General features: G+C 30.8%; 57 protein-coding genes and 2 pseudogenes. 24 read left to right on the top strand and 35 right to left on the bottom strand.

The genetic code is table 11. The features are described from left to right. Positions 1–42: 42 nt before the first annotated feature. The 6 genes from HMPREF2881_RS04390 to HMPREF2881_RS04365 form a co-directional block, all read right to left on the bottom strand. Entirely contained in the window at positions 43–345 is a 303-nt protein-coding gene (locus HMPREF2881_RS04390) for a YerC/YecD family TrpR-related protein (RefSeq protein WP_002488068.1), read from the bottom strand. A gap of 103 nt (positions 346–448) precedes the next feature. After that, positions 449–1,744: an adenylosuccinate lyase gene (gene purB, locus HMPREF2881_RS04385; protein WP_002488049.1), complete on the bottom strand. Its 1,296-nt coding sequence runs from the start codon at positions 1,742–1,744 to the stop codon at positions 449–451. 222 nt (positions 1,745–1,966) lie between these two features. Then, positions 1,967–2,149 (bottom strand): NETI motif-containing protein, encoded by a 183-nt coding sequence (locus tag HMPREF2881_RS04380; protein ID WP_002455112.1) that lies wholly within the window; start codon positions 2,147–2,149, stop codon positions 1,967–1,969. After that, positions 2,130–2,735 carry a DUF2179 domain-containing protein gene (locus tag HMPREF2881_RS04375; RefSeq protein ID WP_037555679.1) on the bottom strand — a complete coding sequence of 202 codons (606 nt, stop codon included), beginning with the start codon at positions 2,733–2,735 and terminating at the stop codon, positions 2,130–2,132. The genes HMPREF2881_RS04380 and HMPREF2881_RS04375 overlap by 20 nt, the downstream gene beginning before the upstream one ends. A 110-nt stretch (positions 2,736–2,845) precedes the next feature. Then, positions 2,846–3,682 carry an ammonia-dependent NAD(+) synthetase gene (gene nadE / locus HMPREF2881_RS04370; protein ID WP_002455110.1) on the bottom strand — a complete coding sequence of 279 codons (837 nt, stop codon included), beginning with the start codon at positions 3,680–3,682 and terminating at the stop codon, positions 2,846–2,848. Beyond that, a complete protein-coding gene (locus HMPREF2881_RS04365) occupies positions 3,675–5,144 on the bottom strand; it encodes a nicotinate phosphoribosyltransferase (RefSeq protein WP_002450035.1) in 1,470 nt (489 codons plus the stop codon). The genes nadE and HMPREF2881_RS04365 overlap by 8 nt, the downstream gene beginning before the upstream one ends. 178 nt (positions 5,145–5,322) lie before the next feature. Between HMPREF2881_RS04365 and HMPREF2881_RS04360 the strand changes: the two genes are divergently transcribed. Together HMPREF2881_RS04360 and HMPREF2881_RS04355 are read left to right on the top strand one after the other, a co-directional pair. Next, the gene (locus tag HMPREF2881_RS04360) at positions 5,323–6,390 is read left to right on the top strand and encodes a nitric oxide synthase oxygenase (protein WP_002488071.1); all 1,068 of its coding nucleotides are present in this window, start codon (positions 5,323–5,325) and stop codon (positions 6,388–6,390) included. Positions 6,391–6,420: 30 nt separating this feature from the next. Beyond that, positions 6,421–7,221, top strand: a complete 801-nt coding sequence (locus tag HMPREF2881_RS04355; RefSeq protein WP_002450078.1) for a prephenate dehydratase — start codon at positions 6,421–6,423, stop codon at positions 7,219–7,221. A gap of 180 nt (positions 7,222–7,401) precedes the next feature. Here the strand turns inward: HMPREF2881_RS04355 and HMPREF2881_RS04350 are convergent, their stop codons facing one another. Both HMPREF2881_RS04350 and HMPREF2881_RS04345 read right to left on the bottom strand, forming a co-directional pair. Next, entirely contained in the window at positions 7,402–8,961 is a 1,560-nt protein-coding gene (locus HMPREF2881_RS04350) for an SLC13 family permease (RefSeq protein WP_002450079.1), read from the bottom strand. A gap of 240 nt (positions 8,962–9,201) precedes the next feature. Further along, complete coding sequence (locus tag HMPREF2881_RS04345; protein WP_039984319.1) at positions 9,202–10,284, bottom strand: glycosyl hydrolase family 28-related protein; 1,083 nt, start codon at positions 10,282–10,284, stop codon at positions 9,202–9,204. Positions 10,285–10,417: 133 nt separating this feature from the next. On the opposite strand from HMPREF2881_RS04345, the gene HMPREF2881_RS04340 reads away from it, so the two are divergent. The 3 genes from HMPREF2881_RS04340 (at position 10,418) to HMPREF2881_RS04330 (ending at position 13,517) form a co-directional block, all read left to right on the top strand. Next, complete coding sequence (locus tag HMPREF2881_RS04340) at positions 10,418–10,978, top strand: cysteine hydrolase family protein (RefSeq protein ID WP_002488077.1); 561 nt, start codon at positions 10,418–10,420, stop codon at positions 10,976–10,978. 48 nt (positions 10,979–11,026) lie between these two features. Further along, positions 11,027–11,956, top strand: coding sequence for a manganese-dependent inorganic pyrophosphatase (locus tag HMPREF2881_RS04335; RefSeq protein WP_002450056.1), 930 nt, complete (start codon positions 11,027–11,029; stop codon positions 11,954–11,956). Between the two features lie 178 nt (positions 11,957–12,134). Then, on the top strand, positions 12,135–13,517 hold the full coding sequence (locus HMPREF2881_RS04330; protein WP_002450045.1) for an aldehyde dehydrogenase: 1,383 nt from the start codon (positions 12,135–12,137) through the stop codon (positions 13,515–13,517). Between the two features lie 57 nt (positions 13,518–13,574). On the opposite strand, the gene HMPREF2881_RS04325 is transcribed toward HMPREF2881_RS04330, so the two are convergent. Then, positions 13,575–14,621 carry a 6-phosphogluconolactonase gene (locus tag HMPREF2881_RS04325; protein ID WP_002450080.1) on the bottom strand — a complete coding sequence of 349 codons (1,047 nt, stop codon included), beginning with the start codon at positions 14,619–14,621 and terminating at the stop codon, positions 13,575–13,577. A gap of 122 nt (positions 14,622–14,743) precedes the next feature. Further along, positions 14,744–14,917, bottom strand: a complete 174-nt coding sequence (locus HMPREF2881_RS11640; RefSeq protein WP_002450085.1) for a hypothetical protein — start codon at positions 14,915–14,917, stop codon at positions 14,744–14,746. A 279-nt stretch (positions 14,918–15,196) separates the two neighbouring features. Here HMPREF2881_RS11640 and HMPREF2881_RS04320 point away from each other — a divergent pair. Continuing rightward, positions 15,197–16,155 (top strand): annotated as a pseudogene (locus HMPREF2881_RS04320) (C45 family autoproteolytic acyltransferase/hydolase). Between the two features lie 65 nt (positions 16,156–16,220). On the opposite strand, the gene HMPREF2881_RS04315 reads toward HMPREF2881_RS04320, so the two are convergent. From HMPREF2881_RS04315 to HMPREF2881_RS04275, 9 genes are all read right to left on the bottom strand, one after another. Continuing rightward, complete coding sequence (locus HMPREF2881_RS04315) at positions 16,221–17,063, bottom strand: DUF4097 family beta strand repeat-containing protein (RefSeq protein ID WP_002450032.1); 843 nt, start codon at positions 17,061–17,063, stop codon at positions 16,221–16,223. Beyond that, positions 17,063–17,617 (bottom strand): HAAS signaling domain-containing protein, encoded by a 555-nt coding sequence (locus HMPREF2881_RS04310; RefSeq protein ID WP_002488051.1) that lies wholly within the window; start codon positions 17,615–17,617, stop codon positions 17,063–17,065. Before HMPREF2881_RS04310 ends, HMPREF2881_RS04315 begins: the two co-directional genes overlap by 1 nt. Positions 17,618–17,664: 47 nt before the next feature. Beyond that, on the bottom strand, positions 17,665–18,150 hold the full coding sequence (locus HMPREF2881_RS04305) for a hypothetical protein (protein ID WP_002450066.1): 486 nt from the start codon (positions 18,148–18,150) through the stop codon (positions 17,665–17,667). 145 nt (positions 18,151–18,295) lie between these two features. Then, positions 18,296–19,024, bottom strand: a complete 729-nt coding sequence (locus HMPREF2881_RS04300) for a phenol-soluble modulin export ABC transporter permease subunit PmtD (RefSeq protein WP_002450058.1) — start codon at positions 19,022–19,024, stop codon at positions 18,296–18,298. Continuing rightward, positions 19,025–19,897, bottom strand: a complete 873-nt coding sequence (locus tag HMPREF2881_RS04295) for a phenol-soluble modulin export ABC transporter ATP-binding protein PmtC (RefSeq protein WP_002450019.1) — start codon at positions 19,895–19,897, stop codon at positions 19,025–19,027. Between the two features lie 17 nt (positions 19,898–19,914). Continuing rightward, positions 19,915–20,577 (bottom strand): phenol-soluble modulin export ABC transporter permease subunit PmtB, encoded by a 663-nt coding sequence (locus HMPREF2881_RS04290; RefSeq protein ID WP_002450044.1) that lies wholly within the window; start codon positions 20,575–20,577, stop codon positions 19,915–19,917. After that, the gene (locus HMPREF2881_RS04285; RefSeq protein WP_002450028.1) at positions 20,574–21,473 is read right to left on the bottom strand and encodes a phenol-soluble modulin export ABC transporter ATP-binding protein PmtA; all 900 of its coding nucleotides are present in this window, start codon (positions 21,471–21,473) and stop codon (positions 20,574–20,576) included. Before HMPREF2881_RS04285 ends, HMPREF2881_RS04290 begins: the two co-directional genes overlap by 4 nt. Beyond that, positions 21,470–21,850, bottom strand: a complete 381-nt coding sequence (locus HMPREF2881_RS04280; RefSeq protein WP_002450053.1) for a PSM export ABC transporter transcriptional regulator PmtR — start codon at positions 21,848–21,850, stop codon at positions 21,470–21,472. Before HMPREF2881_RS04280 ends, HMPREF2881_RS04285 begins: the two co-directional genes overlap by 4 nt. Before the next feature lie 186 nt (positions 21,851–22,036). Beyond that, complete coding sequence (locus HMPREF2881_RS04275) at positions 22,037–22,213, bottom strand: SE1626 family protein (RefSeq protein ID WP_002455099.1); 177 nt, start codon at positions 22,211–22,213, stop codon at positions 22,037–22,039. A 468-nt stretch (positions 22,214–22,681) separates the two neighbouring features. Between HMPREF2881_RS04275 and HMPREF2881_RS04270 the strand changes: the two genes are divergently transcribed. Then, positions 22,682–23,968 (top strand): aminotransferase class I/II-fold pyridoxal phosphate-dependent enzyme, encoded by a 1,287-nt coding sequence (locus HMPREF2881_RS04270; protein WP_037555680.1) that lies wholly within the window; start codon positions 22,682–22,684, stop codon positions 23,966–23,968. Positions 23,969–24,018: 50 nt separating this feature from the next. Here HMPREF2881_RS04270 and HMPREF2881_RS04265 read toward each other — a convergent pair whose 3' ends face one another. The 4 genes from HMPREF2881_RS04265 to groES all read right to left on the bottom strand — a co-directional run bounded on the left by HMPREF2881_RS04265 (position 24,019) and on the right by groES (position 27,553). Then, complete coding sequence (locus HMPREF2881_RS04265; RefSeq protein ID WP_002450060.1) at positions 24,019–24,690, bottom strand: type 1 glutamine amidotransferase; 672 nt, start codon at positions 24,688–24,690, stop codon at positions 24,019–24,021. Positions 24,691–24,872: 182 nt separating this feature from the next. Beyond that, positions 24,873–25,022, bottom strand: coding sequence for a hypothetical protein (locus HMPREF2881_RS04260; RefSeq protein ID WP_002450040.1), 150 nt, complete (start codon positions 25,020–25,022; stop codon positions 24,873–24,875). A 567-nt stretch (positions 25,023–25,589) separates the two neighbouring features. After that, a complete protein-coding gene (groL, locus tag HMPREF2881_RS04255; RefSeq protein ID WP_002488073.1) occupies positions 25,590–27,209 on the bottom strand; it encodes a chaperonin GroEL in 1,620 nt (539 codons plus the stop codon). Positions 27,210–27,265: 56 nt separating this feature from the next. After that, positions 27,266–27,553 (bottom strand): co-chaperone GroES, encoded by a 288-nt coding sequence (gene groES, locus HMPREF2881_RS04250; protein ID WP_002450026.1) that lies wholly within the window; start codon positions 27,551–27,553, stop codon positions 27,266–27,268. Positions 27,554–27,728: 175 nt separating this feature from the next. Here groES and mroQ point away from each other — a divergent pair, with 175 nt between their 5' ends. After that, positions 27,729–28,469, top strand: a complete 741-nt coding sequence (mroQ, locus tag HMPREF2881_RS04245; RefSeq protein ID WP_002450067.1) for an intramembrane glutamic endopeptidase MroQ — start codon at positions 27,729–27,731, stop codon at positions 28,467–28,469. Positions 28,470–28,524: 55 nt separating this feature from the next. On the opposite strand, the gene HMPREF2881_RS04240 is transcribed toward mroQ, so the two are convergent. Beyond that, entirely contained in the window at positions 28,525–29,922 is a 1,398-nt protein-coding gene (locus tag HMPREF2881_RS04240) for an SdrH family protein (RefSeq protein ID WP_070653666.1), read from the bottom strand. A 177-nt stretch (positions 29,923–30,099) separates the two neighbouring features. Between HMPREF2881_RS04240 and HMPREF2881_RS04235 the strand changes: the two genes are divergently transcribed. The 6 genes from HMPREF2881_RS04235 to agrA all read left to right on the top strand — a co-directional run bounded on the left by HMPREF2881_RS04235 (position 30,100) and on the right by agrA (position 35,088). Then, a complete protein-coding gene (locus tag HMPREF2881_RS04235) occupies positions 30,100–30,723 on the top strand; it encodes a nitroreductase family protein (RefSeq protein WP_002488064.1) in 624 nt (207 codons plus the stop codon). Positions 30,724–30,853: 130 nt separating this feature from the next. Then, a complete protein-coding gene (locus tag HMPREF2881_RS04230) occupies positions 30,854–31,639 on the top strand; it encodes a carbon-nitrogen family hydrolase (RefSeq protein WP_070653665.1) in 786 nt (261 codons plus the stop codon). Positions 31,640–32,338: 699 nt separating this feature from the next. Beyond that, the gene (locus HMPREF2881_RS04225) at positions 32,339–32,905 is read left to right on the top strand and encodes an accessory gene regulator AgrB (RefSeq protein ID WP_002488058.1); all 567 of its coding nucleotides are present in this window, start codon (positions 32,339–32,341) and stop codon (positions 32,903–32,905) included. A 2-nt stretch (positions 32,906–32,907) separates the two neighbouring features. Then, the gene (gene agrD, locus HMPREF2881_RS04220) at positions 32,908–33,048 is read left to right on the top strand and encodes a cyclic lactone autoinducer peptide AgrD (protein WP_002488089.1); all 141 of its coding nucleotides are present in this window, start codon (positions 32,908–32,910) and stop codon (positions 33,046–33,048) included. A 21-nt stretch (positions 33,049–33,069) separates the two neighbouring features. Then, entirely contained in the window at positions 33,070–34,359 is a 1,290-nt protein-coding gene (gene agrC / locus HMPREF2881_RS04215) for a quorum-sensing sensor histidine kinase AgrC (protein WP_002488053.1), read from the top strand. A gap of 12 nt (positions 34,360–34,371) precedes the next feature. Beyond that, positions 34,372–35,088, top strand: a complete 717-nt coding sequence (agrA, locus tag HMPREF2881_RS04210) for a quorum-sensing response regulator AgrA (RefSeq protein ID WP_002455088.1) — start codon at positions 34,372–34,374, stop codon at positions 35,086–35,088. A gap of 50 nt (positions 35,089–35,138) precedes the next feature. Here the strand turns inward: agrA and HMPREF2881_RS04205 are convergent, their stop codons facing one another. From HMPREF2881_RS04205 to HMPREF2881_RS04180, 7 genes and pseudogenes are all read right to left on the bottom strand, one after another. Then, positions 35,139–36,098: a carbohydrate kinase family protein gene (locus HMPREF2881_RS04205; protein ID WP_002488065.1), complete on the bottom strand. Its 960-nt coding sequence runs from the start codon at positions 36,096–36,098 to the stop codon at positions 35,139–35,141. Further along, complete coding sequence (locus tag HMPREF2881_RS04200; protein WP_002455086.1) at positions 36,099–37,586, bottom strand: sucrose-6-phosphate hydrolase; 1,488 nt, start codon at positions 37,584–37,586, stop codon at positions 36,099–36,101. Positions 37,587–37,667: 81 nt separating this feature from the next. Beyond that, a pseudogene (locus HMPREF2881_RS12160) lies at positions 37,668–37,735 on the bottom strand (LacI family DNA-binding transcriptional regulator); the annotation flags it as partial. 105 nt (positions 37,736–37,840) lie between these two features. Continuing rightward, the gene (locus tag HMPREF2881_RS04195) at positions 37,841–39,085 is read right to left on the bottom strand and encodes an ammonium transporter (RefSeq protein WP_002488052.1); all 1,245 of its coding nucleotides are present in this window, start codon (positions 39,083–39,085) and stop codon (positions 37,841–37,843) included. A 110-nt stretch (positions 39,086–39,195) separates the two neighbouring features. Next, positions 39,196–39,420: a sulfurtransferase TusA family protein gene (locus tag HMPREF2881_RS04190; protein WP_002448268.1), complete on the bottom strand. Its 225-nt coding sequence runs from the start codon at positions 39,418–39,420 to the stop codon at positions 39,196–39,198. A gap of 17 nt (positions 39,421–39,437) precedes the next feature. Further along, complete coding sequence (locus HMPREF2881_RS04185; protein WP_172848042.1) at positions 39,438–40,526, bottom strand: YeeE/YedE family protein; 1,089 nt, start codon at positions 40,524–40,526, stop codon at positions 39,438–39,440. Positions 40,527–40,669: 143 nt separating this feature from the next. Then, positions 40,670–41,308 carry a redox-sensing transcriptional repressor Rex gene (locus HMPREF2881_RS04180; RefSeq protein WP_002455084.1) on the bottom strand — a complete coding sequence of 213 codons (639 nt, stop codon included), beginning with the start codon at positions 41,306–41,308 and terminating at the stop codon, positions 40,670–40,672. A gap of 246 nt (positions 41,309–41,554) precedes the next feature. On the opposite strand from HMPREF2881_RS04180, the gene HMPREF2881_RS04175 reads away from it, so the two are divergent. Further along, positions 41,555–43,492, top strand: coding sequence for an ABC-F family ATP-binding cassette domain-containing protein (locus tag HMPREF2881_RS04175; RefSeq protein ID WP_002448285.1), 1,938 nt, complete (start codon positions 41,555–41,557; stop codon positions 43,490–43,492). Positions 43,493–43,827: 335 nt separating this feature from the next. On the opposite strand, the gene tsaD is transcribed toward HMPREF2881_RS04175, so the two are convergent. The 4 genes from tsaD to tsaE are packed head-to-tail and all read right to left on the bottom strand — an operon-like array spanning position 43,828 to position 46,390. Beyond that, the gene (tsaD, locus tag HMPREF2881_RS04170; RefSeq protein WP_002448271.1) at positions 43,828–44,853 is read right to left on the bottom strand and encodes a tRNA (adenosine(37)-N6)-threonylcarbamoyltransferase complex transferase subunit TsaD; all 1,026 of its coding nucleotides are present in this window, start codon (positions 44,851–44,853) and stop codon (positions 43,828–43,830) included. Continuing rightward, positions 44,846–45,271, bottom strand: coding sequence for a ribosomal protein S18-alanine N-acetyltransferase (rimI, locus tag HMPREF2881_RS04165; RefSeq protein ID WP_369963310.1), 426 nt, complete (start codon positions 45,269–45,271; stop codon positions 44,846–44,848). Before rimI ends, tsaD begins: the two co-directional genes overlap by 8 nt. Positions 45,272–45,282: 11 nt before the next feature. Continuing rightward, the gene (gene tsaB, locus HMPREF2881_RS04160; protein WP_002448261.1) at positions 45,283–45,948 is read right to left on the bottom strand and encodes a tRNA (adenosine(37)-N6)-threonylcarbamoyltransferase complex dimerization subunit type 1 TsaB; all 666 of its coding nucleotides are present in this window, start codon (positions 45,946–45,948) and stop codon (positions 45,283–45,285) included. Beyond that, entirely contained in the window at positions 45,929–46,390 is a 462-nt protein-coding gene (gene tsaE, locus HMPREF2881_RS04155; protein ID WP_002448263.1) for a tRNA (adenosine(37)-N6)-threonylcarbamoyltransferase complex ATPase subunit type 1 TsaE, read from the bottom strand. The genes tsaB and tsaE overlap by 20 nt, the downstream gene beginning before the upstream one ends. A gap of 442 nt (positions 46,391–46,832) precedes the next feature. Here tsaE and ilvD point away from each other — a divergent pair, with 442 nt between their 5' ends. The 9 genes from ilvD to ilvA all read left to right on the top strand — a co-directional run bounded on the left by ilvD (position 46,833) and on the right by ilvA (position 57,462). Continuing rightward, positions 46,833–48,521, top strand: a complete 1,689-nt coding sequence (ilvD, locus tag HMPREF2881_RS04150; protein WP_002448260.1) for a dihydroxy-acid dehydratase — start codon at positions 46,833–46,835, stop codon at positions 48,519–48,521. Between the two features lie 18 nt (positions 48,522–48,539). Next, the gene (ilvB, locus tag HMPREF2881_RS04145) at positions 48,540–50,258 is read left to right on the top strand and encodes a biosynthetic-type acetolactate synthase large subunit (protein WP_002488061.1); all 1,719 of its coding nucleotides are present in this window, start codon (positions 48,540–48,542) and stop codon (positions 50,256–50,258) included. Beyond that, complete coding sequence (locus tag HMPREF2881_RS04140) at positions 50,255–50,494, top strand: ACT domain-containing protein (protein ID WP_002448278.1); 240 nt, start codon at positions 50,255–50,257, stop codon at positions 50,492–50,494. Before ilvB ends, HMPREF2881_RS04140 begins: the two co-directional genes overlap by 4 nt. Before the next feature lie 125 nt (positions 50,495–50,619). Beyond that, positions 50,620–51,624 carry a ketol-acid reductoisomerase gene (gene ilvC, locus HMPREF2881_RS04135; protein ID WP_002448272.1) on the top strand — a complete coding sequence of 335 codons (1,005 nt, stop codon included), beginning with the start codon at positions 50,620–50,622 and terminating at the stop codon, positions 51,622–51,624. 20 nt (positions 51,625–51,644) lie between these two features. After that, positions 51,645–53,177 (top strand): 2-isopropylmalate synthase, encoded by a 1,533-nt coding sequence (locus HMPREF2881_RS04130; protein ID WP_002455078.1) that lies wholly within the window; start codon positions 51,645–51,647, stop codon positions 53,175–53,177. After that, positions 53,177–54,220, top strand: a complete 1,044-nt coding sequence (leuB, locus tag HMPREF2881_RS04125) for a 3-isopropylmalate dehydrogenase (protein ID WP_002448270.1) — start codon at positions 53,177–53,179, stop codon at positions 54,218–54,220. The genes HMPREF2881_RS04130 and leuB overlap by 1 nt, the downstream gene beginning before the upstream one ends. Positions 54,221–54,237: 17 nt before the next feature. After that, complete coding sequence (gene leuC, locus HMPREF2881_RS04120) at positions 54,238–55,608, top strand: 3-isopropylmalate dehydratase large subunit (RefSeq protein WP_002448264.1); 1,371 nt, start codon at positions 54,238–54,240, stop codon at positions 55,606–55,608. Between the two features lie 3 nt (positions 55,609–55,611). Further along, a complete protein-coding gene (leuD, locus tag HMPREF2881_RS04115) occupies positions 55,612–56,181 on the top strand; it encodes a 3-isopropylmalate dehydratase small subunit (protein ID WP_002448274.1) in 570 nt (189 codons plus the stop codon). Positions 56,182–56,193: 12 nt separating this feature from the next. Beyond that, the gene (gene ilvA / locus HMPREF2881_RS04110) at positions 56,194–57,462 is read left to right on the top strand and encodes a threonine ammonia-lyase IlvA (RefSeq protein ID WP_002448279.1); all 1,269 of its coding nucleotides are present in this window, start codon (positions 56,194–56,196) and stop codon (positions 57,460–57,462) included. The last annotated feature ends 209 nt before the right edge of the window (positions 57,463–57,671 follow it).

The following is a 57,671-nucleotide window of genomic DNA, read 5'->3' as shown; positions in this document are numbered from 1 at the left end:
GAGACAATTGCTATTTTTAGCTAAGCAATTGTCTCTCTTTATTTATTCTTTTGTTTCAACATTTAATCTCTCTAAAATCATTGTATACGCATCATTACCCCATTGCAGTGAGCGTTTAACTCTAGATATCGTAGCTGTTGATGCACCAGATTTCTGTTCTATAGTTGCATAAGTAAAACCTTGCTTTATCATTTTAGCAACTTGAAGTCTTTGAGATAAAGATTGAATTTCATTGACTGTACATAAATCATCAAAGAATTGATAACATTCTTCTCTATCTTTAAGTGTTAAGATGGCATCAAATAATTCATCCAATGCTTCTCCTCTTAATTTTTCAATTTGCATCTCAAGCAACCCCTATTTTCAAATTAAATATAACTATATTTTAACGCATTAATTAATTAAAGTGTAGTTATTTCAATTGAACATGCTAAAACTATATTAGTAACTATTCTAAATTAGCACGTTTGAAAATGGTATCGACTTGGTTCAAATGATGTTTTGGATCAAAACACTCGTCTAATTCTTCTTTAGATAAAACATTTGTAATGGTTGAATCTTGTTCTATAAGTTCACGGAAAGGTGTTTTAGTTTCCCAAGATTTCATCGCTTTAGGTTGTACTTTATCGTATGCTTCTTCACGAACCATACCTTTATTAATTAATGCAAGTAAAACGCGTTGTGAAAAAATAAGACCAAATGTTTTATTAATATTATTTCTCATATTATCTTCAAATACTGTTAAACGGTCGATAATATTAGTAAATCTATTTAAAGCATAATCTAATGCAATTGTTACATCTGGTAACATAATTCGCTCTGCAGAAGAATGAGAAATGTCTCGTTCATGCCATAATGGGACATTTTCATAGGCAGTTGTAATATAACCACGAATCACTCTTGAAATACCTGTAATATTTTCTGAACCGATTGGATTACGTTTATGCGGCATTGCTGATGATCCTTTTTGACCTTTTGCAAATGCTTCTTCAACTTCTCTCGTTTCAGTTTTTTGTAAATTACGAACTTCTACAGCAAATTTTTCTAATGATGTCGCAATTAACGCTAAAGTTGCAATGTAATAAGCGTGACGATCACGTTGAAGTGTTTGAGTTGATACAGGGGCTGTGTCAATTCCAAGATGTTTACAAACGTAATTTTCAATTTCAGGAGGAATATTGGCAAATGTTCCTACTGCGCCACTCATTTTCCCAACTTCAATTTCTTTACGTACCTCTTTAAAACGTTTTAAATTACGTTTCATTTCTGTATACCATAATGCCATTTTTACGCCAAAAGTGGTTGGCTCAGCATGAACACCGTGTGTACGACCCATCATTAATGTATATTTATATTTTTTAGCTTTTTCTTCAAGTACTTTAATAAAGCGTTCAATATCTTTTTCAATAATTTCATTCGCTTGTTTAATTACATAACTTAATGCAGTATCCACAACATCTGTAGAAGTTAATCCATAATGAACCCATTTACGTTCTTCTCCAAGTGTTTCAGATACTTGTCTTGTAAATGCTACTACATCATGACGTGTTTCTTGTTCAATTTCTTTTGCACGATTGACATCCACTTTAGCATTTTCACGAATTTTTTTTACGTCGTCCTTAGGAATATATCCTAATTCACTCCAGGCTTCACAAGCAAGAATCTCCACTTCTAACCATGCTTCATATCTATTTTGGTCTGTCCAAATACTAGACATTTCTTCTCTTGAATAACGTTCAATCATTATTAAACTCCTATCTTATGTAATTATTTTTATAAAAAGCTGTACATTAAATCATTTTTAAGTAAAATAGTTCGTATTTAACTCTATATTTATAGTTTAACAGATTCTATACTAAAAGTATAAAGATTTTTTATTCTAATTGAATATAGGTTTACGAACTTTATAAAAATATTAAAAGGTCTCTGACTTCTAAATTGTCAAAGACCCATATATGAGCAGTTATTAAATGTCATTTTCTATTTTCTTACCAACAAATTGAATATCTTGTCGTAATATCTTTATATTTCCTTGTTTATCTTCAAAGTAAACAGGTTTTTCAATACGTCTGACTGGCATGTATCCTTCTTTTCTCATACGTGCAATACAATCTGAAATAGTTTCATTTTCATTTACCTTGAACTTCACTATGTTCCACAACACTTTCTATTTCTTCTACTTCATATGCTTTTACTTTCTTAGTTCGAACACCTTTAGTCCAGAATCCACCGTGAATAGCTCTAGGTTCATACGCAATGATAAATGCTTTTTCATCTAAACTACGAACAGTTTCCATTAATTTTCGTTCATAACGTCTAGGTGTTAAAATTTGCATTACCATTCGACTTCCATCTCTACCATGTGCTTCATAGTGAGTAACACCATAACCTAAATTTCGTAACTCTTTAGGTAAATCAAGGTCGTATTCTGCAGATGTTACGTTTACAACTGTATAGCCTAATGCAAGCTTTTCTTCAATTTTCATTCCAACAATGATACCTATTGAGAATCCAAAGGCATATGCAATAATATTTTGAATTTGATCTAAACTAGACATCACTAGCCCTAATCCAACAACATATATTAAAACTTCAAGAAAACTCACTACTGCTGCCATGTAACGATATCCTTTTAACGTTAAAATTGTGCGCATTGTAAGAAATGTAACGTAAAAAACGTTAATGATGAATATCGCTAATATCATTATCCATGGATTTGACGTTATTACTGACATATTATTCCTCATTTCATTTAACTAAAATTCGAAATAATTTTATCAGTCACAAATAATTTTGTCACTAAAAACTAATAGTAATTAAATCATTTAATTATTAAAGTATTCATTTATTCTTTTGTATGTGAATGTTTAGGCCAAGTATAGCGAGTATATGCTAATTCTCTTTTATGTGCATTTTTAACATAATGATTCTCTATCGTTGTTTTTGCATCACTTGGTACTTCTTTGCCTTCTAAGTAGTCATCAATTTGATTATAAGTTACCCCTAATGCTTCCTCATCAGGTAATTGAGGTTTATCATCTTCTAAATCAGCAGTAGGCACTTTTTCATATAAATGTGTTGGCGCTTCTAAATATTCTAAAAGCTGTCTACCTTGGCGTTTATCTAGTCCAAAGATAGGTGCAATGTCAGCAGCACCATCACCATATTTAGTATAAAAACCTGTGATATTTTCAGCTGAATGGTCCGTTCCTATAACAATACCACTACGATTTGAAGCAATAGAAAATTGTACTTTCATGCGCTCTCTTGCTTTTTCATTTCCTCTTTGGAAATCTGTAAGTTCAATACCCGCTTCTTTCAATGATGCTACACTTTGATCTACTGCTGGTTTAATATTAACTGTAATCACTTCATCAGGTTGAATAAAATGAAGTGCATCTTCTACTTCATCAGCATCCTTTTGTTTACCATAGGGAAGTTTAACTGCTATAAATTGGCATTCTCTTCCTTCTTTACGGAGTTCTTCAACTGCTAATTGCGCTAATTTACCAGTAAGTGTAGAATCTTGACCACCAGATATGCCAAGTACTAATGACTCAATAAATGTATGTGATTGAACATAGTTTTTAATGAATTGGATAATCTCACGAATTTCTTGTTGACTATCAATATGTTTCTTTACTTTCATTTCTTTTACTACGATATCTTGTAAATTAGTCATTGTCTTCCTCCATTTCCTTAACATGTTCTGTCACTTCAAGAATGCGCTTTTGTTTATTATTCCAACAACTTGTGCTTAAATCTACTGGATATTCTTGTGGATTTAAATAACGTTTATTTTCTTCCCACAATTGTGATAATGATTGTTTTAAATAATCTTGAGTTTCTTTTTCACTTGGTAAGTCATAAACTAATTTACCATTTTCGAAAATTGAATGATGTAAATCAATTGCTTCAAAATGCTTAACATGTTTCATTTTATAAGTATGAACTGGATGGAACATCTTTAATGGTTTTTCTTTATTAGGATTTTCATGTTCAAGCGTGATATAGTCACCTTCAGCCTTGCCAGTTTTAGTATTAATAATACGATATACTTTTTTCTTACCAGGCGTAGTAACTTTTTCCGCATTATTTGATAGCTTGATACGATCTACATATTCACCTTCATTATTTTCAACAGCGACAAGTTTATAAACTGCTCCTAAGGCTGGTTGATCATAACCCGTGATCAATTTAGTCCCTATACCCCAAGAATCTACTTTTGCACCCTGTGCCTTTAAACTGGTAATTGTTTGCTCATCTAAATCATTTGAAGCAATGATTTTTGCGTCTTTAAAGCCTGCATCATCAAGCATACGACGAGCTTTTTTCGATAAATATGCAATGTCACCAGAATCTAATCTTATACCTATAAAATTAATGGAATCTCCTAATTCTTTTGCAACTTTAATTGCAGTTGGTACCCCTGATTTTAAAGTGTGGAACGTATCTACTAAAAACACACAATTTTTATGTCGTTCTGCATAAATCTTAAATGCTTTATACTCATCACCATATGTTTGAACTAGTGCATGAGCATGAGTTCCGGAAACTGGAATACCAAATAATTTGCCTGCTCGGACATTACTTGTTGAATCAAACCCACCAATATATGCTGCACGTGCTCCCCAAACTGCGGCGTCAATTTCTTGTGCACGTCGTGTACCAAATTCCATTAACGTATCTTGTGGTGCAACTTGACGAATTCTACTAGCTTTCGTTGTAATAAGCGTATGAAAATTTACAATATTAAGTAAAATCGTTTCAATAAGTTGAGCTTGAATTAATGGCGCTTCTACTCGTAATAATGGTTCATTCCCAAAACACAATTCCCCTTCTTGCATCGCGCGAATATTCCCTGTAAATTTCAAATTTTTAAGATATTTTAAAAAATCATTTTTATATCCTATTGATTGTAAATATTCGATATCAGAATCACTAAAATGGAAGTTTTCTATAAATTGAATCATCCTTTTTAACCCATTAAAAACAGCATATCCACTTCCAAATGGCATATTTCTGAAATACAAATCAAACACTGCATTTCTTTCATGAATACCGTCATTCCAGTAACTTTCTGCCATATTTATTTGATATAAGTCATTATGTAACATTAAACTATCATCTTCGTAACGATACATCCTCATCTCTCCTAACAACCTTTTTGTATATTTTATCACAATTCAGTAATAGTGAGTATTTTCGATAATAGTCTTTAATTTAAAAATTAAATTTTTTTAATTCGACAAATTCATGACACAAGTATTTATTGTATGTGTTATATCAGTTTCTCGCTTATAATACTATTGAGGTGATTATATGCTATTAGAAGAAGCTACAAATTTTATCCAAACTATGTATGGTGAATTAAATTACTCAAATCATACTATTTCTAAACGTATCACTGAGATAGAGAAAGAAATCAATCGGACAGGTACCTATACACATACTTATGAAGAACTAAATTATGGCGCTAAAATGGCATGGCGTAATTCCAATCGATGTGTCGGGCGCTTATTTTGGGAATCATTAAATATTGTGGATGCACGAGATAGTTATACAGAACAACATTTCTTAGATGCGCTTCATAATCATTTAAACAAAGCAACAAATGGCGGTAAAATCAAACCATATATCACTATATTTTCTTCAACTGATGCACCTAAAATATATAACAATCAATTAATACGTTACGCAGGATATGAAGATAAAGGTGATCCATCAGAACGCGAGATAACACAATTAGCTAATCATTTGGGATGGAAAGGCAAAGGTTCAGACTTTGACGTGCTTCCTCTTATTTATCAATTACCAAATTCACCTATAAAATATCATGAATTTCCTGCTTCATTGATTAAAGAAGTAGATATAGAACATGATCAATTTCCAAAGCTGAAAGATTTACATTTAAAATGGTATGGTGTTCCTATTATTTCTAATATGGATTTGAAAATAGGTGGAATTACATATCCAACTGCTCCTTTTAATGGTTGGTACATGGTTACTGAAATTGCAGTTCGTAATTTTACTGATACTTACCGCTATAATTTGCTTGAAAAAGTTGCAGAAACATTTGAATTTGGTACACTTAAAAATAATTCATTTAATAAAGATCGTACATTAGTAGAATTAAATTATGCAGTTTATCACTCTTTTAAATCACAGGGTGTTTCTATTGTTGACCACTTAACTGCTGCTAAACAATTTGAATTATTTGAAGAAAAAGAGGAACAGCATCATCGTGATGTTACTGGAAAATGGTCATGGTTAGCCCCACCGTTATCGCCAACGTTAACTGCTAATTATCATCATGGATACAAAAATATTATTAAAGATCCTAATTTCCATTATAAAAAAGCGACACCGATGAAATGTCCATTCCACTAATGTACAAGATTCATGAGGTGACAATTCATCATGCATTTATATTATTTAGGTCCCGAAGGTACATTTTCATATTTAGCCGCTAAAAAATATTTTTCAAAAGATAATTTTAACTTCATACCAAAGTCTAATTTATACGAAGTCATTAAGGCAGTAAATAGTGACGCTCAATCTGTAGCAATTGTACCCATAGAAAATTCAATTGAAGGAACTATAAACATTGTGGCAGATGCACTGGCTCAACAACATGTTTTTGCACATGGAGAAATACATTTAGATATTAATTTTGGTTTATATGCGACAAGGGACTCAAAGATAGAAAATATAAAAAAGGTATACTCTATCGCACCAGCCATCAGTCAAACAAGCCAATACATTCACAAACATCAATTTTCTTACGATTATGTTGACAGTACGATTCAAGGATTAGAAAAAATCTCCTCGGATGTAGCAGCCATTGTCCCAGTAGGTAGTGGTGAAATGTACGGATATACTGCTATAGAGAGTAATATTCAAGATTACCCGCATAATGTTACACGTTTTTTAGTCATAAAAAATGATAATAACTTTGAGTCTAAAACGAATAACACAATGCTATTAATTACCCCTAAGTATGACAAAGCTGGATTACTGGCAAGTATACTGACTACATTTGCATTATTTGATATTAATTTATCATGGATTGAATCAAGACCACTGAAAACTCAACTGGGTATGTATCGCTTCTTTGTACAAGCAGATACCGGGCTATCAGATAATTTGAATAAAGTTATATCGATATTAGAAACATTAGATTTTTCAGTGAAAATTATTGGTGCTTTTCATCGTCAATAAAAGGGAGTGGACAATATTTGTGTTAAATGTATCCTTTCATTCTGAAAACCTAACCGCATCATATTAAAAATGCCTAGGACCACTCATGAACTCATGATGTCCCAGGCATTTTTTGTATATTTATTTAAAATATTAAGATAAAACGTACATAGTGAATATATGATTTCAAGACATTTAATTTTATTTTAAATTTAATGTGTCAGAAATATCAAATCCTAAAATATATGGCATTAAGAAATAAACAACTACTATAATAATCACTGCAGAAATTAAATTAACCCAAACTCCTACTTTAGCCATTTCTTTAATACTCAACTTACCTGATCCAAATATAATAGCATTTGGGGGTGTTCCTACTGGTAACATGTAAGCACAGTTTGCTGCCATAGCTGCGGGTACCATTAATAACATTGGATGTACACCTACTGCTACAGATAGCGCAGCAAGAATAGGTAAAATCATTGTAGCAGTTGCTGTATTTGAAGTCACTTCTGTTAAAAATAACACAAATATTGTAATGACAATAACTATTACTAGTGGATGCACCCCATCTAACATTTTTAGTTGCTCACCTAGCCATTTTGCTAAACCACTTTCTGAAATTCCTTTTGCTAAAGCTAAGCCTCCACCAAATAATATAAGTACACCCCATGGTAATTCTTTTGCCACTTCCCAATCAATAATTCGCTTATGCTTTTCTTTACTTTTAGCCGGAAATATAAAAAGTAAAATAGAAATAAATATTGCAATTGTACCGTCTGCAACTTCAGATGTTATTGAAAAATTTTTTAAAATAAATTCTCTTGTTATCCATAGTAAACTTGCAAGAATAAAAATAGCTTGAACCACTTTTTCTTCATAAGACATTTTACCAAGACGATTGAGTTTATCTTCAATCAATGTTTGACCACCCGGTAAATACTTCAAATCATGTCTAAATGCGATAAATCTTAAATAAGCCCATGCTAATGCTATTAAAATAATGACTGTAGGAATACCAACAATCATCCATTTAGCAAAGCTAATTTCTTGTCCAAAATGTTGTTCAAATTGTCCTTTTAGTATAATGAGTGGCGGTGTTCCAATAAGTGTACCTAATCCTCCGATGGTCCCAGAATAACCAATAGCTAAGACAAGTGATTTTTCAAACTTCGAAATACTATCTGATTTAACGTCATCATCTTTCAACTCATTCGCTTCTTTAATAATTGCTAAACCAATAGGTATCATTATCATAACAGCCGCTGTATTTGATACAAACATTGATAGGAATCCTGTAGCAATCATGAAGCCTAATAATATTTTACTCGTGCTTGCTCCAATATATCTAATAATAGTTAAAGCTACACGTGTATGTAAATTCCATCTTTCCATAGCAATTGCAAGAATAAAACCACCTAAAAATAAAAAGATAATATCATTACCATATTCAGAAGAGACTTGTTCAGGCGAAAGTACATGTCCTAAAGGCAAAAGTATGAGTGGTAAAAAACTCGTTGCAGCAATTGGTATCGCTTCTGTAATCCACCAAATAGCTATCCACACCGTAATTCCTAAAACATATACCCCTTTGAAAGGAAGTTCTACTGGATGAAAGAATGATAAGATAAGAACAAACAATAACGGTCCTAAAATGAGCCCCAATAATTGTCCCATAGAATAAGATTGATTTGTATGATCTTTTTTAGAAAAAAATGTTAAGTATTGTGCATTTCTTCGAAAACCTGATTGCTTAGTCATCTAATTCTCCCCCTTTAAAATTAGAAACTTAACTTAATATATTCTATTTTTAGAAATATGGCATCATCTCAACAAAGTTGATTTGATACCTATTATATTGCAAACAAGCCTCATAGAAATCTGACTTTTTTGAAAATATATAATGATATTATAACATAAAAGAAAACGCTTTATTATATATCATAATAAAGTGCGTATCATTTATTTTTCATCTATAATTATATCTTTTTAAATTAAATACTAATCAATATTAATTTTTTTAACTTTAACTTTATCATTTTGATTAAATGTCAAATTAGAAATATCTTCTAAATGTAATCTTTGTGTCGAATGATTAAACGAATTACCTGCAATAAAAACATTAGTATGTTTTACATTATTATAACTTCTCACGTGTATAGCATCTCTTTTCATTTCTCCTTCGAAATGATTACCGGTTACAGTCAAATTATCTCCAGCTTGAGTCTTTTGAACTTGTCCTGTAGAAACATCAGCCGCATTTTTTCCATCTTTAACTCCAAGAAAACGAATACCACCATTACAATTTATAAAGGTATTATTTGAGATAAACATTGTCTTTGATTTTAACGGAGTTAATGCATATTCATTCATTCCGTTAAACACATTATTCCTTATATGAATATTTTCGTAAAAGCGATTATAACGACTGGCATGAGAGCCTATCGCTCTATTCCAAGCTTGCATTTTAGGTTGGTTTGAATTTCCAAAATAGCAATCTTCAATGACAACATTTTTGGTAATCGTGCCATCAGTCGTACCAAATTTAGGAAATGACCCAGGCACTTGAATGTCTAATTGAATTGCTTCAGAAAATGAGCGATCACCATTTACATCAAAAAAGCCTTTAAACTTACAGTTCTTAATATATAAACCATTGATTCCACAAGCATCTAGTGCATGTCCACCTACAACATCAAGTACTGTAATATCTATTAACTCGATATCTTCAGCATGACCTATAGACATTGCGGTATTATTATAGGGGTACTTTGAACCGTTCATATCAAATATACCACCTTTTATTTTAATATGCCCATTTCCTTGATATCCATGATAGAAACCAAATTTTTTACCATTTTTTAACAATGCATCTCTCGAGTGACGTTGCAAGATGGTATCATCTTCTAATATTAAAGTGGTATGATCATATATCACTAATGCTTTACTAATATAATAAGTCCCAGATGGTATATAAACTGTATGTTCTCCATATCTTGCGGCATTAAGTGCTTTTTGTATAGCTTTAGTATCTCTTCGTTTATGTTTTCCTTTTAAACCAAAATCCTGTGCATTGATCAATATTTTTTATCCCCTATCTTATGTTGTTATTAAATATATTTGTAACCATAATGGTGTATAGCTATACTATATTTATAATTTAATATTATACATTTTTTAAGGTATTCAAACATTTATTAAGAAAGGGATGTTTATTATGACTAACAAAGCATTGATTGTTGTAGATTATTCTTATGATTTTATCGCTGATGGCGGCCGATTAACTTGTGGTAAACCAGGCCAAGATATTGAACAGTTTATTGTAGAAAGACTCAATCAATATCAACATCAACATGATAATATCTTTTTCATGATGGATTTACATTTTGAAGAAGACCCGTATCATCCTGAAACTAAATTATTCCCACCACATAACATTGAAGGCACTTCAGGTCGTCAATTATATGGTAAGGTAAAATCATTTTTTGATAAATATAAAAATGAAGATACTGTACATTATTTAGATAAGCGACGTTATGATTCTTTTTATGGTACTGCTTTAGATAGTTTATTAAGAGAAAGACATATTGATACTGTTGAAATTGTAGGTGTATGTACTGATATATGTGTACTCCATACAGCAATTTCTGCTTATAATTTAGGCTATCATATTATTATCCCTGAACAAGGTGTTGCCTCATTTAATGAAGAGGGTCATCAGTTCGCTTTAGCTCATTTTAAAAACTCATTAGGTGCAAAGGTAGAAGTTATCAATTAAAACATGCTAAAATAAGGATAAATTTAAAAATTAAGGGTGAATAAATCAATGGCAAAAACTTATATTTTTGGACATCAAAATCCGGATACAGATGCAATATCTTCAGCTATTATAATGGCTGATTTTGAACAACAAACTGGAAATTCTGAAGCAACTCCTTATCGCTTAGGTGAAGTGAGTGCTGAAACAAAATATGCATTAGATCATTTTAAAGTTGATGCACCAACTTTATTAAATGATGATTTAGAAGGTCAAGACGTTATCTTAGTTGACCACAATGAATTCCAACAAAGTGCTGAAACTATTGCTAAAGCGAATATTGTGAATGTCGTAGATCATCATAGAATTGCGAACTTTGAAACAGCAGGTCCTTTATACTATCGTGCAGAACCTGTAGGTTGTACTGCTACAATTCTTTATAAAATGTATAAAGAACGTAACTTTAAGATTAAACCTGAAATTGCTGGATTAATGATTTCAGCTATTATTTCAGATAGTTTATTATTTAAATCTCCAACATGTACTGAAGAAGATGTAAATGCTGCTAAAGCATTAAAAGACATTGCTAATGTCGATTTAGATGAATATGGTTTAGAAATGTTGAAAGCAGGTGCTTCAACAACTGATAAATCTGCTGAAGAGTTATTAAATATGGATGCTAAATCATTTAATATGGGAGATTATGTTACTCGTATTGCTCAAGTCAATACTGTAGATATTGATGAAGTCTTAAATCGTAAAGATGAATTGGAAAAAGCAATGTTAGAAACAAGTGCAAACGAAAAATATGATTTATTTGTATTAGTTGTCACTGATATTATTAACAGTGATTCTAAAATTTTAGTTGTCGGGGCTGAAAAGGATAAAGTTGGTCAAGCCTTCAATGTTCAATTAGATGATGGTATGGCTTTCTTATCAGGTGTAGTTTCTCGTAAAAAACAAGTTGTACCTCAAATCACTGAAATTTTAACTAAATAATTCATATTTTAATTCATATATAATAAGGCTGAGATAGTAGGTTACTTAACTCTCAGCCTTTTTTAATTTATTTTAATCATTCATTCAAATGTTTTAACCTTGGATACATTTAACTAAAATTATATAGTCAACTACACCTATAACGGTATTGGGATTGACTGTACAGGAGGTACTACAATTGAATTTAATAGAAAAACAATTTCAAGAAAGTAAACAGTTTTTTAAAACACATCAAACTAAAGATATCAAATTTCGTAAACAACAGTTAAAACTATTAAGTAAAAGTATTAAAGACCATGAAACAGAATTATTAGAGTCGTTAAAAATAGACTTAGGGAAAGGTTCAGTAGAAGCGTATGCTACTGAAATTGGTATACTTTTAAAAAGTATAAAAACAGCTCGTAAAGAATTAAAAAACTGGGCTAAAACTAAGCAAGTAGATACACCCCTATTTATGTTTCCATCAAAGAGTTATATTAAGCCTGAGCCCTATGGGACAATATTAATTATCGGTCCATTTAATTATCCTGTACAACTTTTATTCGAACCTCTTATTGGTGCTATAGCAGCTGGTAATAACGCCATCATTAAACCTTCTGAACTTACTCCTCATGTTGCACAAGTAGTGCGAAAAGTGATTGAAGATGTGTTTGCAAGCGATTTTGTAGCTGTCGTTGAAGGTGGCGTTGAAGAAACTCAAACATTAATCAATCTTCCATTTGATTATATATTCTTTACTGGTAGCGAAAATGTAGGTCGAATTGTTTACGAAGCAGCAAGTAAAAATTTAGTTCCTGTCACACTTGAACTTGGTGGTAAATCACCAGTGATTGTAGATGAAACTGCTAATATTAAAGTAGCAAGTGATCGTATTAGCTTCGGTAAATTCACCAATGCTGGTCAAACTTGCGTAGCACCAGATTATATTTTAGTGAATAGAAAAGTTAAAAATGAATTAATTCAAGCATTTAAACAATCTATTGAAGAGTTCTATGGCAAAAATATTCAAAATAGCCCTGATTTTGGACGTATTGTTAATACAAAACATTTCAATCGACTTTCTGAATTATTAGCAATACATCGTAATGAAGTGATTTTTGGTGGGCATACTGATGAAAATGAACAATATATCGAACCTACAATTTTAGACGGTATTACTCCACAATCTAAAATTATGGAAGAAGAAATTTTTGGTCCATTATTACCAATCATCGTCTACGATGATTTTAATGAAGCGATAGATATTATTCAAAGCAAATCTAAACCTCTAAGCTTATATTTATTTAGTGAAGATGAAAATACAACGAACTGTGTGCTAGAAGAATTGTCATTTGGTGGCGGTGCAATCAATGACACTTTAATGCATTTAGCTAACCCAAATTTACCCTTTGGTGGCGTAGGTGCTTCAGGAATTGGCGAATATCATGGCAAATATTCATTTGATACATTTAGTCATATGAAATCATATATTTTTAAATCTACTCGACTAGATTCGAGTATTATCTATCCCCCTTATAAAGGTAAATTCAAATATATTAGAACATTTTTCAAAAACTTATAAAAAAATCCCTATAATGGCTCACTTTACAAGTGTTTACATTATAGGGGTATTTTTTATCTATAACGATGAATTCAAGAAATCAACAAATACACCTTCAGGTGCGGTATACTGATTGTCAGTAGCAATCAACATACCACTATTTGTATCACGTCTAAATACTGTTAACGCGTAATTTCCTTCTTGATGTGCACATACAAGGTATTCATCTGACTCAGTAATATTAAAATCTCTTGGAAATTCTCCCCCGCTTTTTACTATTTCAACCGGGTTAATTCCTTTTCCATCGTCAACTACTGTAAATATCGCTATACTATCATGTCCACGATTACTAATATATAAATTTTGTTCATCATGAGATAGTCTCACAGCTGCTAATTTAGTTTCTTCAGTGAAATCTTCAGGAATCGTTAAATGACGTTCAATTTCTTCAAATTTTCCATCATGATATTGTACAACGCTTACTCTATTAGATAACTCATGAACAACATACGCGTATTTCCCATTATTATGGAATTCAATATGACGCGGTCCATCTTCAGCATGGAATTCTGATACCGCATGTTCTTTAAACCCTTCAACTCCGAATGTATATGTTACAATTTTATCTGCACCTAAATCAGTCACAGCTACATATTTATGGTCAGGGGTTTCTCTAATAAAATGAATATGATTATGATCTTGACGCTCATGTGTTCCAGTTGGATAACTATGTTCTAACTCTTCAATTAATTTTACCACTTCGCCTGTCTCAGGATTAAGTTGATATATACGTGCTATTCCAGCAGTATAAACCGCTTCGAATAAGAAGTTATGATCACTAGAAACAGAAATATAACACCCTGTTCCATTCTCTGAAGCTAAACATTTATTAATGAGTGTAAGCTGTCCATTCTCGTCTTTTTTAAATGCAGCCACACCACATGCCTCATTCTCTTTAGTAATTGCATACAAAAATTGTTCAGTTTGAGCAAGATAAGTCGATGCTTCGATATCATATCCTGTATCTACTGATTGTATTTCTCCATTATCTTCATTAAGTTCGAATATATAAATACCCTTACCTTCTTTTTTTGTATAAGACCCCACATAACCTTTGGTTGTCATTTTAATACCTCCATTATATTCAATATTATTAACATTTATACTAGCTAATTGTATTTATTTAAGAGTAATAAAAAAAACCAGTAACTTCAAATGAAATTACTGGTATATGGTACATCGTTGCATTAAGCATTATTGCTTTCAATATCAGATACGATTTCTTTTGTTTTTCTTTCGATATCTTCAAAGTCTTTTTTGAAAATAAAGCCAAATACTACTACTACTACACCAACAACTAGTGCTGTAATAGCTGTAAAGCTTAATAAGAATTTAAATAAACCTTTAATGAAATCCCACATTTATGTTTCACCCCTGTACTTAAAATAAATACGTTTACATTAAATAATTTTAACATAGTTAACGTTATGATTAAATACATACCTTTTTATATATTATTTCAAACCTAAAATTAAAGATTTTTAAAAAATCAAATATTTTTTCTTTATTTATAATGAATGACATTGGTCTTATTTACACAGTGAATTACTATCATATATAAATAAACATTATAAGGCTTTAAATTTAATATAAATTATTGTTCAATATAAATAATAAAACAAATGATAGGAGGATTTTTCATGCAAGAAGTTAAGTCAGATATTATGACCTTTCGCGGATCACATTTTGATTTAGGTATCAAAACTGCTCAGTGGTTAAAACAGACGCCCTTACTAGAAAATAGAGAACGTGAATGGAAGAAGCGTATACCTCGTTTTGACATTGATGTTAATGAAACATATAGCATTTTCCAAACGTATGCACCAGAAATCTGGGAAGAATTATTAGGAATGCAAGAGATATTAAATTTACCGACTAAACAAATGATTTTAAATTTCGGTCACTATCGTTTTACTGATTTAAATGAAAGTGGATGTACAGTTTTTCAAGGTAAAGATTATATGGTTCGTAATTATGACTATCATCCTGCTACATATGATGGCAGATATCTTCTTTATCAACCAAATGATGGTGGACTCGCGCAAATAGGACCAACCTCTAGAGTAACTGGTCGTATGGATGGTATGAATGAAGCAGGTCTTGTGATGGGATATAATTTTATGCACCGTAAGCATCCTGCAAATGGATTTGTATGTTATATGGTAGGACGACTTGTCTTAGAATATTGTAAAGATGTAAAAGAAGCAATTCAATTTCTAAAAGAGTTACCCCATAGAAGTTCATTTAGTTATATTTTAATGGATAAGCATTTAAATCATGCAATTGTTGAAATTACGCCACGCTCATTTGATGTTAGATATGATAAAGTTTGTACTAATCACAAGGTATAGATAAATATACTGCGTTTAAACTTTTTAATGATCCTAAATATAATATTTATAGTAAGTTGTTTAAAAGTTGGTCAGGAACGATTCATACATCAATGTATGAACCTAAACATTTAAAAGCTTGGATGACATTAGGTGAGAATAACCCCCCTCTATCTATCGACTTTCAGTCATGGTTAGAGGGTCATGAACTTGACTTAATAGAATTTACTGGAAAGCTAGATACTGATTTAACATTTACTACGTATTAATAAAAAAAGATTAGATAAACGTTTTAAAATTTAATTAATCAACGTTTTGTCTAATCTTTTTCATCCTATTTAATATTTATATCACCTTTAACGTTATAACACTCTATAATATTATAACTATTACCTACTTTGCTATCTTTAAAATAAGGATTCTTAATGTTATTGTCACCCATTCCTGGATGTAGTTTTAACAAGGTGTCTTTAGGCTTAGTTTTATACTCAATGTTTATATCACCTTTTTTACTTGAGCTCTTCATATCAATTTGACTTGGCATGTTTTTAAAGTCAAGTTTTCCTTCATTTGTAATGAATAACCCATTTTTCAAGGTACAATGATTAACCACAATATTAGAATTTATTACTTTAAATTGACTATTTTTAATATCACTATTTTTAATATTAATTGTTCCATGATCGCTATAATAATCAATACGATCAAGTTTAGCTTCTTTGATATTTAAATTTTCTCCGTCTTTTCTAATTCTGGCTTTTTTGATATCTATATTATTAATATTTAATTTTCCTAATTTAGCATCAATATTTAATTGTTTTAATTTATCAGGTGGAATAGTTATATGTATGTTGAACTTGCTTCTTTTAAAAGGGTTTAAATTAAAGCTATACCCTCTTTTAGAAGAACGTGATTCTTTTACATTTAAGCTGTCTTTTTGAGTGTTCACTTTTATACTATTGTCCCCGTAATATTTCACTCTAAATGAAGAACCTTGAGTAATAGTGATATCAGAACTATAACTATCTATATTCAATTTGGAGATAGATGATTGATGAAACGTTTCATTATATTTCAGTCGTTTATAAATATCTTTATCATGAACAAACCATACCAACGTTGCTGCTAGAAAAAAAACAACAAATATAACTAATCCACTTATTGTTAACTTTTTCATCACTGGATTCTTCCTTTAATTATTTTTATATACCATGATAAATATTTTAAAACAAGTTTATATAAATTCTGAACAATTTTTATTATTGCAACGAACACTAATATACCTATTCCAGCATAAGAAATACTATAAAGAAAATTACTAAAAGAGTCAGGAGTGCCTTTAAGGATACTAATAATAATTAATAAGATAGGTAAACAAATAAGCACAATTGAAATGACGAAAACAAAGGCTAGAAATATTAAGAATATTATAATTGGGATAACAATTAAGAAAAAAGAAATAACACCCAAACTTAATGATGCCATAATAGCTTTTACAATATTACGAAAGTTAGGTGTAACTTTTGCATGTGAAATTGCTTCTTTAGCTTTTATTTCTTTTCCAATAGTATAAGGATTTTTCAAATCATCTAATATTTGAGCATCTGTTTTGCCTTTTGTTTCTTGATTATAAAAGATATTTTCATATTCATTCATTACTTTATCTTTTTCTTTACGTGGTAAATCATCAAGCTCCGTTTCCAGTTCATTCAAAAAAGTAATTTTATCCATTTTCTTTCACATACTTTCTTAAAATATAAATTTATTTTTATTAACTATCAACGACTAAAGAATTCAATTCGCTTAACAATATTATCTTTATATAAAATTGATAATTTCATGTGATGATCTTTATCAAGATACACTAAAGCATCATAACCTTTACCTACCTTATCTTTGTCATAGTTATAACCTAGATTATCTATAACAGCATCGATTTGGTCACCTATATGAACATCAAAATTTGTGTTAACAAAAGTATCTTTAACTAAGATAATTCCTTTAATTTTGTGATGTTTTTTCTTGACTTTTATTGTTAAATTTTTATATTTATTATGATTATAAAAAACATACCTATCTAATTTCACATGCTTATTTAAACTATATTCTGAGTTATCAAACGTTTCATTAAGCTTTAAATGATTAATTTCTACATCACTTAAATCAACCGTTTTTTCATTTTTATAAATTGTCAATCCTAGTACAACTAATAAAGAAATGACAATAAATAAAATTGAAATAACCCATCTATTTTGAATATGCAATAGGACCACCACTTATATACTTATTTTTTTTAATATATCATAACTATGATTATATTCAAAAAATATTAAAGTACCTTTCAATGCAAATAAAACTGGCGACAAAAATTGAACGTATCGTCACCAGTTTTATTAAAAAGTTATTAATTTAAATGTCTCGTTTAGCAGCATAAAGTACATCAGCGATAAATAAAATAACAATAGATGCAATAGAAATGAACCATTGCCAATTCGTAAATTCAATACTACCTGATGATGATTTTTCTGTTAAGTAACTAAAAGGTATATATTTGAGTGATTTTTGAATATTATCGCCCCATTCAGGGATTAAACCTAAAAATGGTTGTAAAAATGGTACGATAAACACTAAAAAGATACCTAATGTAAAAATGACTGCTGGTTTTTGTACAATTAAAGTAATTAAGAATAATAATAGTCCAAAAAATAGTAAAAAGATAAGATAGAACCAAATATTTGTTAGGAATTTATCTCCATTTAAATTTTTACCATCTGTAAAAGTTTGAATAACTAAAAGTGTAACATACGTGATAAGTGTAAATATGAACGAAAAAATAATAATCGAAATCGTTTTTGCTATCACATAACCTACTCTATTTTTCACTTTATTCATATAAAGTTGAATCGTTCCTTGAGAATAGTCACGTGTAATTGTTTTAATAACAACAAGTAAACCAAAGAATAGAAACATCCAATTTGCCATTGGTAATATCATTGAATAATCGACTTTATCAGTATTCTTTGCTAATAGTACAGTCATTGCTGTGATGATACCCCAAATACATATAAGCGCGATATATGTTAAATAACTTTTTAAAAAACTTAATATATCATATTTAACTAATTGTAAACTCTTCATTTAATGGTCACCTCTTTGATTAATATTAAAGTACGTATCTCGAAGCGAATTTTTACGTGTTTCAATATATTTAGGATACACATTAATATGTGCGAGCGCTTTAAGCAATGTTCGATAATCTCGTTCTGCTTTAATAAGAATTTCTCCATTTTGTTTATAAGAATGAATAACATTAAAATGTTCTTGTAAATAATTTAGCGCTTGATCAAAATCATCATTGTCCAACGTAATAGAGGTACTTTCTTCTGCACTACCATCTTTCATATTGACATCTTGAACGAAATGTCCATCTCTTAAAAAGACAGCTCTATCACAAATTAATTCGATGTCTTCTAATTTATGACTTGAAATAAGAATTTTCATATTTAATTCATTTACTAAAGATTGTATCGTTTCTAGAACATCGATTGAGCCATCTGGATCCATGCCATTGGTCGGTTCATCCAAAATAAGATATTTTGGTTTATTCATTAATGATACAGCAATCGCTAATTTTTGTTTCATACCCATTGAATATTTTTTAACTTTTTTCTTAATATAGGGACGCATACCAAAAGCATCTATAATTTTATCTGAATATGCTTTATCAAATCCTTGACCAAGCACCTGAGCAAAGAGTCTTAAATTATAAAGTCCTGTTTTATTATCATAAAGTTTTGGATGTTCAATGAGATAGCCAATATTTTCATCATCTTTTAAATTAACTTTACCTTTGTAATTAATAATATTTCCATTCATCACTTTCATCAGTGTAGTTTTACCCACACCGTTTTTACCAATGAGTCCTACAATTTTGCTATCTCCAAAATCAAAATCTATATTGTCTAAAACATTATTATTACCGTATGTTTTAGTAATATTTTCTAATTTCATAAAAGTCCTCCTTTTTTCTAGCGACGATTAACACGTGCTATTTGAATAAAATAATTTATAACTAGCCAAATCACACTTATAATAACTAATCCAATACTTAAATATTTATTAAATACATTTGGATCAAGTGCATTATGAAAGATAAATAAATTAATAGTCAAAAAGATAAATGCAATTGCCATCGGTATAGCAAGTACCATTAAAATAATATAAACAGTGTAAGAAATATATTCTCTTTTTCTTTCTGTACTTTTACTAAAGGCAATAGGAATGCTAAATAAATTTACACTTAAAAATGAAAGTGCTGTCGAATAACGCAACTCATTTACCTGAATATTTGTTGATTGAAAATTATATAATCCAATAATCAATGTTCCTAAAATCGTTAATATAATACATGTCAGATAATTTGCATTAAGCAATTCTTTCTTAGTTATTGGTAAACTTTCATAAAAAAGATACGACTCTTTTCCACCTAACCGTCTATGTACTCTAAATAATTGTCCTGAATCTAAAATGCTTATAATCATTAATGTAATGGCAAGTGGAATATATACAACGAAACCATAACTTGTTTTTGAAAAAAATAGTGTATAAATAGGATTAATAACAATAAGCACTAAATAAATGATAAGTGTCCAACGTCTTAACTTAAAATTTCTTATTATTAGTTGCTTCATGCCATCAACCCATTTCTATTTGGAGTTTCAACATCATTAGTTTCTTTCATTTTCTCAAGGTAAATCATTAATTCTTCAATCGTTGGATGTTTTATTTCAACTTGTTTTCCAAATAATTCCTTAAATGCTTGACCATGTTTTGTAAAACCGACATAACCTGTATGCTTTTCTTCTTTATATAAAAGGAGTTGATTTAATTCATCATCTAAATCTTTGTTATCACCTTTTACGATAAAATATTCCTCTTTTATATCATCACAATAGCCTTCAAGTACAAGATTGCCTGTTTTTATATATACAAGATAATCTGCTATTTTTTCTAAGTCTGAAATAATATGAGTCGAAATAAAAACCGTTTTATTTTCATCTATTAATTCTTGCTGCAATATTTCTAGAACTTCATTTCTTACAATTGGATCTAAACCTGCTGTTGGTTCATCTAATATAAATAACTCAGCGTGGTGACTTAAAGCAATGGCTAAAGATAACTTCATTTTCATTCCACTAGAGAAATGCTTAATTTTAAGATGACTTGGTATATTGAATCGCTCTAAATACTGATGGAATATATGACTATCCCACTTAGAATAAAAAGGAGAAATCATATTTTCTAGTTTTTTTATATTCCATTGTTGGTTGAAATAAATTTCTGAGTAAACAAAACCAATTTTATTTTTAATCCATTTTGCTGATTCTTTCATTTGTCGTCCTAAGATTTTAATTTCTCCAGTATTAGGTTCAAGTAAATCCATCATTAATCGAATCATTGTTGTCTTGCCAGCACCATTACTCCCAATAAAGCCCGTAACAAATCCTTGAGGAATACTGAATGAAAGATCTTTGATTTGGAAAGTTTTAGTGTTATAACTTACGTGTTTAACTTCAATCGCTTTCATTCATCTTCCTCCTCGTAAATTAAAGCTAAAACTTCATTTAATTCTTTTAGAGGCATACCAATTGTTTTTGCTTCTTTTACCATGGAACGTGCAAGATGTTCAATTACAAAAAATTGTTTTTCTTTTAAAATTGAACTGTCTTGTTCTTTTACGAATGTTCCTTTACCTCTTATTGTTGTGACAAACCCTTCTTTTTCCAAATCTTCATAGGCACGCTTTGTTGTAATTAAACTGACTTGCAAATCTTTCGCCAGTTCCCTCATAGATGGTAAGTGACTTCCAGCTTCAACGTAACCTTTTAATATATTTTCTTTAATTTGTTGTTTAATTTGTTCATAAATGGGCTGTTCACTGGTGTTTTTTAGAATAACTTTCATTTATGTCCCCCTTTACAACTGTATATAAATAATATATACAGTATATACAGATTTGTAAAGTGAAATAATAAAAATAAGATAAAATCAGTATTCTTAAGACATAAATTGTATATACACTATAAACATAGTTAAACAAAAAACTATGATACAGTATTACAGTGGTAATTGCATCATAGTTTTCATATGTTACTTTTTATTTTTACGTCTGTCATTGCTACGATTAATAAATGCACATATCATAAACATAATGGCAGCCAATAATAACTTTATACCTTGACTTTCATGTCCAGTGGCTTGTAGATAATATCCAATGACAAACAAAACAATAGCTAAACCTACAAAAATTTTTGTTAGGTGTTTCATCATTTTTAGTCACCTCATTATAATAATTATATCAAATTTTTTATTTTATATGCATTAATCATTTATTTAATTAAAATTGAATTGTATATGTTCTATGTTAAGATAGTGTTATATCCACAAATTGCATTACACCCCCTAACTTGCCACATCAAGTTAAGGGGTTTTTGTGTAAGGTCATCTTATTTATTTTTCCACTTAGTTTCTAACCAAACTCGAAATATAATCAGCATACTCCCTGTTATAAGCGTGACTAAACTTTCTAATAACCACGACATTACACTACACCTCCACAAAGTAAAGTGTCATATCTCATGATGACCTATATATATTTTAACACACAAACAGAACATACGTTCCGTTTACGTATAAAAACACTTCTCTGCTTTATTTTTTATTAGAAAACTTTATATTTTGTTTAATTCAAGATAATATATAATGTGAATAACAATTTAAAGCGAGGTTATGAAAATGAATCCTTTAGCACAACATTTAAACGATCAACTAGGCGATGACCGTCCTGAAATATTAAGCATGTTATCGACATTAGGTCAATCTATGTTTTATCCCAAAGGTATTCTGTCTCAGTCTGCAGAAGCTAAATCAACAAAATACAATGCAACAATTGGTATGGCAACTAATGATAAAGGAAAAATGTATGCAGACACATTATTTGATGTCTACAATCATCTTTCGCCTGATGAGATTTTCCCATATGCTCCGCCACAAGGAATTGAAACTTTAAGAGATTTATGGCAACAAAAAATGTTAAAAGAAAATCCTAGTTTAAAAGCTTCATCTATAAGCCGTCCGATCGTGACGAATGCATTAACCCATGGTTTATCTTTAGTTGCTGACTTATTTGTAAATGATGAAGATACAATTTTATTACCAACACATAACTGGGGAAACTATAAACTTATTTTTAATACAAGACATAAGGCAAATATTGAAACTTATGCTATTTTCGATCAAGATGGACATTATACAACAAACTCACTTGTATCTACTTTAGATAATTTTAAACAAGATAAAGCTATTATTATCTTAAACTATCCTAATAATCCAACTGGCTATACACCTACTAAAGAAGAAGTTCGTACAATTGTCTCAGCAATTGAACGCTTAGCAGAAAAAGGAACTAAGGTGATTACAGTCGTAGATGATGCATACTATGGTTTATTTTATGAAGATGTCTATACACAATCTATTTTTACTGCAATTACTCAATTAGATTCAAAAAACATTTTACCGATACGCCTTGACGGTGCAACTAAAGAATTTTTTGCTTGGGGTTTACGTGTTGGCTTTCTTACATTTGGATTAAATAATCAAAAAGCTAAAGACGTATTAGAGGCTAAAGTTAAAGGATTAATTAGAAGTAATATTTCAAGTGGAGCAATGCCTTCTCAAAGTGCAATTAAATATATACTAGAGAATCATGAACAATTTGATAAAGAAATTCAAGCTAATGTAAAAACATTACAAGAACGTTATGAAGTAACAAAAGAAGTGGTTTATGATGAAAAATATAAACAACATTGGCAAGCATATGATTTTAACTCTGGATACTTTATGGCACTTAAAGTAATCGGTGTTAACCCAGAAAAACTTCGTGTTCATTTAATCGATAACTATTCAATTGGTATTATTGCACTTAATGATACAGATATTCGTATTGCTTTTAGTTGTGTTGAAAAAAACGATATTCCACATGTTTTTGATTCTATTGCTAAAGCAATTGATGACTTAAAATAACATAAAAGTATAATAGCGAGAGACCTAACCAGGAAGGTTCTCGCTATTTTTTAATGACTTGTAATAAAATCTAACAATTTAAACATTACTTCTTTATTCTCTCTTGGTACTTCTTGGTTAAGAATCTGGTCTGGCGTTTGATTTAATACGGAATCAAACACGTATGGAGCATCATTCATGACAATCTCTTTTATATCATGAGCACCTGGTTCAAAATGAAATTGTAGTCCGATAATATTATTATTCAAAATAAATCCTTGATTTTTTAAATATTGACTTGAAAATAATAATTGTGCATTTTTAGGTATATAAAATGTTTCTTCATGCCAATGTAATGCCATCAATTCTTTTGGAATATTAGGAATGATGGATGACTCACGATAAACTTTATTCCAACCGACTTCTTTTACTGGAGATTTTCCTACAGTATATCCTAGGGCTTTAGTAATTTGTTGAGCGCCAAAACATATACCAAATATTGGCTTATTTTGCTGTATTAAATTGCGAATTAATTCTCGTTCTTCAAAAATCCATTTATCCTCATTATTAGGACTTATGGGTCCTCCTAAAATAATAAGTAAATCTGTTTCTTTAACATTGGGAAGGATACCACTATTAAAATAAGGATGATAAATATATAATTCATGGTGATGCTCGGTAGCCCAATCTCTGATAACTCCAGGACCTTCATTAGGGGTATGTTGTAAAATATTAATCCTCATTGTTGATTCTCCTTTAAAAGTCAATGTTTATTTATATCTTTGCTATCATTATACTTCGAAACACTTAAAATAAATACTATAAAAATTATATAATTTTTATATTTAAAAAACTTTTATAAGCACTCCAATATATAAAAGGAATCTAAGACAATCATTTTTTGCCATAGACTCCAATATAAAACTCATACTTTTCTATTTTCTATTAAGTCACTATAGTATTTAATAGGGTTCATTCTATCTTTCCATCTAATATAAATCAGTGTTCCACCATGTTTTTTGAGTTTTTCATTACTAGCACCATGTTCAAATGAAGACGCTAGTTCAATATTCATATTAGGATTAACATTTAATAATTTTGCATACCATTTAACCCATACATCACCTTTGACTGGATCATTTTGAATTAACTAATCAATATTTCAGTACAGATTCACTCTATAATCAAAACCGTCAGAAAATTAAATAACAACATAAATATAAAAAGCAAGAATTCTTTTATCACTATATTAATCTATATTATTATTTTGATTATTAAATTTAGCATTTTTATTTATTATCTTTTTTTCAATTTGTATATTAAATAAAATTGTTAAAAATCAAAAGATGTAAAATTTCGACAAGTTTTATGTAAAAATTGTTCAAATTATATTTAAAGATATCAGTGAAATTAAATAAGTAATTAAAGAATATATCTACTTTTTTAATACAAAAAACTAACATTAAAAATGGCTGATTTTGCATAAAACAAAACCAACCATATCTTTTAATTATTTACTTATCTATTTGACTGAGCGCACTTCAAAATGAACTTATCAGTCTTTTTATTATATTTTCTAAATTTCTATAACCATGACCAGTAAAAACACAAAACATTGATATATCAACATTTATAGGTGTTTTTACATCATACCTGGCATACCGCCCATTGCAGCATTGTCATTACTTTCAGGTTCTGGAATATTTGCAACTACCGCTTCAGTAGTTAAGAACATTGCAGCAACACTTGCAGCGTGTTGTAAAGCTGAACGTGTTACCTTAGTAGGATCTACAATACCTTCTTCAAGCATATTCACCCACTCGTTTGTAGCAGCATTGAATCCGACACCTGCATCAGCATGTTTAAGTCTTTCAACAATAACTGAACCTTCTAATCCAGCATTTTCAGCAATTTGGCGTACTGGTGCTGATAAAGCTTTAAGTACAATATTAACACCTGTCGCAACATCGCCTTCCGCTTCTATTTCTTCAACTTTATTATAGATATTAACTAAAGCTGTACCACCACCTGCAACAATACCTTCTTCAACTGCAGCGCGTGTAGAATTTAATGCATCTTCAATACGTAATTTACGTTCTTTTAATTCTGTTTCAGAAGCAGCACCTACTTTTATCACTGCTACACCACCAGCTAATTTAGCAAGACGTTCTTGTAATTTTTCTCTATCAAAGTCTGAATCAGTTTCTTCAATTTGTGCTTTGATTTGATTTACTCGTGCATCAATACTGTTATCGTCTCCATCACCATCAACAACAGTTGTATTATCTTTTGTTACTTCTACTTTATTTGCAGTACCTAACATATCAATAGAAGCATCTTTTAATTCTAATCCTAAATCATCTGTAATCACTGTTGCACCAGTCAATATTGCTAAATCTTCTAACATTGCTTTACGACGATCACCAAAGCCAGGTGCTTTAACAGCTACAGCAGTGAAAGTACCTCTCATGCGGTTTAATACAATATTTGTTAATGCATCACCTTCAACTTCATCTGCCACGATTAAGATTGGTCGGCTTGATTGAACAACTTGTTCTAATAAAGGTAATATATCTTGGAATGATGAAATTTTCTTATCTGTAACTAAAATATATGGTCTTTCTAATTCCGCAATCATTTTATCAGAATCTGTTACCATATATGGAGATTGATAACCTCTATCAAATTGCATACCTTCTACAACTTCTAATTCCGTATCAAGTCCATTAGATTCTTCAATTGTAATAACACCGTCATTACCTACTTTATCCATTGCTTCAGAAATATATTTACCAATTTCTTCATCAGCAGCAGAAATTGCACCTACTTGTGCGATTTCATTTTTATTTTCAACTTTTTGAGAAATGTCATGTAATGCTTCAACTGCTACTCTGACTGCTTTATCAATGCCTTCACGTAAACCAACTGGATTTGCACCACTTGTTACGTTTTTCAAACCTTCTTGAATCATTGCTTGTGCTAATACTGTAGCAGTTGTAGTACCATCACCAGCAATTTCATTTGTTTTATTTGCTACTTCTTGAACTAACTTAGCACCCATATTTTCATATGGATCTTCTAATTCAATTTCTTTGGCAATTGTTACACCATCGTTTGTAATTAAAGGTGCAACATATTCTTTATCTAATACAACATTTCGACCTTTAGGACCAATTGTTACTTTAACAGCGTTTGCTAATTTATCCACACCACGTAACATTGCTTGTCGTGCATCTTCTGAAAATTTAAGATCTTTAGCCATTTATACAACCTCCATTAATATTAATCCTGTTTTTCGACAATTTTATATAGTTATTTTTACTTTTCTATAATTGCTAATATATCTTCTACATTTAAAATTAAATAGCTTTCTTCTCCACGTTTAATCTCTGATCCAGCATATTCTTGAAATACTACTGAATCACCTTCTTTTACTTCGGGAGCAACTGTCTCACCATTATCAAGAAGACGTCCGCTGCCTACTGCAACTACAACACCTTCGTTAGATTTTTCTTTTGCGCTATCAGTTAAAACGATTCCACTTTTAGTTGTTTGTTCTTGTTCTTTTCTTTCGATAATCACACGATTTCCTAATGGTTTAAGCATGATTGTTCCTCCTTAGCAGGGTCTATTTAGCACTTTAATATAATGAGTGCTAATCTAATTTTTATAATAATCAAATTTGGTCAATATATCAAGTAAAAACCTTCTCTTACTTTTTGTACATCTGAGTTTTTTACGATAAAATAATGATTATTGATATTTAATCTGGAGGTTTCAAATGGCAAGAATTTGGGTGGCAATACTAACATTAATTATATATGCTTTAGCACAATTTTTACCCTTAGTTCTAGCACAAACGCCTATATTTAGTCGTTTATCAGGTATGGCTTTAGCTAGGGCTGGGGTGTATACTCAAGTTATCTTATTTATACTTGCAGCAATTTTAATCATCTTTTTTCATTTCAAAATTAAGAATCCTACAAACTTAGAGCAAGAACATAAAGAATCAAAACGTTATATTATCCCATGGGCTATACTTGGCTTTTTCATAGTTATGTTATATCAAGTTATTGTAGGTGTGATTAACATATGGATTTTCGGTCAACCACAACAAAGTCCAAATACTCAACGAATAATGGCTGTAGCAAAACAACTTCCTATTTTTATTATATTAATTTCTGTTGTAGGGCCTATTTTAGAAGAATATGTATTTAGAAAAGTGTTCTTTGGTGAACTATATGATCGAATTAAAGGAAATAGAATCATTGCCTTCTTAATTGCTTCTACCGTAAGTTCTTTACTTTTTGCATTAGCGCATAATGATATTAAATTTATTCTTATTTATTTTGGTATGGGGATGATACTTTCGTTAGCTTATACTTTAACAAAACGAATTTCTGTGCCGATACTTATTCATATATTTCAAAATGGCTTCGTTGTAGTAATGCAATTTTTCCTTGGCGATTCATTAAATCATTTGAAACAACAAACTCAATTTATTATTCACTTGTGTAATTAGCACATAATTTATCTTAATAAATAAAAGCATCGAATGCTCTAGACATTTGATGCTTTTACTTTTTTTTCGTTTTTAAATTTTGATATACATAAATTATCATTACAGTGGAAGATATTAAAATTAAAGTAGGAATCAGTATCATATTCAAAGTTTTTATATATGATTTTGATTCTGTTTTTTTATGAGAAGAAGTAATGACTTTTTTATGTTGTTCTTCTTCTACTTCATCCTTATGAATTGTTTTTGGCTTTTTTAAATCAGGCATAGAGCCAATGTCACTTGTAATTAATGATAAAACTTGCTCATCTAAATTTTTATAATATTCTTTAGCATTAAGTGGATTAAAATATTGAAATCTAAAGTATTGAGAATCCTCTTGTAATATATTTAGATTTTGATTATCAAATTTTTGTTTCTTAATTAAACGATTAAAATCTTTATTTGTTATCTTTTCACCATTATCATCTAAATGATTAATCTTATTAATAATATAAGGGTTGTACTTATAAGCACCTTTTGCATATTGATTAAACCTATTTAAGATATTTTCTGAAAATCTTGACTCTATTTGATATGCATTTTGATAAGTGGATTCTTTTCCTCTATCACTTTGGAAATATAGATTATTTTGCTTTAAATGTGTTGGTTCAAAATTATTATGATTTTTTTCAACTAGTTGTCGTGAAACCAATTGGTTAAACATTGTTTTGGAAATACTATTTTGAGACTTATCCTTTTGATAAGTAGTTTTTGAGTAAACATTGGATGAAGTATTATCATTATATGGTTGTATGATTTGATTTTGTTTCGACTTCATTGATTTAGACCTTACATTTTGATGTTCTTCTTGCTTAAAAATAGTTGAATCATCATTTTTATAATTTTTACTTTTTTGTGCTGTTTTATATTTAGTATGATTTTTTTCTTTAGAAGATGACGTGTTATTTTTATGAATATGTTCTATTCCACTCTTTTGTTGATTCTTATCATTAACTTTTTCTTTTTTTAGTTCTTCAAGGCTATTAGTTTCGTCGCTTTCTTTTCGTGATTCTTCTGCTGTTGATTTTTCTGTGCTATTAGTCTCGTCGCTTTCTTTTCGTGACTCTTCTACTGTTGATTTTTCTTTACTGTTAGTCTCGTCACTTTCTTGTTGGGACTCTTCTACTGCTGATTTTTCTTTACTGTTAGTCTCGTCGCTTTCTTGATGTATATTTTCTATTTTTGGTTCTTCTGTGTTGCTAGTTTCATCACTAGTATAATTAAATTTTTTTATGTTTTCCTTACTTAGTTTAATTTTAGATTGCTGAGTATCAGAAGTTTTTTGTAGGTTTACTTTCTGATCTACGCCTTCACTCTCTATATTAGAAGAGGTTTCAGCATAACTATAGTGACTAAATATAATTGTACTTATAGCAAAAATAAGACTTGTTCGAATAACTTTTTGTTTTATCATTCTGAGACCTCCTCTTATTTTTAACAATTTTAGTATAAAGAAATAAAAAATATCATGCATGTATATAAACAAATTGATAAAAAACATTAATATTTATGAAATTTTTGTTATATAATAATTTACTTATTCTAGTATAAATTTTATACAAGAAATATATTAAAAAAAGGAGATTATAAGATGGAATTATTTGATAAAGAAAACACAAAACCATTTCTAACTGAAATTGAAAATAGACGTACAATTTATAAAACTAAAACATCTATTTCTATTAGCGATGAAGAATTAGAGGAAATGATTGAACATATTGTAAAATATATGCCTTCAGCTTTTAATTCACAATCAACACGTATTGTTTTATTACTTAACGATCAACATATTAAATTCTGGGAAAATGCTAAAACTGTACTCAAAGATGTAATGGGACCAGATCGCGACTTTGAACCTACAGATCAAAGAATTAATGGTTTCGAGCATGCCTACGGAACTATTTTATATTTTGAAGATGAAGATGTGATAAAATCATTACAAGAACAAATGCCATCATATGCTGATAATTTTGCTAACTGGGCTGTTCAAACAAATGCTATGCATCAATACGCCATTTGGACTGCACTAAGTTCAAAAGGTATCGGTGCATCGTTACAACACTATAATCCACTAGTTGATCAAGTTACAACACAAACATTTGATATTCCAGCATCATGGAAACTTGTAGCACAAATGCCATTTGGAGATATTGAAGAACAAGCTGGTAAAAAAGAAATTCACCCTACTGATCAACGATTTATTATTAAAAAATAATAAATTTAAACTTATCAATGAAGCATATTTCAATTAAGTTATTTTACTTTAATTGTAATGTGCTTCATTTTGCTTTTCATAGCCAAATTTAGTAAATTGAAATTATTAAGCAGGTTGAGGAGTGGTTAAAGTGAAAATACAAATATTCCAATTTTATGTCGAATATAGAGATGTTGAGAAAAATGAACAAAAAATTTCAGAATGGTTTAATACTCAATTAGATGCTGATACTGAAGTTGTTGTGTTACCAGAAATGTGGAACAATGGCTATGCTTTAGAAGAATTAAATGAAAAAGCAGATCAAGCATTATCACGTAGTTGTCCTTTTATTTCGAATCTTGCCCAAACATATCAAGTTGATATCGTCGCAGGATCTGTTTCAAATAAACGAAATAATAAAGTTTATAATACTGCTTTTACTGTTTCTAAAGAAGGTCGTCGTATTAACAAATATGATAAAGTTCATTTAGTTCCAATGCTAAATGAACCAGAATTTTTAGAAGATGGAAAAACAGTTCCAGAACCATTTACTTTATCATCAGGTGCGCTCGCCACTCAAATTATATGCTATGACTTAAGATTTCCTGAATTGCTAAGATATCCCTCTAGAGAAGGTGCTCAAATCGCATTTTATGTCGCCGAATGGCCAACATCTCGACTTAATCATTGGAGAAGTTTACTTCAAGCTAGAGCGATAGAAAATGATATTTTCATCGTCGCATGTAATGGCACAGGTCATGATGGAAATACTGAATACGCTGGACATTCAATGGTTATCAATCCTAATGGAGATATTCTTGTTGAGTTAAACAGAGAAGAAGCTACTATTTCAGTTGATATCAACATTCAAGAAGTATCACGCCAAAGAGATGCTATTCCAATCTTTAGAAATTTAAAACCTCATTTATATAAATAAAAAAAGTCGTGAGCTTGGGAGAGACTCACGACTTTTACTTAAGGGAATGTTTTACAGTTATTTTCAATCTTTTGGGGATGTTATTAATTATGAAAAATTACATTGCATAACAATGTTATGATAGCTTGCATATTGAAAATAATTACCTTCTATTCAGAATAGCTAAGTTAATTATTTTCTACTGAGTTAACACTTCAGCGAGTCTTATGCATTTCTCATCAATAAGTTGGGATAGCTTATTAATGAATGGAACTACACGAAGAAATAAATAAATGAAATATTTTACTATGAAAATCGATATTATCGAATAACCCATTGGTCTCGATCATCACAAATACATAGTCAAACTACACAAACATTCCTTACAACTCATCGATAAATCAACTTTTAATTTCGCAACTACTAACAAAATCAAAAAAGATTTATTCGAATAAAACAAAGACTAACAATTTAAAGACTAAGATTATTAAGTTTATATCACTTTAATGTGATATGAGTATATTAAAACATAATATTCATTTAAGTTATTAAAAAATTCTTAACTTGCAACTTTTTCTACTAAACTGTTTATTTTTATATGGTAAAATATGAGTTATCGAATTACTTTAACAGTTAAGTATTAAATTTTAACAGTTAAGCATTATTTTACAGACTAATTGCACAAAATTGTATAATATAGTCAAGGAGAGTGGCACAATATTGAAAGCAATTGATGATAAAATTGAGCACTTTGCATCTTATTTACAAAAGAAAAATAACCTTGATCATATCCAATTCTTAAAAGTACGATTAGGCATGCAAGTGGTTGTTAGTAATATTGCTAAAACAATTGTGACATATGGTGCTGCGCTCATATTCCATACATTTTTGTATACTTTAATCACACACGTCAGTTATTTTTTAATTCGACACTATGCACACGGGGCGCATGCAAAGTCTACTTTGCTATGCCATATTCAAAATTTAATCTTATTTGTTGGTTTACCATGGCTCATTGCTTACTATCATATTAATACGGGTATCATGTATAGTGTTAGTGGCCTTGCATTATTACTGATTATTATTTATGCACCAGCTGCCACTAAGAAACAACCCATACCCGAACGACTAAAACCTCGCAAAAAAATAAAGTCTATTATTTTAGTAGTGGTTTTAATCATTATTTCTATTATAGTACCAGAGCCATATAAACAATTAATTTTATTAGGTATGATACTTGAAAGTACAACAATATTACCATTCTTTTTTCCTAAGGAGGATTATTAATTATGACATTTATTACAGATTTATTCATTAAACTATTCTCATTAATCTTAGAAACTGTTGGTACACTTGCTTCATATAATGTATGTGGTGGTTATTTCGATGAACCTGAAGTTCCTAAAGAATTAACTGATCTTAATAGATAAAATTTAGAAAGTGTGTGACGTATGGATTTATTATCAAATGTACCTTTAGCACTTTTTCAAGGATTTTTATTATTTTTAATTTCAAAAATAATTTTAGATATTAAATATACTTTAAGGGATTATTTAATCATTTTAACGATTATAATCCCTTCTGCTTTTTTTTATTATTATTTAGGAAGTATTTCTGTTTTATATTTATTAATTGGTTGTGGAGTTTTCCTATATTGTAAAGTTAAGTGGTACTCGATTATTACAGTTTTAAGTAGTGCTATTTTAATGTTTTTAAGTAATTTCATTGCTTTTATACTTGTAATAATTTTTCAAAAATTTATTAATAATAATACCTATTTAGATTTATCGTATATAAGTATATTTACTTTAGTTTCTATACTTATATCTTTTACATTTAAATCTCTACTTAAAAAATTAAAAATGTCTTATTTATCTATTAATAAGACTTACTTAACTATTATTTCAATTGTTTTAATTCTTTCATTTATAATTTTATATATTTATTCTCAAGTACCTAAAGTTAATAATGCTTCTTTAAAAATTTATGGGCTAATTTTTATTGGAATAATTATATTTTTCATCACCTTAATCATTATAATTTCTAGATATACATTACGTGAACTTCGATACAGACGTAATATGGAAGAAATTGAAACGTATTATGAATACACACTACAAATAGAATCGATTAATAATGAAATGCGTAAGTTTAGACATGATTATGTCAATATTCTTACTACAATGTCAGAATACATAAGAGAAAATGATATGGATGGTTTAAAGACATATTTTAATGATAATATTGTTCCTATGAAAGATAACCTTCAAATGAACTCAATCAAAATTAATGGTACGGATAATTTAAAAGTGCGTGCTATTAAAGGATTGATAACAACTAAAATTTTACAAGCTCAAGAAAAAAATATACCTATTAGTATTGAGGTGCCAGAGTTAATTGATCATATTGAGATGAATACGGTTGATTTAAGTCGTATCATTGGGATTATCATTGATAACGCTATTGAGGCTTCAGAAGAATTAGAAGATGCCTTAATTAGAATTGCATTTATCAATGTCGAAACGTCAGTCATGTTTATTGTTATGAATAAATGTAAAGAAGATATGCCGAAAATCCATGAATTATTTCAAGACTCCTTTTCAACTAAAGGAGATAACAGAGGACTTGGTCTAACGACTTTAAAAGAAATTACTGATACTACTGAAAACGTGTTACTTGATACGACTATAGAAAATGGCTACTTCGTTCAAAAAGTAGAAATTATAAATAATATGCCATAAGGATGTGAGAAAATGAAAATATTCATTTGTGAAGACGATGTGAAACAACGTGAAAATATGGTTTCAATTATTAACAACTATATAATGATTGAAGAAAAACCGATGGAAATAGCGTTAGCGACAGATGATCCTTATGAAATTATTGAACAGTCAAAAGAAATGAATGATGTTGGATGTTATTTTTTAGATATACAATTGGAAGCTGATATTAACGGTATTAAACTTGGAAGTGAAATTCGAAAGTATGATCCTATTGGGAATATCATCTTTGTTACAAGTCATAGTGAACTCACTTACCTAACATTTGTCTATAAGGTATCTGCAATGGATTTTATTTTTAAAGATGATCCTAATCAACTGAAAACGCGAATAATAGATTGCATTGAAACTGCTCATACACGTTTAAAATTACTTTCAAAAGAAAGCAATGTTGAAACAATTGAATTAAAACGTGGTAGCAATTCAATATATGTACAATATGATGATGTCATGTTCTTTGAATCGTCTACAAAATCCCATCGTTTAATTGCACATCTTGATAACCGTCAGATTGAATTCTACGGAAATCTTAAAGAATTAGCACAACTCGATGATCGTTTTTTCAGATGTCACAATAGTTTTGTTGTAAATCGCCATAATATCGATTCAGTCGATTCTAAAGAACGAATTGTAACTTTCAGAAATGGTGAGCATTGCTATGCCTCTGTACGTAATGTTAAAAAGATATAATATTAAAACCCCTTCATTTTAATATCTGAAGGGGTTTCTTAATCTCTTTTTTAAAGTTTTTCAATAACTTCTTCTAAACTTGGAATACTTTCAATAGCGCCATATTTAGTAGTTACTTTTGCAGCTACTAAATTACTAAATTTTAAAATTTCTTCTCCTTTTCCTTTAAATAGAGAAGTGATGTCTGTTAATTCTGTATTTAAAATTCTATTAATGACTGCACCAATAAACGCGTCTCCAGCACCAGTAGTGTCAACAGCTTCAACTTTATACCCTTGATGATGAATAATTGTCCCATCTTTTAAATAAGCTGTTGCTCCTTTATCTCCTTGTGTATAGATAACTACTTCAACATTTCCTTTAAATAAAGATTGAATCGCTTTATGTTCATCACTTATTCCAGTAACAAATTCAATTTCTTCATCTGAAATTTTAATGATGTTTGCTTTTGGAAGAAATGACTGAATAGTCGCTTTACACGCTTCTGCGCTATCCCATAATGGTAATCTAACATTTGGATCAAACACTATCATCCCATGAGCCGCTTCAAATTTTTCAATCATAGCAAGATGTGCATTTTTCATATCACATTCAATTAAGTCAACAGAACAAAAATGTAGAACATCTTGATTAGAAATATTAATTTCATCTAAATTCGAAGCATGATAAAGCATGTCAGCTGATGGTTTACGATAAAAAGAAAAATCTCGTTCTCCATTTTCTTTTAAACTAACGAATGCGAGTGCAGTATTAGCTGCATGTGTTCGTTTAATATATGTTGTACCAACGCCTATTTTCTCTAACGTCTCTACGATAATATCTCCAAAAGCGTCATTACCTAATTGTGTAACCATTTCTGTCCTACTACCTAATTTTTTAGCCACACTTGCCACATTAGCAGGTGCCCCGCCAACTTGTCGACTGAACTGCGTTACATCTTTAAGTTCAATATTTGTTCTATTTGGAATAAAATCGATTAATGCTTCACCAATAGCATATAACTTCCTCATTTATTTATCTCTCCCTAAGTCATATTTAGTAAATTTTAAATAAACTTGACCTGTTTCTGTAGATGTGCGAATTGCTGTAGCATTTTCATCAGGAAAAATTCTTGACGTTAAGACACGCTCTCCATCATTACAAAAAATTTCAATACTTGAAGTATCCACAAAAATGTGTAATTGCTTTAATGGCGAATCTAAATATGTAGATCTTGTCACACCTTCAACATTACTAGGTAATGCACCACTTTCTGATCGATCTAATGTAATCTTTTGCTCCCTAGTATTATAAGAAATTAATGTTGAATTTAACTTAGATGCTCTTAATTCAAAATATATTTCTGTTGCTTCATTTTCTAAAATATTAATAATAAGCTCATATTGCGTACCTTCATAAGGATGAAGTGTTGTATTATATTTGTTAGCATAACCTAATGCTGTTTCTTTATTTTGACGTAACGTCTCTAACGCTTTCAAAGGACGTTGGCGTAACCGTCCTTCTTCGATTGTTAACTCTCTAGGTATCGTTAAACAATGTGCCCAATCTTCTTCATCTGTAGGATAGTGAGTATCTGGTAATCCCATCCACCCAATTAAAATACGCTTACCATATTCATCTATAAACGTTTGTGGCGCATAAAAATCAAAACCATTATCAAGTTCTATAAATGTATCATGTTTGAATTCTAATGTATCGAAATTTAAATTACCGATTAGATATCCAGATTGATAAATATTTCTATATTTTTCATCTTTTGCATCAATACCTTGAGGACTAAAAATAATGACATCTTGTCCATTTAAACTAAAATAGTCTGGACATTCCCACATATAGCCAAAATCTTCTAGTTCGGTTGTAATTTCTCCAATATATTCCCATTGGTCAATCTGTCGATGTATCATTTTGTACAAAAGTAAACGTCCTAATTCTTGTTGAGTTTGGACACCTAATATTGCATAATATTCTTCATGATGTTTAAATACTTTTGGATCTCTAAAATGACTTGTATATCCTTCAGGTTGATGAGCAATCACAGGCTTATTTAATTTTTCGATTGAACCATCTTGTTTTACTTTTGCAATCATTTGACTCGAATATCTTTTCCATTCTTCATCTCGATGATTACCTGTATACATGTAATATAAGTTTCCTTCAAATTCAAAAGCACTTCCACTATATACCCCATGACTATCATAAATCGTATCAGGCTTTAATATAGGACCATTTGGTTCAAATGTCACTAAATCTTTACTAGTATAATTAAACCAATATTTCAGTCCATGCACAGCACCCAATGGAAACCACTGGTGAGATACATAGTATGTTCCGTTATAAAACATCAATCCATTAGGATCATTTAATAAACCTGTTTCAGGTTGAATATGAAAGTGTTGACGATACCTTGATTGTTCTATTCGATGCTTTAACGCTTCTAATTCATCTTTGTTCACATCTTCAATACGACGATAGCGTTGTTCTCTTGACCACTCAGTCATATTAGTCCTCCTAAATCATTAGTATTAATTTTATCACTTAATATCGTAACGGTAATTAGTCTTAAGACTTTACAATCTATAATTTAAAAAGCGGGAAATTGTACTTTTGATACTCCCGCAAACTTTGCAATATCTGATATGTTTTTCAATAGACTAATCATCTAAATTAATATCAACATAATATTAATTTTATCATATCGTGATTATCTTCAAATACTGTTTTACTAATGAAACTTTAACATTTTAAATATATATCAATACCTTTTATGTAATTTGTTTAATTCCCCATAAAAATATGCCTTTTCACCATGCACAAGTTGATCTAAACCTGTCATATCTTCTTCAACGGTCGTAGCAAGGGACATAAAAATTGATAATGTCTTTCCAATAATAAAAGTTATAATAATCGAGTAAACGACTACTACTACAACTGCAATACATTGTATCCATATAGTATGTAAATGACCAGTATAGATTAATCCATCTAATATATCTTTATTAACTTTATGTGATTGAAATACGCCAGTCAATATTGCACCAATCACACCCCCAACACCATGAATACCAAAGGCATCAAGTGTATCATTATATCTTAATTTTTCTTTTATATAATTGACCACAAAATAACATGCTATACCACCAATCATAGAGATAATGTATGCACTTAAGTAGTTTACAAATCCAGCTGCTGGTGTAATGGTTACGAGTCCTGACAGTACACCTGATAATAAACCAAGTAAGCTTAACTTTTTATTAGAAAAGTATTCAAGAATCAACCAGCTAAATGCTCCTCCGCTTGCAGCGATGATAGTATTTACAAATGATATCACTGCTATATCATTTAAAGTAAACGCACTTCCTGTATTAAAACCGTACCATCCTATCCAAACAAAAATACCACCTATAAGTGTAATAAGTAAATTATTCGGCTGTAGTTTTTCTACTTTTTTTCCGTGACCTATCATTATTGCTAATACTAATCCTGATACTCCTGATGTAATATGTACCACAGTACCTCCAGCATAATCTAAAGCCTCAAGTTGTTGAATCCAACCACCGCCCCATACCCAATGGGCTACAGGACTGTAAATCATAATTACCCATATAAATATAAAAATGGTAAAAGGAATAAATCTCATTCGCTCAGCAATTGAACCTGATAAAATGGAAACCGCAATGGTACAAAACATCATCTGAAATAACATAAATAAGGCAAACGGAATATGTGGACTAAATTGAACATTCGTATTAAATCCTACATGTTGCAAACCAATAAAATCAAAATTACCTATCCAATCATTTCCATGACCAAAACTAAGAGAAAACCCAATGACCACCCATGTAAACGTAACAATAATGATAGCGGCCATACTTTGCATCACTGTATTTAAAACATTTTTAGGTTGAACTAAGCCTCCATAAAATAAACTCAATCCCGGTGTCATTAACCAAACTAATAAAATACACAGAAATAAAAAAATTGTGTCATCCATCTTCATTTTTACCACTTCCTTAAAAAACATCATATTAATAGTTTTTAAGAATAGCAAAAACACGTAAGATTAAATGACACAATTTGTCATATTACATTACATTTATAAAGAAAAACTTAAGCTTTTTGAACTGTGATTGTCCATGAAGCATCATCAAGTTGTTCATAGTTTGTTACAGGATACCCCTGTTCTGCTGCCCAGTTTGGAATTGCTTCAGTTGCTTGAGTGCAATCAAAGTCTATTTTTAATTCGTCACCATTTTTTAATGTTTCCATTTTCTTTTGTGCTTCAATAAGTGGAAATGGACATACCATTCCAACAGTTCCTAATTCGTATAACATATTCAGTCCTCCAATAATTAAGTTGTTTGAGTTTGTTTAGATATTTGAGTAGATTGAGCTGTTTGTTTTTGAATTTGTTTCATTGGTCTTACGAAAATAAAGTAACTCATAAACCATGTACCTAATATCATCGATGCTAAAGCAATCCAACCTTGCCAACTTAGTGTTGCAGTCGCCACTAATCCATTACCAATGGAACAACCGCCAGCAACTGAAGCACCAAATCCCATGCATATACCACCAATAGCACTATTTCTAATAGTAATTTTATCTGGTAAACGCCATTTAAATTCTTTTGCTCCTCTAGCAGCAATATATGATCCAATAAATATACCTAATACTAAAAAAACGCCCCAATCGATAAATTTTAAATCTCCACTCATTAAAAATTGAACAATATGTGCTGATGGAGTAGTGATACCTAATCCATCTTCACGTCCAGTAGAATAACTCATAGGCCATGCTAATAAAGCAATCAATCCTACAATAATTCCAGCTACAAATGGATGATAGCGTTTTTCAAATAAATAATGTCGTATTCCTGAATATCTTTGCTTTAATTTGGGTACAGCAATTTTGGATTTTGGTTTATGTAATGTACGGATAACTAAGAATAATGTTACACCTGTTAATATAATAACTAATATCCAACTTGGTATGCCTGTCGTTTGTGACATACTAGCATTTACATTCGTTGGTTTATTAATTTTATTCATTAAAGGTAATAGAATTCCAGCTTTGGTAATTGTTGCTGATAAAGCATACATAATTAAAGCAACCCAACTACCAATTAATCCTTCCCCAGCTCGATACCATGTGCCAGTTGCACATCCGCCAGCTAATACTATACCAATACCAAACACAAATGAACCAATAATCGTACCTATTACTGGAAATGTTTGATAAGAAACTGTTAATACATCAAAACCAGTTAAAACTAGTAAGCCTATACTTTGTACTGTAATTGCCACTAACAAAGCATAAAACATTTTATTATTTTTTTGAACATACATATCTCTAAATCCGCCAGTAAGACAAAAACGTGTACGTTGCATAACAAAACCTAATAATAGGCCAACGATTAATCCACTAATAATCATCCAAATCAAATAAAACACCCTTTCCCGATTGATTTACTAAGGTATTATAATGGATTAACTAACCTATTTCAATATTTTCCATTGAATTAATATATTTATAAAAAAAGCTATAATGCAAATGCATTGTAGCTTTAAAAAATAATTTAATATTAATTTGAAGAGTTTTTCATAAAGAATAATAGTGATTGTAATTCGATACCTAAATCGATATGATGAACTTGAACATCATTTGGCACATCAATTCTAGCAGGAGTAAAGTTTAAGATACCTTTTACATCTGCCTTAATAAGTCGATCTGAAACAGATTGTGCCACACTTCCTGGTGTAGTAAGAATCACTACATTAATATTCTGTTTTTGAAGTTCAGATGAAATATCATCAATATGCTTTACTGTCACTTTTCCAACTGTTGTACCAACAATATCTTTATCAATATCAAATGCAGCTGTAATTGTCATTTCATCATGTATTGAAAAATTGTAAGTAAGTAATGCACGTCCTAAATTCCCTACGCCAACAATAGCAATGTGAATATTATTACTATCGCTAATCTCCGTTTTAAAGAATTCTAAAAGACTCTCAACGTTATAGCCATATCCTTTCTTACCTAACTCACCAAAATAAGAAAAATCTCTTCTTATCGTAGCTGATTCAATATCTAAAGCCTCACTAATTGTTTTAGAACTCACGCGATCAATACCTTTAATTTTTAATGAATTAACAAATCGATAATATAAAGGTAAACGTTTTAATGTAGCGCGAGGTATTTTTGATTGATTTTGAGGCATATGCAATGTCCCCCTTTTTGTTTGAACTTTTTAATCTATATATTCAAACTAACTAGAGTGCAATTAGTTATTTTAGTGAAATATATATAATGCCTATTATGGATACTGCAATATTATACCGTAACCTATTTCAAAAATAAATATCTTAGTTTCCTAAGCATACCTTATATTGTAAAATGATATAATAATGTCAAATTTAAAGTTAAATAAATGTGATTGTTACATAGATAGAAAGGTGAAACTTGAATGATACTTTTACAATTAAATGATATTTCAAAATCGTTTGATGGTGAAGATATATTTAATCATGTTAATTTTGAAGTTAAAACTGGAGAACGTATTGGCGTAGTAGGAAGAAATGGCGCTGGAAAATCAACGTTAATGAAGATTATTGCAGGTGTTGAAGATTATGATAGTGGTCATATTTCAAAAATCAAGAATTTACGTATTGGTTATTTAACTCAACAAATGACACTTGATTCTTCTCTTACTGTAATTGAAGAAATGTCAAAACCATTTGAACATATTAAGCATATGGAAACGCTTATTAATGATGAAACTGATTGGTTAGCCGCTCACGTTGATAGTTATGATTCAGAAGATTATAAACAACATATGGAGCGTTATGAATCATTATCTAATCAATTTGAACAACTTGAAGGTTATCAATATGAAAGTAAAATTAAAACAGTATTGCATGGTTTAAACTTTACTGAAGAAGAATTTGATAAACCCATTAATGATTTTAGTGGCGGACAAAAAACACGTTTATCTTTAGCACAGATGCTTTTAAGTGAGCCAGATTTATTACTATTAGATGAACCTACAAACCACCTCGACTTGGAAACAACTAAGTGGTTAGAAGATTATTTGAAATATTTTAAAGGTGCCATCATTATTATTAGTCATGACAGATACTTCTTAGATAAAATTGTAACTCAAATATATGACGTTGCTTTAGGAAATGTGAAGCGTTACGTAGGTAATTATGAGCAATTTATTACTCAACGTGATAAATACTATGAATTAAGAATGCAAGAATATGAAAAACAACAAGAAGAAATTAAACGTCTTGAAACTTTCGTGGAAAAAAATATTACTCGGGCTTCAACAAGCGGTATGGCTAAAAGTCGTCGAAAAACATTAGAAAAAATGGAACGTATCGATAAGCCAATGATGGATGCTAAAAGTGCTAATATCCAGTTTGGGTTTGATAGAAATACTGGCAATGATGTGATGCATATCCGTAATCTAGAAGTAGGTTATCAATCCCCTATCACTGCTCCTATTAATATTGAAGTTACAAAAGGAGACCATATTGCTATTATTGGGCCTAATGGAGTTGGAAAGACTACCCTTATCAAAACAATTGCAAATCGTCAAAAAGCATTAGGTGGAGAAATTACTTATGGTGCTAATTTAAACATAGGATATTACGATCAAAAACAAGCAGAATTCAAATCTAATAAAACAATATTAGATTATGTTTGGGATCAATATCCTATGATGAATGAAAAAGATGTCCGCGCTGTTTTAGGACGATTTTTATTCGTTCAAGATGACGTCAAAAAAGTTATTAATGATTTATCAGGGGGCGAAAAAGCACGTTTGCAATTAGCTTTACTTATGTTACAACGCGATAACGTTTTGATACTCGATGAACCTACTAACCATCTTGATATAGATTCTAAAGAAATGTTAGAACAAGCGTTAAAAGATTTTGAAGGTACAATTTTATTTGTTTCCCATGATCGATATTTTATTAATCAACTAGCAAATAAAGTATTTGATTTAAATAAAGATGGCGGTCAACTGTATTTAGGTGACTATCAATATTTTATTGAGAAAACAGAAGAAGCTTCTGCGTTAAAGGAATTTGAAGCGGAAAACAATAAAGATGAAACGCTTGATTTAGAAGACACCGATTCGTCAACGACTAATACATATGCTTCTCAAAAACAATATAAGAGAGAATTACGAAAAATTGAGCGTCAAATTGAGCAATGTGAAGAACAAATCGAAAAATATGAAGAACACATTACTCAAATTGATCAACAATTGACTCAGCCTGATATTTTTAATGATCCTATTAAGGCAAATGAACTTGCTGAGCAGAAATTAAGTATCGAACAACAATTAGAGAATGTTATGGCTGAATGGGAAGAATTACAAGAAAAAATTTAATACATCTAAGAAAACTAGTAAAAGTATCAAATTTTTACTAGTTTTTTATTTATTTCATTCACAAATTTATAAACAACTAAAATACTGATATCTCAGTTATCAACGAACTTATCCTAGTTATCCACAACGCGAACGATAATAATTCACATAACTTTTACACAACATTTAAACTATATTCACATCTTTGCCCCCTTTTTATCCACAAGATATTAACTATTTGTTGATAAGTACACACGTTCTCTATTGACATATATCATAAGTCAATATATTAACCTAATTAAATAAAAAAGTAATTGAAACTTATTTGATTTTAAGTTCAATTACTTTTTACTTTATTATTCAACTGTTACATCTTCAATATCTATATTATTTTTTCCATTTAAATCTAGAGATGAAGTTACACCAGCTTTATAGTAATAATATCCAGCAGCACCAATCATAGCAGCATTATCTGTACATAACTTTGAATTAGGTATTGAAAGTTTAATGTTATTTTCTTTACACAAATGATTTAATCGTTCTCTTAATCCTTTGTTACTAGCTACTCCGCCAGCTACAATAAGGTGTTCAACATGATAAGCTTTACAAGCATTAATAGCCTTTGTACTTAATACATCGACAACACTATTTTGGAAACTGGTAGCAACATCTTCTTTTTTTATGTCTTCATTTTTTTGTCGTTGATTGTGTAACTTATTAATCACTGCACTTTTTAATCCACTAAAACTAAAATCATAACTATCTTTTTCAAGCCATACTCTAGGAAAATGGTATGTGTCCTTTCCTTCCAAAGCAAGTGCATCTATAGCTGGGCCTCCTGGATATGATAAACCAATTGTTCTTGCTACCTTATCATAAGCCTCTCCTACAGCATCATCTCGTGTTTCACCAATTACTTCAAAATTTAAATGTGATTTCATATAAACGAGTTCTGTATGTCCACCCGAAACAATTAATGCTATTAAAGGAAAGACTAACGGTTCTTCAAGATGATTAGCATAAATATGTCCTGCAATATGATGAACAGGAATGACTGGCTTATTATAAGCAAATGCTAAAGCTTTTGCTGCATTAATTCCTATTAGAAGTGCCCCTATTAATCCAGGTCCTTGTGTAACAGCTATGGCATCGATATCTTCCATAGTAACATTAGCTGAAGATAACGCTTCATCAATTGTAGTCGTAATTCCCTCTACATGATGTCTACTTGCAACTTCAGGGACTACTCCCCCAAAACGTTTATGACTTTCTATTTGACTAAGTACAATATTAGATAAAATCGTATTTCCATTTTTTATAACACTTACACTTGTTTCGTCACAGCTTGTTTCAACCGCTAATATTAATATGTCTCTATTCATTTAAATTCACCCACATCACTAATGCATCCTCGCCTTCTCCATAGTAATTTTTTCTTTTACCGCCATATTGAAACCCTAATTTTTTATATACATGTTGAGCTATCACATTCGTAATTCTCACTTCTAAACTCATCACATCACAAGTATGCCTAGCATAGTCCATCACATAATTAAGTAATAGCTGACCTAATCCATAGTCTCTGAATGATTCTTTGATTGCTATTGTTGTAATTTGAGCTTGATCTATTACTATCCATAATCCTAAATATCCAATAATTTCTTCTTGAAAAATAACAACAAAGTATTTTGCAAAGTTATTTTCATTTAGTTCATGGTAAAATGCATCGATGGTCCATGAACTATCGTTGAAGCTTTCTCTCTCAATATCGAAAACACTTGGTACATCATCGACTTGCATCGCTCTAATGGTTAACTGTTCTTCTGTTGGTTTAACCAATTACGTTCCGCCTCTGACAATTTTATATAATTTGGTACAAACGTATGAATGTTTTCAGGTTGATGAATCAAGTGTTTCATGACAGTTGCATTAGGCAGTTTAGCCTCAATATCTCCATGTAGTAATTCAGATAATTTTTCCGTGTCCTCTCCTACAAACACATAAGGTTGATTTAAATCATTGAGTTTTTTATGCAACGCTTCTAAAGAAATATATTGGTCTTTTTCAATTGTATTTAATTGATTGTTTTCATATTGATATAATCCTGTATATACCGCTTCGCGACGAGCATCAAATATTGGTACGATAATTCTTTTATCATTCGTATCTATAGTAGCCGCTAATGCTTTTAACGATGATACACCATATAATTTAGTATTCAAAGCATAGGCTAATGTTTTCGCTACAGTAACGCCTATTCTCACTCCTGTATAAGAGCCAGGCCCTTTTGCAATAACAATCCCATCTAATTCTTGTTTTTTTAAATTCGATTCATTAAATAAGGATTGAATACTAGGCATAAGTTGGCTCGAATGATCTTTTTTACTATTTGTTGTTTTTATTGCTAAAACCTCATCATCGTTCATCAAAGCAATTGACATGGGTTGATTTGAAGTATCAATTAACAGTAAGTTCATTGTCTATCTCTTCCTTTATTTTAGTATAATGATAGCCTTTTGCTGCTATATTAATTTGTCGTTGATTTTCGTTTATAGTCGTAATATTAATCACTAAATACTCTTCCGGAAGGAACTCCTGTATAAATTGACTCCATTCAATTATTGTAACAGCGTCATCTTCAAAGTATTCATTAAATCCTAAATCTTCATCTGAATCTTCTAAGCGATAACAATCCATATGATGAAGTTTTAACTCCTTACCTTTGTATGATTTTATGATATTAAACGTAGGAGAATTAATATTACGCTTTACTCCTAGATATTTACCTATAAATTGAGTCAACGTTGTTTTACCAGCACCTAAATCTCCATTCAATAAAATGACATCTTTTGAACCAACATGCTTCATTAAAATTTTAGCAAAATGTTCCATCTCATCTAAATTTTTGATAGGTATCATGTATTGTTCTCTCTCCTCATGTTTATTTTACACTTCGTTATTTCATCTAAATTTAACTTAATAATTGTAACAAACTTTACTAAAAATTTCTCATTAATAAAATATAAATCATTCTTCTAAATTGTTAGAAAATTCTAAAAAGAGTATTGACTTTAATATCTGTTTAGTGTAAATTAAATTTATCAAATTTTTAAACAATTCTAACTATTCAAATAATCACCCATTCAAGAAAGGAGTATAATACCATGCAATCATTTACATATTCACTGTCACCACTAGAAAATTTAATTATTTTATTATACTCTTCAGGGCTGGAACTTTAGTAGCTTAATTTACTAAATGTTTAAGTCCTATTTCTCATTGAATGGGACTTAAAAACGTCCCAACTTTATTGGGGCGTTTTTTTATTTTAATAATTAGTAATTTATGGGGGAATGAATAAATGAGAAGTGACATGATAAAAAAAGGTGATCATCAAGCACCAGCAAGAAGCCTATTACACGCGACAGGAGCACTTAAAAGTCCTACTGACATGAATAAGCCTTTTGTAGCAATTTGTAATTCATATATCGATATCGTTCCTGGACATGTTCATTTAAGAGAATTAGCAGATATTGCAAAAGAAGCGATTCGTGAAGCAGGTGCAATTCCTTTTGAATTTAATACAATTGGTGTCGATGATGGAATAGCAATGGGACATATTGGTATGAGGTATTCCTTACCGTCACGTGAAATTATTGCAGATGCGGCTGAAACTGTTATCAATGCTCATTGGTTTGATGGTGTATTTTATATTCCTAACTGTGACAAAATTACACCTGGAATGTTATTAGCAGCTGTTAGAACGAATGTCCCTGCTATCTTTTGTTCAGGTGGTCCAATGAAAGCTGGTTTATCTGCTCAAGGAAAAGCTTTAACTTTATCGTCTATGTTCGAAGCAGTCGGAGCTTTTAAAGAAGGTTCAATTACTAAAGAAGAATTTTTAGATATGGAACAAAATGCTTGTCCAACATGTGGATCATGTGCAGGAATGTTCACAGCAAATTCTATGAATTGTTTAATGGAAGTCTTAGGATTAGCACTTCCCTACAACGGTACAGCTTTAGCAGTAAGCGATCAACGTCGTGAAATGATTAGACAAGCAGCATTTCAATTGGTAGAAAATATAAAAAATGACATTAAACCTCGTGATATTGTTACGAAAGAAGCAATTGATGATGCATTTGCTTTAGATATGGCAATGGGTGGTTCAACAAATACTGTACTTCATACATTAGCAATTGCTAATGAAGCTGGAATTGAATATGACTTAGAAAGAATTAATGAAATTGCTAAAAAAACGCCTTATTTATCTAAGATTGCACCAAGTTCTTCTTATTCTATGCACGATGTTCATGAAGCTGGCGGATGTCCAGCAATCATTAATGAATTAATGAAAAAAGAAGGAACCCTGCATCCAGATCGACTAACAGTTACTGGTAAAACATTAAGAGAAAATAACCAAGGTAAAGAGATTAAAAATTTCGATGTTATTCATTCTTTAGATGCTCCATATGATAAAGAAGGCGGATTGTCCGTCTTATTCGGTAATATTGCTCCTAAAGGTGCAGTAATTAAAGTTGGTGGTGTTGATCCTTCAATTAAAGTATTTAAAGGAAAAGCAATTTGCTTTGATTCACACGATGCAGCTGTAGAAGCAATTGATAATAAAACAGTTCGTGAAGGTCACGTAGTTGTCATTCGATATGAAGGACCTAAAGGAGGTCCGGGTATGCCAGAAATGTTAGCTCCTACATCATCTATCGTCGGAAGAGGTTTAGGAAAAGATGTTGCTTTAATTACAGATGGTCGTTTTTCTGGAGCCACTCGTGGTATCGCTGTAGGTCATATTTCACCAGAAGCAGCCTCAGGAGGTCCTATTGGTCTGATTAGAGATGGTGATGAAATTACTATTGACTTAGTAAATCGAACTTTAGACGTTAATCAGCCTCAAGAAGAATTGTATAAACGTAAAGAAGAACTTGAGCCTTTTAAAGCTAAAGTAAAAACAGGTTATCTTGCAAGATACACTGCTTTAGTAACCAGTGCAAATACGGGTGGTATTATGCAAGTCCCAGAAAATCTTATTTAAATTTAAGGAGCGATAAATATGTCAAAAACAAAGGAAAGTAATAAACAAACTGAAACACTTACAACTCGAAGCGGTTCTGACTTATTAGTAGAAGCACTTGTACACGAAGATGTTGATTTCATTTTTGGATATCCAGGTGGCGCAGTTTTACCATTATACGATACATTTTATGATGAAAAAATTAAACATATTCTTGCACGTCATGAACAAGGTGCTACCCATGCCGCTGAAGGATACGCACGTGTTTCAGGCAAACCAGGTGTCGTCGTCGTAACAAGTGGTCCTGGAGCTACAAATGCTATCACTGGTATTACTGATGCTTATTGTGATTCTCTACCCTTAGTCGTATTTACCGGACAAGTGGCAACCCCTGGTATTGGTAAAGATGCATTCCAAGAAGCTGATTTATTATCAATGACAACGCCAATTACAAAAGCTAATTACCAAGTTAAACATGTAGATGATATCCCTAGAATTGTTCACGAAGCATTTTATTTAGCAAATACTGGACGTAAAGGACCTGTAGTCATTGATTTCCCAAAAGATATGGGTGTTTTAACTTCTTCTGCTCCACTTGAAGAAGAGGTTCATTTACCTTCATATCAAGTAACTGAAAATCCAAATAAAGAAGATATTCAACAACTTTCTCAATATTTAAATCATGAAAAAAAACCTGTCGTTTTAGCTGGAGCAGGTATCAATCACTCAAAATCAAATGCTTTATTAACTGAATTTGTTACTCAACATCAAATTCCTGTTGTTACAACTTTATTAGGTCTAGGTGCTATTTCATATGAAAATCCCCTTTTCCTTGGTATGGGCGGTATGCATGGCTCTTATGCAAGTAACATGGCACTCACTGAATGTGACTTACTCATTAATTTAGGTAGTCGATTTGATGATCGTTTGGCTAGTAATCCTAACGAATTCGCACCCAACGCTAAAGTAGTACACATTGATATTGATGAATCAGAAATTAATAAAGTGATTCCTACAACACTCGGAATTGTTGCAGATTGTAAAAAAGTATTAGAAGCATTAGTTACTGAACATCAAAGTCATGCTACATACAAAGAATGGGTAGACCATTGTTTAGATAATAAATCAAAACATCCATTTAAATACAAAGAAGCTAATGATACATTTTGTCGTCCACAAGAAGCCATTGAATATATTGGTAAAATCACAAATGGTGAAGCCATCGTCACTACAGATGTAGGTCAACATCAAATGTGGTCAGCACAATTTTATCCTTTTAAACATCATAGTCAATGGGTTACAAGTGGTGGATTAGGAACAATGGGATTCGGTATTCCTTCAGCAATTGGTGCACAACTCGCAGCTCCAGATAAAACAGTTGTTTGTTTTGTAGGTGATGGTGGATTCCAAATGACCAATCAAGAAATGGCGTTATTACCTGAATATCACCTAAATGTAAAAATTGTTTTAATTAACAATGGTACATTAGGAATGGTAAAACAATGGCAAGATAAATTCTTTAATCAACGTTTTTCACATTCTGTTTTTAATGATCAACCAGATTTTATTAAAATGGCTGAAGCTTACGGTGTTAAAAGCTTCTTAATCGATCATCCTAATAAATTAAAAGCGCAATTAGATGAAGCTTTTAATTATGAAGGTCCTGCTTTAATTGAAGTAAGAATTTCTCCAGCGGAACCTGTAAACCCTATGATTCCTAGTGGTAAAGCTAATCATGAAATGGAGGGTCTAGAATGAACCGAACTTTAAAATTAAAAGTAGCTGACCAAGTCAGTACGTTAAATCGAATCACAAGTGCTTTTGTAAGATTACAGTACAATATCAATGAATTATATGTAAAACCTGCTAGTGAAGATGGCATATCTGATATGACAATCAAAGTTCATATTGAGGATGAAGATGTATATCGAATTTTAATTACTAAATTAAAAAAACAAGTCAGTGTTATTAATATTGAAGATGTGAATGATTAATTCTTAGATGATGCGCTAGCATTTTACATCAATTATCATATTTAATGTCTAACATCATGAAGTTAATTATTATCTTTTCAATATTCGGAATTTTTTAAATTTTTTTACTAATGGAGGAAAGTATTATGACAAAAGTTTATTATGATCAATCAGTAGAAAAAGATGCACTACAAGGTAAAAAAATCGCTATTATCGGTTACGGTTCTCAAGGCCATGCACATGCTCAAAACCTTAAAGATAACGGTTACGACGTAAGAGTTGGTATTCGTCCAGGTGATTCATTTAATAAAGCTAAAGAAGATGGATTAGATGTTTATCCAGTGGCTGAAGCAGTTAAACAAGCAGACGTTATTATGGTATTACTTCCTGATGAAATTCAAGGTAATGTATATAAAAATGAAATTGCTCCAAATTTAGAAGCTGGTAATGCATTAGCTTTTGCACATGGATTTAATATTCATTTTAACGTCATCGAACCACCTAAAGATGTAGATGTCTTCTTAGTAGCACCTAAAGGTCCTGGTCATCTAGTAAGACGTACATTTGTTGAAGGTTCAGCTGTGCCAGCATTATTTGGTGTTCAACAAGATGCTACAGGTCATGCACGTGACATTGCTTTAAGTTATGCAAAAGGTATTGGTGCTACACGTGCTGGTGTTATTGAAACAACATTTAAAGAGGAAACTGAAACTGACTTATTCGGTGAACAAGCTGTACTTTGTGGGGGAATTCATAAACTGATTCAAAGTGGTTTCGAGACATTAGTGGAAGCTGGATATCAAAAAGAATTAGCATATTTTGAAGTACTACATGAAATGAAACTTATCGTTGATTTAATGTATGAAGGCGGTATGGAAAATGTACGTTATTCAATTTCAAATACTGCTGAATTTGGTGACTACGTATCTGGTCCACGTGTCATTACTCCAGATGTTAAAGACAATATGAAAGAAGTACTTAAAGATATTCAAAATGGTAATTTCGCTAATCGCTTTGTTAAAGATAACGAAAATGGATTTAAAGAATTTTATGAATTGCGTGAACAACAACACGGTCATGAAATTGAAGCAGTGGGTCGTGAACTAAGAAAAATGATGCCATTTATTAAATCTAAAAGCATTCAAAAATAAAATGTAAGGAGATGTTAAAAATGGAAAGCCATATTCAAATATTTGATACAACGTTAAGAGATGGAGAGCAAACACCTGGTGTGAATTTTTCATTTGATGAACGTTTAAGTATTGCTAAGCAACTTGAAAAATGGGGAGTCGATGTTATTGAAGCAGGCTTCCCCGCTTCAAGTACTGGAAGCTTTAAATCAGTAGAAGCAATCTCTAAAGCATTAACTACCACTGCAGTGTGTGGATTAGCAAGATGTAAAAAATCTGATATTGATGCAGTATATGAAGCAACAAAATGTGCTACTAAACCACGTGTTCATGTATTTATTGCTACTTCCCCTATCCATTTAGAGCATAAGCTAAAAATGACTCAAGAAGAAGTCTTAGAATCAATTAAAGAACATGTCAGTTATGCTAAATCATTATTCGATGTAGTACAATTCTCACCAGAAGATGCATCAAGAACAGATCAAGCATTCCTTATAAAATCTGTTCAAACAGCTGTTGATGCTGGAGCTACAATAATCAATATTCCAGATACTGTTGGATATAGCTATCCAAGTGAATATGGTGCCATTTTTAAATCTCTTATTACAAATGTTAAATCAGAAAAAGAAATTATTTATAGTGCACATTGTCATGATGATTTGGGTATGGCAGTAGCAAATAGCTTAGCTGCAATTGAAAATGGTGCGAAACGCATTGAAGGTACTGTAAATGGTATTGGTGAACGTGCAGGTAATACTGCATTAGAAGAAATTGCATTAGCACTATACGTTCGCAAAGATCATTATGGTATTGAAACAAAATTAAAATTAGAGCAAACTAAATTGACTTCAGAATTAATTTCTAGATATGCAGGCATTCGAGTTCCAAGAAATAAAGCAATTGTTGGTCAAAATGCTTTCAGTCATGAATCAGGTATTCATCAAGATGGTGTTCTTAAAAATCCTGAAACGTACGAAATCATGACGCCTCAACTTGTTGGAATAAGTAAAAATGAATTACCTTTAGGCAAACTTTCTGGTAAACATGCTTTTGCTGAAAAACTTAAAACGTTAGGTTATGACATTGAACCTAAACAACAAATCGAGTTATTCAAACAATTTAAAGCAGTAGCAGATAAGAAAAAATCAGTATCTGATCGAGATATTCATGCGATGATTCAAGGTTCTGAACATGAACAAAATGCAATTTATCAAGTAGAAACTTTACAATTACAATACGTTTCAAATGGTCTACAAAGTGCTGTTGTTGTCATTAAAGATAAAAAAGGTCATATTTATCAAGACTCAAGCATTGGTACAGGATCAATTGTTGCAATTTACAATGCTGTTGATCGTATTTTTAAAAAGGATAGTGAACTAATCGATTATAGAATTGATTCAGTTACTGAAGGTACAGATGCACAAGCTGAGGTTCATGTTGAGCTTGTTATTGAAAATCAACATGTTAATGGCATAGGTATCGATCATGATATACTTCAAGCTTCTTGTAAAGCATATGTGGAAGCTCATGCTAAATATATTGCCCAAGATTTAGAGAAAGTAGGTAATAAATAATGACATATAAAATTGTTGCTTTACCCGGAGATGGCATCGGTCCTGAAATTCTAAATGGAAGTTTGGAACTATTAGAAATAATAAGTAAGAAATACAATTTCACCTATAATTTAAAAAGTTATGATTTTGGAGGAGCCGCCATTGATACACATGGCACTCCCCTTCCTAATGAAACACTCTCTGCCTGTCAAGAAGCAGATGCGATTTTATTAGGAGCAGTTGGAGGACCAAAATGGACAGATCCTAATAATCGTCCAGAACAAGGATTATTAGCGTTACGTAAAAAGTTAGGCTTATTTGCTAATATTCGTCCTACTAAAGTGACTGAAGGTACCAGTCAATTTTCACCTTTAAAAGAAGCGCGTGTTAAACATACAGACCTAGTTATAGTTCGTGAATTAACGAGTGGCATTTATTTTGGTGAACCTAGACATATTAATCATTCTGAAGCATTAGATTCTCTTATTTATACTAAAGCTGAAATAGAACGTATTGCTAAAGTTGCATTTGAATTAGCACGTACTCGTAATAAAAAAGTAACTTCTGTAGATAAAGAGAATGTCCTTGCTTCAAGTAAACTTTGGAGAAAAACTGTTACTGAAGTAAGCAAGTCTTATCCGGACATCGAATTAAATCATTTACTCGTTGATGCGTGTAGTATGCATTTGATTACTCATCCTTCACAATTCGACGTCATTGTTACTGAAAATCTCTTTGGTGATATTTTAAGTGATGAAGCTTCAGTAATACCCGGTTCACTTGGTTTATCCCCTTCGGCAAGTTTTAGTGAACACGGTACTAGACTTTATGAACCTATTCATGGCTCAGCGCCTGACATTGCTAATCAAAATCTTGCTAATCCATTTGGAATGGTATTGTCACTAGCAATGTGTTTAAGAGAAAGTTTAAATCAAAGTGTAGCAGCAGAAGAATTAGAAGATGCTGTATATCATTTAATTAAAATTGGTAAAACAACAAAAGACCTTGGAGGACACTATAAAACTTCAGAAATCTTTGAGTTACTTAAAAAAAGTTATCAATAAAGGGAGGTACATAAATAATGGCTCAAACATTATTTGATAAAGTTTGGAATAAACATGTCTTAACTGGTAAAGAAGGCGAACCTCAACTCTTATACATAGATTTGCATCTTATACATGAAGTGACCTCTCCTCAAGCTTTTGAAGGATTAAGACTTCAAAAAAGACAACTTAGACGTCCAGATTTAACCTTTGCAACTCTTGATCATAATGTTCCTACAATCGATATATTTAATATTAGAGATGAAATTGCTAATAAACAGATTACAACCTTACAGAAAAATGCCAAAGATTTTGGGGTACATATTTTTGATATGGGTTCCGATGAGCAGGGTATCGTTCATATGGTAGGCCCTGAAACTGGATTAACACAACCAGGTAAGACAATCGTATGTGGTGACTCACATACAGCAACTCACGGGGCATTTGGTGCTATTGCTTTTGGCATTGGAACAAGTGAAGTAGAACATGTTTTTGCAACTCAAACATTATGGCAAACAAAACCTAAAAATCTTAAAATTGAAGTTTCTGGTAAATTACAACCTGGTGTGTATGCTAAAGATATTATTTTACATTTAATCAATCAATATGGTGTAGATTTCGGAACAGGCTATGCACTTGAGTTTACTGGAGAAACAATTCAATCACTATCCATGGAGGGTCGAATGACAATTTGTAACATGGCCATTGAAGGTGGAGCTAAATATGGTATTATTCAACCGGATGAAACTACATTTGAATATATCAAAGGTCGTCCATATGCACAAAATTTTAATCAATCTATTGGAGAATGGCAGAAACTATATTCAGATGAAAACGCTCATTTTGACAAAGTGATTACACTTGATGTAACAAATTTAGAACCTCAAGTGACATGGGGCACAAATCCAGAGATGGGTGTAAATTTTAGTTCTCCATTTCCAGAAATTCAAAATATTAATGATGAACGGGCATACAACTATATGGGACTGAAACCTGGTCAAAAAGCAGAAGATATCGATTTAGGTTATGTCTTTTTAGGTTCATGTACTAATGCTCGCCTATCAGATTTGATAGAAGCAAGCCATATCGTAAAAGGAAAAAAAGTACATCCTAAAATTACTGCTATTGTTGTTCCTGGCTCACGTACAGTAAAAAAAGAAGCAGAATCTCTTGGATTAGACAAAGTATTTAAAGAAGCAGGCTTTGAATGGAGAGAACCTGGATGTTCCATGTGCTTAGGAATGAATCCTGACCAAGTACCAGAAGGTGTCCATTGTGCCTCAACAAGTAATCGAAATTTTGAGGGTCGGCAAGGTAAAGGTGCACGTACACATCTTGTTTCTCCAGCCATGGCAGCAGCCGCAGCAATAAATGGTAAATTCGTTGACGTAAGAAAGGTGGTTGTATAAGTAATGGATATTCAGCCTATCACCCAATACACAGGTAAAGTAGTCCCTTTGTTTAACGATAATATTGATACAGATCAAATTATTCCAAAAGTTCATCTTAAACGAATTACTAAAACTGGTTTTGGACCCTTTGCTTTTGATGAATGGCGTTATTTACCTGATGGATCAGATAACCCAGATTTTAATCTAAACAAACCAAAATATAAAGGTGCTTCAATTCTTATTACTGGAGACAACTTTGGTTGTGGTTCAAGTCGTGAACATGCTGCTTGGGCTTTAAAAGATTTTGGCTTTAATATTATTATTGCTGGTGGTTTTAGCGATATCTTCTATATGAATTGTACAAAAAATGGAATGTTACCTATTGTTTTAAATGAACAATCTAGAAAATATCTAGCCAATCAAAATAATATAACGGTTGATTTACCAAATCAAACTGTGTCAGCAAATAATCAATCTTTCCACTTTGATATAGATGAAACTTGGAAAGATAAACTTATAAATGGATTAGATGATATTGCTATTACATTAAAATATGAAGAATTAATAGAGAAATATGAGAAAACAATGTAAGGATGATAACAAATGGTTTTAAAGACAACGGTAACAGCTACTGATGTAGACGAAGCTTATTTACGTATAAAAGATGTGGTGAAAGAAACACCATTACAATATGATCATTATCTTTCACAAAAATATAATTGTAATGTTTATTTAAAAAGAGAAGACTTGCAATGGGTACGCTCATTTAAATTGCGTGGTGCTTATAACGCTATTTCAGTATTAGACACACAAGCTAAATCAAAAGGTATTACTTGCGCAAGCGCTGGTAATCATGCCCAAGGAGTAGCTTATACTGCTAAAGCATTAAATTTAAAAGCTGTTATCTTTATGCCAGTGACAACCCCTCTTCAAAAAGTAAATCAAGTTAAATTCTTTGGTGCAGAAAATGTAGAAATCGTTCTAACTGGTGATACATTTGATGATTGTTTAAAAGAAGCTTTAGTTTATACAGATGAGCATCATATGACATTTATTGATCCATTCAACAATATTTATACTATCGCTGGTCAAGGGACATTAGCAAAAGAAATTTTATTAGAAGCAAAAAAAGAAATGATTCAATTTGATTATCTCTTTGCAGCTATTGGAGGCGGAGGTCTAATATCCGGTGTAAGTACATATATGCATGAACATAGTCCACATACACAAATCATTGGCGTCGAACCTGCCGGAGCAAGTAGTATGTATGAATCTGTAGTAGTTCAAAATAAAGTTGTAACTTTAGAACATATAGATAAATTTGTTGATGGCGCTTCAGTAGCCCGTGTTGGTGATATTACCTTTAATATTGTCAAACAATACGTCAACGACTACTTACAAATTGATGAAGGTGCAGTATGTTCTACAATTTTAGATATGTACTCTAAACAAGCAATAGTAGCAGAACCAGCAGGTGCATTAAGTGTATCAGCTCTTGAATTTTATAAAGACAATATTATAGGAAAAACTGTAGTATGCGTAGTCAGTGGTGGAAATAATGATATTAATCGTATGAAAGAAATTGAAGAACGTTCACTTTTATATGAAGAAATGAAACATTATTTCATTTTAAACTTCCCTCAACGTCCAGGAGCTTTAAAAGAATTTGTTAATGATGTTTTAGGTCCTCAAGATGATATTACTAAATTTGAATATCTAAAAAAAGCTTCTCAAAATACTGGTACTGTTATTATTGGCATTCAGTTAAATAATCATCAAGATTTAGAACAATTAAAACATAATGTCGATGAATTTGATCCATCAAATATTTATATTAATGAAAATAAAATGTTGTATTCATTATTAATTTGAGATAATATTAAAAACTTCTTCAGTATATTATTGAAGAAGTTTTATTATTTTTTTAGTTTAATACTTCCACTTCTCAATTCATTAGCTCCAAATACTTTCTATAAATTTCGACATAAAAAAAAGAGACCTCACAGTCTCAATATCGGGTCATCGCATCCATACAATGATTTGCCTAGCAACGTCCTACTCTAGCGGAACGTCAGTCCAAC

The sequence above is a fragment of the Staphylococcus sp. HMSC057A08 genome (assembly GCF_001812925.1).
Lineage (GTDB): Bacteria > Bacillota > Bacilli > Staphylococcales > Staphylococcaceae > Staphylococcus > Staphylococcus hominis.
The sequence above is the reverse complement of the archived record's forward strand: the minus strand, read 5'-3'. Positions and strand labels throughout refer to the sequence as shown.

Bases quoted from the DNA above. Each gene is read 5' to 3' on its own strand.
- HMPREF2881_RS04340 (WP_002488077.1), top strand. From the start codon at position 10,418: ATGACTAACAAAGCATTGATTGTTGTAGATTATTCTTATGATTTTATC.
- leuB (WP_002448270.1), top strand. From the start codon at position 53,177: ATGACATATAAAATTGTTGCTTTACCCGGAGATGGCATCGGTCCTGAA.
- HMPREF2881_RS04295 (WP_002450019.1), bottom strand. From the start codon at position 19,897: ATGAAATTAGAAAATATTACTAAAACATACGGTAATAATAATGTTTTA.
- tsaB (WP_002448261.1), bottom strand. From the start codon at position 45,948: ATGAACTTACTGTTAATTGATACTTCAAATCAACCCATGTCAATTGCT.
- leuC (WP_002448264.1), top strand. From the start codon at position 54,238: ATGGCTCAAACATTATTTGATAAAGTTTGGAATAAACATGTCTTAACT.
- HMPREF2881_RS04350 (WP_002450079.1), bottom strand. From the start codon at position 8,961: ATGACTAAGCAATCAGGTTTTCGAAGAAATGCACAATACTTAACATTT.
- HMPREF2881_RS04280 (WP_002450053.1), bottom strand. From the start codon at position 21,850: ATGAAAGTTATTCTAAAAAACACCAGTGAACAGCCCATTTATGAACAA.
- HMPREF2881_RS04200 (WP_002455086.1), bottom strand. From the start codon at position 37,586: ATGACTGAGTGGTCAAGAGAACAACGCTATCGTCGTATTGAAGATGTG.
- HMPREF2881_RS11640 (WP_002450085.1), bottom strand. From the start codon at position 14,917: ATGTGGGATTTCATTAAAGGTTTATTTAAATTCTTATTAAGCTTTACA.
- HMPREF2881_RS04315 (WP_002450032.1), bottom strand. From the start codon at position 17,063: ATGAAAAAGTTAACAATAAGTGGATTAGTTATATTTGTTGTTTTTTTT.
- tsaE (WP_002448263.1), bottom strand. From the start codon at position 46,390: ATGATACCTATCAAAAATTTAGATGAGATGGAACATTTTGCTAAAATT.
- HMPREF2881_RS04285 (WP_002450028.1), bottom strand. From the start codon at position 21,473: ATGAAAGCGATTGAAGTTAAACACGTAAGTTATAACACTAAAACTTTC.
- HMPREF2881_RS04335 (WP_002450056.1), top strand. From the start codon at position 11,027: ATGGCAAAAACTTATATTTTTGGACATCAAAATCCGGATACAGATGCA.
- HMPREF2881_RS04175 (WP_002448285.1), top strand. From the start codon at position 41,555: ATGATACTTTTACAATTAAATGATATTTCAAAATCGTTTGATGGTGAA.
- HMPREF2881_RS04300 (WP_002450058.1), bottom strand. From the start codon at position 19,024: ATGAAGAGTTTACAATTAGTTAAATATGATATATTAAGTTTTTTAAAA.
- HMPREF2881_RS04290 (WP_002450044.1), bottom strand. From the start codon at position 20,577: ATGAAGCAACTAATAATAAGAAATTTTAAGTTAAGACGTTGGACACTT.
- HMPREF2881_RS04235 (WP_002488064.1), top strand. From the start codon at position 30,100: ATGGAATTATTTGATAAAGAAAACACAAAACCATTTCTAACTGAAATT.
- HMPREF2881_RS04270 (WP_037555680.1), top strand. From the start codon at position 22,682: ATGAATCCTTTAGCACAACATTTAAACGATCAACTAGGCGATGACCGT.
- groES (WP_002450026.1), bottom strand. From the start codon at position 27,553: ATGCTTAAACCATTAGGAAATCGTGTGATTATCGAAAGAAAAGAACAA.
- ilvC (WP_002448272.1), top strand. From the start codon at position 50,620: ATGACAAAAGTTTATTATGATCAATCAGTAGAAAAAGATGCACTACAA.
- HMPREF2881_RS04240 (WP_070653666.1), bottom strand. From the start codon at position 29,922: ATGATAAAACAAAAAGTTATTCGAACAAGTCTTATTTTTGCTATAAGT.
- HMPREF2881_RS04195 (WP_002488052.1), bottom strand. From the start codon at position 39,085: ATGAAGATGGATGACACAATTTTTTTATTTCTGTGTATTTTATTAGTT.
- agrD (WP_002488089.1), top strand. From the start codon at position 32,908: ATGACATTTATTACAGATTTATTCATTAAACTATTCTCATTAATCTTA.
- HMPREF2881_RS04275 (WP_002455099.1), bottom strand. From the start codon at position 22,213: ATGAAACACCTAACAAAAATTTTTGTAGGTTTAGCTATTGTTTTGTTT.
- HMPREF2881_RS04140 (WP_002448278.1), top strand. From the start codon at position 50,255: ATGAACCGAACTTTAAAATTAAAAGTAGCTGACCAAGTCAGTACGTTA.
- HMPREF2881_RS04130 (WP_002455078.1), top strand. From the start codon at position 51,645: ATGGAAAGCCATATTCAAATATTTGATACAACGTTAAGAGATGGAGAG.
- purB (WP_002488049.1), bottom strand. From the start codon at position 1,744: ATGATTGAACGTTATTCAAGAGAAGAAATGTCTAGTATTTGGACAGAC.
- HMPREF2881_RS04260 (WP_002450040.1), bottom strand. From the start codon at position 25,022: ATGAATATTGAACTAGCGTCTTCATTTGAACATGGTGCTAGTAATGAA.
- HMPREF2881_RS04310 (WP_002488051.1), bottom strand. From the start codon at position 17,617: ATGGATAAAATTACTTTTTTGAATGAACTGGAAACGGAGCTTGATGAT.
- HMPREF2881_RS04390 (WP_002488068.1), bottom strand. From the start codon at position 345: ATGCAAATTGAAAAATTAAGAGGAGAAGCATTGGATGAATTATTTGAT.
- HMPREF2881_RS04190 (WP_002448268.1), bottom strand. From the start codon at position 39,420: ATGTTATACGAATTAGGAACTGTTGGAATGGTATGTCCATTTCCACTT.
- ilvA (WP_002448279.1), top strand. From the start codon at position 56,194: ATGGTTTTAAAGACAACGGTAACAGCTACTGATGTAGACGAAGCTTAT.
- ilvB (WP_002488061.1), top strand. From the start codon at position 48,540: ATGTCAAAAACAAAGGAAAGTAATAAACAAACTGAAACACTTACAACT.
- HMPREF2881_RS04375 (WP_037555679.1), bottom strand. From the start codon at position 2,735: ATGTCAGTAATAACGTCAAATCCATGGATAATGATATTAGCGATATTC.
- HMPREF2881_RS04360 (WP_002488071.1), top strand. From the start codon at position 5,323: ATGCTATTAGAAGAAGCTACAAATTTTATCCAAACTATGTATGGTGAA.
- HMPREF2881_RS04265 (WP_002450060.1), bottom strand. From the start codon at position 24,690: ATGAGGATTAATATTTTACAACATACCCCTAATGAAGGTCCTGGAGTT.
- tsaD (WP_002448271.1), bottom strand. From the start codon at position 44,853: ATGAATAGAGACATATTAATATTAGCGGTTGAAACAAGCTGTGACGAA.
- HMPREF2881_RS04355 (WP_002450078.1), top strand. From the start codon at position 6,421: ATGCATTTATATTATTTAGGTCCCGAAGGTACATTTTCATATTTAGCC.
- agrA (WP_002455088.1), top strand. From the start codon at position 34,372: ATGAAAATATTCATTTGTGAAGACGATGTGAAACAACGTGAAAATATG.
- HMPREF2881_RS04365 (WP_002450035.1), bottom strand. From the start codon at position 5,144: ATGTATCGTTACGAAGATGATAGTTTAATGTTACATAATGACTTATAT.
- HMPREF2881_RS04325 (WP_002450080.1), bottom strand. From the start codon at position 14,621: ATGACAACCAAAGGTTATGTGGGGTCTTATACAAAAAAAGAAGGTAAG.
- agrC (WP_002488053.1), top strand. From the start codon at position 33,070: ATGGATTTATTATCAAATGTACCTTTAGCACTTTTTCAAGGATTTTTA.
- HMPREF2881_RS04205 (WP_002488065.1), bottom strand. From the start codon at position 36,098: ATGAGGAAGTTATATGCTATTGGTGAAGCATTAATCGATTTTATTCCA.
- rimI (WP_369963310.1), bottom strand. From the start codon at position 45,271: ATGCAAGTCGATGATGTACCAAGTGTTTTCGATATTGAGAGAGAAAGC.
- ilvD (WP_002448260.1), top strand. From the start codon at position 46,833: ATGAGAAGTGACATGATAAAAAAAGGTGATCATCAAGCACCAGCAAGA.
- leuD (WP_002448274.1), top strand. From the start codon at position 55,612: ATGGATATTCAGCCTATCACCCAATACACAGGTAAAGTAGTCCCTTTG.
- HMPREF2881_RS04180 (WP_002455084.1), bottom strand. From the start codon at position 41,308: ATGCCTCAAAATCAATCAAAAATACCTCGCGCTACATTAAAACGTTTA.
- groL (WP_002488073.1), bottom strand. From the start codon at position 27,209: ATGGCTAAAGATCTTAAATTTTCAGAAGATGCACGACAAGCAATGTTA.
- nadE (WP_002455110.1), bottom strand. From the start codon at position 3,682: ATGACTAATTTACAAGATATCGTAGTAAAAGAAATGAAAGTAAAGAAA.
- mroQ (WP_002450067.1), top strand. From the start codon at position 27,729: ATGGCAAGAATTTGGGTGGCAATACTAACATTAATTATATATGCTTTA.